62 protein-coding genes and 1 tRNA gene (1 of these 63 only partly in view) are annotated in these 54222 nt (G+C 62.9%); 25 read left to right on the top strand and 38 right to left on the bottom strand.

Features of this window, described 5'->3' with window-relative positions:
• Positions 1–181, top strand: partial view of an S-methyl-5'-thioadenosine phosphorylase gene (locus C8N32_RS10115; RefSeq protein ID WP_107892871.1) — the final stretch only. It extends 692 nt beyond the left edge of the window; 181 of the gene's 873 nt are visible here — the last part of the coding sequence; its start codon lies beyond the left edge, outside the window; its stop codon occupies positions 179–181.
• Positions 182–209: 28 nt separating this feature from the next.
• On the opposite strand, the gene C8N32_RS14980 is transcribed toward C8N32_RS10115, so the two are convergent.
• Positions 210–371, bottom strand: a complete 162-nt coding sequence (locus C8N32_RS14980) for a hypothetical protein (protein ID WP_170106775.1) — start codon at positions 369–371, stop codon at positions 210–212.
• Positions 372–677: 306 nt separating this feature from the next.
• Here C8N32_RS14980 and C8N32_RS10110 point away from each other — a divergent pair, with 306 nt between their 5' ends.
• A complete protein-coding gene (locus tag C8N32_RS10110) occupies positions 678–1217 on the top strand; it encodes an adenine phosphoribosyltransferase (protein ID WP_107892870.1) in 540 nt (179 codons plus the stop codon).
• Between the two features lie 3 nt (positions 1218–1220).
• Here the strand turns inward: C8N32_RS10110 and C8N32_RS10105 are convergent, their stop codons facing one another.
• Genes C8N32_RS10105 through thrC form a run of 4 tightly spaced genes read right to left on the bottom strand, consistent with a single transcriptional unit; the run spans position 1221 to position 5904 of the window.
• Positions 1221–2624, bottom strand: coding sequence for an FAD-binding oxidoreductase (locus C8N32_RS10105; RefSeq protein ID WP_107892869.1), 1404 nt, complete (start codon positions 2622–2624; stop codon positions 1221–1223).
• A 48-nt stretch (positions 2625–2672) separates the two neighbouring features.
• A complete protein-coding gene (locus C8N32_RS10100; protein WP_107892868.1) occupies positions 2673–3254 on the bottom strand; it encodes a GNAT family N-acetyltransferase in 582 nt (193 codons plus the stop codon).
• Positions 3254–4516, bottom strand: a complete 1263-nt coding sequence (locus C8N32_RS10095) for a M16 family metallopeptidase (protein ID WP_107892867.1) — start codon at positions 4514–4516, stop codon at positions 3254–3256. Before C8N32_RS10095 ends, C8N32_RS10100 begins: the two co-directional genes overlap by 1 nt.
• On the bottom strand, positions 4513–5904 hold the full coding sequence (gene thrC / locus C8N32_RS10090) for a threonine synthase (protein WP_107892866.1): 1392 nt from the start codon (positions 5902–5904) through the stop codon (positions 4513–4515). Before thrC ends, C8N32_RS10095 begins: the two co-directional genes overlap by 4 nt.
• A gap of 190 nt (positions 5905–6094) precedes the next feature.
• Here thrC and tldD point away from each other — a divergent pair, with 190 nt between their 5' ends.
• The 5 genes from tldD (at position 6095) to C8N32_RS10065 (ending at position 12733) form a co-directional block, all read left to right on the top strand.
• Positions 6095–7516 carry a metalloprotease TldD gene (tldD, locus tag C8N32_RS10085; RefSeq protein ID WP_107892865.1) on the top strand — a complete coding sequence of 474 codons (1422 nt, stop codon included), beginning with the start codon at positions 6095–6097 and terminating at the stop codon, positions 7514–7516.
• 103 nt (positions 7517–7619) lie between these two features.
• Positions 7620–8759: a DNA-processing protein DprA gene (gene dprA, locus C8N32_RS10080; RefSeq protein ID WP_107892864.1), complete on the top strand. Its 1140-nt coding sequence runs from the start codon at positions 7620–7622 to the stop codon at positions 8757–8759.
• A gap of 80 nt (positions 8760–8839) precedes the next feature.
• A complete protein-coding gene (topA, locus tag C8N32_RS10075) occupies positions 8840–11329 on the top strand; it encodes a type I DNA topoisomerase (RefSeq protein ID WP_107892863.1) in 2490 nt (829 codons plus the stop codon).
• Between the two features lie 67 nt (positions 11330–11396).
• Positions 11397–12092 carry a CoA transferase subunit A gene (locus C8N32_RS10070; RefSeq protein WP_107892862.1) on the top strand — a complete coding sequence of 232 codons (696 nt, stop codon included), beginning with the start codon at positions 11397–11399 and terminating at the stop codon, positions 12090–12092.
• A 14-nt stretch (positions 12093–12106) separates the two neighbouring features.
• The gene (locus C8N32_RS10065; protein WP_107892861.1) at positions 12107–12733 is read left to right on the top strand and encodes a 3-oxoacid CoA-transferase subunit B; all 627 of its coding nucleotides are present in this window, start codon (positions 12107–12109) and stop codon (positions 12731–12733) included.
• Between the two features lie 45 nt (positions 12734–12778).
• On the opposite strand, the gene C8N32_RS10060 is transcribed toward C8N32_RS10065, so the two are convergent.
• A complete protein-coding gene (locus C8N32_RS10060; protein WP_107892860.1) occupies positions 12779–13153 on the bottom strand; it encodes a hypothetical protein in 375 nt (124 codons plus the stop codon).
• 304 nt (positions 13154–13457) lie between these two features.
• Between C8N32_RS10060 and C8N32_RS10055 the strand changes: the two genes are divergently transcribed.
• Positions 13458–13898, top strand: a complete 441-nt coding sequence (locus C8N32_RS10055; protein WP_107892859.1) for a PaaI family thioesterase — start codon at positions 13458–13460, stop codon at positions 13896–13898.
• Here the strand turns inward: C8N32_RS10055 and C8N32_RS10050 are convergent.
• From C8N32_RS10050 to C8N32_RS10030, 5 genes are all read right to left on the bottom strand, one after another.
• Complete coding sequence (locus C8N32_RS10050; protein ID WP_107892858.1) at positions 13895–14851, bottom strand: GGDEF domain-containing protein; 957 nt, start codon at positions 14849–14851, stop codon at positions 13895–13897. The two genes, C8N32_RS10055 and C8N32_RS10050, sit on opposite strands and share 4 nt — an antisense overlap.
• 32 nt (positions 14852–14883) lie before the next feature.
• Complete coding sequence (locus C8N32_RS10045; protein ID WP_107892857.1) at positions 14884–15465, bottom strand: heme NO-binding domain-containing protein; 582 nt, start codon at positions 15463–15465, stop codon at positions 14884–14886.
• A gap of 66 nt (positions 15466–15531) precedes the next feature.
• A complete protein-coding gene (locus C8N32_RS10040) occupies positions 15532–17277 on the bottom strand; it encodes a DUF4153 domain-containing protein (protein WP_170106774.1) in 1746 nt (581 codons plus the stop codon).
• Between the two features lie 82 nt (positions 17278–17359).
• Complete coding sequence (locus C8N32_RS10035; RefSeq protein ID WP_107892855.1) at positions 17360–18067, bottom strand: HAD family hydrolase; 708 nt, start codon at positions 18065–18067, stop codon at positions 17360–17362.
• 16 nt (positions 18068–18083) lie between these two features.
• Positions 18084–18362 (bottom strand): DUF3572 domain-containing protein, encoded by a 279-nt coding sequence (locus C8N32_RS10030; protein ID WP_107892854.1) that lies wholly within the window; start codon positions 18360–18362, stop codon positions 18084–18086.
• A 107-nt stretch (positions 18363–18469) separates the two neighbouring features.
• On the opposite strand from C8N32_RS10030, the gene C8N32_RS10025 reads away from it, so the two are divergent.
• The gene (locus C8N32_RS10025) at positions 18470–19891 is read left to right on the top strand and encodes a diguanylate cyclase (protein WP_107892853.1); all 1422 of its coding nucleotides are present in this window, start codon (positions 18470–18472) and stop codon (positions 19889–19891) included.
• On the opposite strand, the gene C8N32_RS10020 is transcribed toward C8N32_RS10025, so the two are convergent.
• From C8N32_RS10020 to C8N32_RS10005, 4 genes are all read right to left on the bottom strand, one after another.
• A complete protein-coding gene (locus tag C8N32_RS10020; RefSeq protein WP_170106773.1) occupies positions 19883–20386 on the bottom strand; it encodes a periplasmic heavy metal sensor in 504 nt (167 codons plus the stop codon). The genes C8N32_RS10025 and C8N32_RS10020 overlap by 9 nt on opposite strands.
• 2 nt (positions 20387–20388) lie before the next feature.
• Complete coding sequence (locus C8N32_RS10015) at positions 20389–20754, bottom strand: hypothetical protein (RefSeq protein ID WP_107892851.1); 366 nt, start codon at positions 20752–20754, stop codon at positions 20389–20391.
• Positions 20751–21332 carry an RNA polymerase sigma factor gene (locus C8N32_RS10010; RefSeq protein ID WP_107892850.1) on the bottom strand — a complete coding sequence of 194 codons (582 nt, stop codon included), beginning with the start codon at positions 21330–21332 and terminating at the stop codon, positions 20751–20753. Before C8N32_RS10010 ends, C8N32_RS10015 begins: the two co-directional genes overlap by 4 nt.
• Positions 21333–21405: 73 nt before the next feature.
• Positions 21406–21972 carry an EF-hand domain-containing protein gene (locus tag C8N32_RS10005; protein ID WP_170106772.1) on the bottom strand — a complete coding sequence of 189 codons (567 nt, stop codon included), beginning with the start codon at positions 21970–21972 and terminating at the stop codon, positions 21406–21408.
• On the opposite strand from C8N32_RS10005, the gene C8N32_RS14860 reads away from it, so the two are divergent.
• The 3 genes from C8N32_RS14860 to C8N32_RS09995 are packed head-to-tail and all read left to right on the top strand — an operon-like array spanning position 21950 to position 23225.
• A complete protein-coding gene (locus tag C8N32_RS14860; RefSeq protein WP_170106771.1) occupies positions 21950–22183 on the top strand; it encodes a hypothetical protein in 234 nt (77 codons plus the stop codon). The genes C8N32_RS10005 and C8N32_RS14860 overlap by 23 nt on opposite strands.
• On the top strand, positions 22180–22557 hold the full coding sequence (locus C8N32_RS10000; RefSeq protein WP_107892848.1) for a DUF983 domain-containing protein: 378 nt from the start codon (positions 22180–22182) through the stop codon (positions 22555–22557). Before C8N32_RS14860 ends, C8N32_RS10000 begins: the two co-directional genes overlap by 4 nt.
• Entirely contained in the window at positions 22518–23225 is a 708-nt protein-coding gene (locus C8N32_RS09995; protein WP_107892847.1) for an NUDIX hydrolase, read from the top strand. Before C8N32_RS10000 ends, C8N32_RS09995 begins: the two co-directional genes overlap by 40 nt.
• Here C8N32_RS09995 and C8N32_RS09990 read toward each other — a convergent pair.
• Together C8N32_RS09990 and C8N32_RS09985 are read right to left on the bottom strand one after the other, a co-directional pair.
• Positions 23222–24688, bottom strand: a complete 1467-nt coding sequence (locus C8N32_RS09990; protein ID WP_107892846.1) for a 3-hydroxyacyl-CoA dehydrogenase NAD-binding domain-containing protein — start codon at positions 24686–24688, stop codon at positions 23222–23224. The two genes, C8N32_RS09995 and C8N32_RS09990, sit on opposite strands and share 4 nt — an antisense overlap.
• A 14-nt stretch (positions 24689–24702) precedes the next feature.
• Positions 24703–25743, bottom strand: a complete 1041-nt coding sequence (locus C8N32_RS09985; protein ID WP_107892845.1) for an aldo/keto reductase — start codon at positions 25741–25743, stop codon at positions 24703–24705.
• A 144-nt stretch (positions 25744–25887) separates the two neighbouring features.
• Between C8N32_RS09985 and C8N32_RS09980 the strand changes: the two genes are divergently transcribed.
• Together C8N32_RS09980 and metG are read left to right on the top strand one after the other, a co-directional pair.
• On the top strand, positions 25888–26643 hold the full coding sequence (locus C8N32_RS09980; protein WP_107892844.1) for an SDR family NAD(P)-dependent oxidoreductase: 756 nt from the start codon (positions 25888–25890) through the stop codon (positions 26641–26643).
• Between the two features lie 90 nt (positions 26644–26733).
• Positions 26734–28452, top strand: a complete 1719-nt coding sequence (gene metG / locus C8N32_RS09975; protein ID WP_107892843.1) for a methionine--tRNA ligase — start codon at positions 26734–26736, stop codon at positions 28450–28452.
• A 4-nt stretch (positions 28453–28456) separates the two neighbouring features.
• On the opposite strand, the gene C8N32_RS09970 is transcribed toward metG, so the two are convergent.
• From C8N32_RS09970 to C8N32_RS09955, 4 genes are all read right to left on the bottom strand, one after another.
• Positions 28457–28888, bottom strand: coding sequence for a universal stress protein (locus C8N32_RS09970; protein WP_107892842.1), 432 nt, complete (start codon positions 28886–28888; stop codon positions 28457–28459).
• Entirely contained in the window at positions 28885–31488 is a 2604-nt protein-coding gene (locus C8N32_RS09965; protein WP_107892841.1) for a TRAP transporter permease, read from the bottom strand. The genes C8N32_RS09970 and C8N32_RS09965 overlap by 4 nt, the downstream gene beginning before the upstream one ends.
• Positions 31489–31595: 107 nt before the next feature.
• Positions 31596–32549, bottom strand: a complete 954-nt coding sequence (locus C8N32_RS09960) for a TAXI family TRAP transporter solute-binding subunit (protein WP_107892894.1) — start codon at positions 32547–32549, stop codon at positions 31596–31598.
• 53 nt (positions 32550–32602) lie between these two features.
• A complete protein-coding gene (locus C8N32_RS09955) occupies positions 32603–33475 on the bottom strand; it encodes a MurR/RpiR family transcriptional regulator (protein WP_107892840.1) in 873 nt (290 codons plus the stop codon).
• 128 nt (positions 33476–33603) lie between these two features.
• Between C8N32_RS09955 and C8N32_RS09950 the strand changes: the two genes are divergently transcribed.
• Entirely contained in the window at positions 33604–34923 is a 1320-nt protein-coding gene (locus C8N32_RS09950) for an aspartate aminotransferase family protein (protein ID WP_107892839.1), read from the top strand.
• Here C8N32_RS09950 and C8N32_RS09945 read toward each other — a convergent pair.
• From C8N32_RS09945 to C8N32_RS14970, 12 genes are all read right to left on the bottom strand, one after another.
• The gene (locus tag C8N32_RS09945; protein ID WP_107892838.1) at positions 34920–35387 is read right to left on the bottom strand and encodes a DUF427 domain-containing protein; all 468 of its coding nucleotides are present in this window, start codon (positions 35385–35387) and stop codon (positions 34920–34922) included. The genes C8N32_RS09950 and C8N32_RS09945 overlap by 4 nt on opposite strands.
• 54 nt (positions 35388–35441) lie before the next feature.
• A complete protein-coding gene (locus C8N32_RS09940; RefSeq protein ID WP_107892837.1) occupies positions 35442–35762 on the bottom strand; it encodes an antibiotic biosynthesis monooxygenase family protein in 321 nt (106 codons plus the stop codon).
• A 20-nt stretch (positions 35763–35782) separates the two neighbouring features.
• Entirely contained in the window at positions 35783–36190 is a 408-nt protein-coding gene (locus C8N32_RS09935) for a universal stress protein (protein ID WP_107892836.1), read from the bottom strand.
• 311 nt (positions 36191–36501) lie between these two features.
• Complete coding sequence (locus C8N32_RS09930; RefSeq protein ID WP_107892835.1) at positions 36502–37536, bottom strand: ribonuclease E/G; 1035 nt, start codon at positions 37534–37536, stop codon at positions 36502–36504.
• On the bottom strand, positions 37533–38108 hold the full coding sequence (locus tag C8N32_RS09925; RefSeq protein WP_107892834.1) for a Maf family protein: 576 nt from the start codon (positions 38106–38108) through the stop codon (positions 37533–37535). Before C8N32_RS09925 ends, C8N32_RS09930 begins: the two co-directional genes overlap by 4 nt.
• A 185-nt stretch (positions 38109–38293) precedes the next feature.
• Positions 38294–38512, bottom strand: coding sequence for a translation initiation factor IF-1 (gene infA / locus C8N32_RS09915; protein WP_037209844.1), 219 nt, complete (start codon positions 38510–38512; stop codon positions 38294–38296).
• Positions 38513–38630: 118 nt separating this feature from the next.
• Positions 38631–39128, bottom strand: a complete 498-nt coding sequence (locus C8N32_RS09910) for an arsenate-mycothiol transferase ArsC (protein ID WP_207186914.1) — start codon at positions 39126–39128, stop codon at positions 38631–38633.
• Positions 39100–39585, bottom strand: coding sequence for a UPF0262 family protein (locus C8N32_RS09905; protein WP_107892832.1), 486 nt, complete (start codon positions 39583–39585; stop codon positions 39100–39102). Before C8N32_RS09905 ends, C8N32_RS09910 begins: the two co-directional genes overlap by 29 nt.
• Complete coding sequence (gene hisD / locus C8N32_RS09900; protein WP_107892831.1) at positions 39582–40892, bottom strand: histidinol dehydrogenase; 1311 nt, start codon at positions 40890–40892, stop codon at positions 39582–39584. Before hisD ends, C8N32_RS09905 begins: the two co-directional genes overlap by 4 nt.
• 29 nt (positions 40893–40921) lie before the next feature.
• A complete protein-coding gene (locus tag C8N32_RS09895; protein WP_107892830.1) occupies positions 40922–41398 on the bottom strand; it encodes a DUF2948 family protein in 477 nt (158 codons plus the stop codon).
• The gene (gene murA, locus C8N32_RS09890) at positions 41398–42663 is read right to left on the bottom strand and encodes a UDP-N-acetylglucosamine 1-carboxyvinyltransferase (RefSeq protein WP_107892829.1); all 1266 of its coding nucleotides are present in this window, start codon (positions 42661–42663) and stop codon (positions 41398–41400) included. The genes C8N32_RS09895 and murA overlap by 1 nt, the downstream gene beginning before the upstream one ends.
• Positions 42664–42807: a hypothetical protein gene (locus C8N32_RS14970; protein ID WP_170106770.1), complete on the bottom strand. Its 144-nt coding sequence runs from the start codon at positions 42805–42807 to the stop codon at positions 42664–42666.
• An 89-nt stretch (positions 42808–42896) separates the two neighbouring features.
• On the opposite strand from C8N32_RS14970, the gene C8N32_RS09885 reads away from it, so the two are divergent.
• Positions 42897–42971 (top strand) — tRNA-Thr (locus C8N32_RS09885).
• A 132-nt stretch (positions 42972–43103) separates the two neighbouring features.
• On the opposite strand, the gene C8N32_RS09880 is transcribed toward C8N32_RS09885, so the two are convergent.
• Genes C8N32_RS09880 through C8N32_RS09870 form a run of 3 tightly spaced genes read right to left on the bottom strand, consistent with a single transcriptional unit; the run spans position 43104 to position 45592 of the window.
• Positions 43104–43850, bottom strand: coding sequence for a formylglycine-generating enzyme family protein (locus tag C8N32_RS09880; protein WP_107892828.1), 747 nt, complete (start codon positions 43848–43850; stop codon positions 43104–43106).
• 30 nt (positions 43851–43880) lie between these two features.
• A complete protein-coding gene (gene nirK / locus C8N32_RS09875) occupies positions 43881–45101 on the bottom strand; it encodes a copper-containing nitrite reductase (protein WP_107892827.1) in 1221 nt (406 codons plus the stop codon).
• 56 nt (positions 45102–45157) lie between these two features.
• Positions 45158–45592 (bottom strand): pseudoazurin, encoded by a 435-nt coding sequence (locus tag C8N32_RS09870; protein ID WP_107892826.1) that lies wholly within the window; start codon positions 45590–45592, stop codon positions 45158–45160.
• A 156-nt stretch (positions 45593–45748) separates the two neighbouring features.
• Between C8N32_RS09870 and C8N32_RS09865 the strand changes: the two genes are divergently transcribed.
• The gene (locus tag C8N32_RS09865) at positions 45749–46480 is read left to right on the top strand and encodes a Crp/Fnr family transcriptional regulator (RefSeq protein ID WP_242509428.1); all 732 of its coding nucleotides are present in this window, start codon (positions 45749–45751) and stop codon (positions 46478–46480) included.
• On the opposite strand, the gene C8N32_RS09860 is transcribed toward C8N32_RS09865, so the two are convergent.
• A complete protein-coding gene (locus C8N32_RS09860; protein ID WP_107892825.1) occupies positions 46472–46684 on the bottom strand; it encodes a DUF1858 domain-containing protein in 213 nt (70 codons plus the stop codon). The genes C8N32_RS09865 and C8N32_RS09860 overlap by 9 nt on opposite strands.
• 120 nt (positions 46685–46804) lie before the next feature.
• Here C8N32_RS09860 and C8N32_RS09855 point away from each other — a divergent pair, with 120 nt between their 5' ends.
• The 8 genes from C8N32_RS09855 (at position 46805) to C8N32_RS09820 (ending at position 53702) form a co-directional block, all read left to right on the top strand.
• On the top strand, positions 46805–47257 hold the full coding sequence (locus tag C8N32_RS09855; protein ID WP_107892824.1) for a c-type cytochrome: 453 nt from the start codon (positions 46805–46807) through the stop codon (positions 47255–47257).
• Positions 47258–47269: 12 nt separating this feature from the next.
• Entirely contained in the window at positions 47270–48619 is a 1350-nt protein-coding gene (locus C8N32_RS09850) for a cbb3-type cytochrome c oxidase subunit I (protein ID WP_107892823.1), read from the top strand.
• Positions 48620–48622: 3 nt separating this feature from the next.
• Positions 48623–49417, top strand: coding sequence for a CbbQ/NirQ/NorQ/GpvN family protein (locus C8N32_RS09845; protein ID WP_107892822.1), 795 nt, complete (start codon positions 48623–48625; stop codon positions 49415–49417).
• Between the two features lie 5 nt (positions 49418–49422).
• Complete coding sequence (locus C8N32_RS09840) at positions 49423–51306, top strand: nitric oxide reductase activation protein NorD (RefSeq protein ID WP_107892821.1); 1884 nt, start codon at positions 49423–49425, stop codon at positions 51304–51306.
• Position 51307: 1 nt separating this feature from the next.
• Positions 51308–51487: a protein NnrT gene (locus C8N32_RS09835; RefSeq protein WP_107892820.1), complete on the top strand. Its 180-nt coding sequence runs from the start codon at positions 51308–51310 to the stop codon at positions 51485–51487.
• A complete protein-coding gene (locus C8N32_RS09830; RefSeq protein WP_107892819.1) occupies positions 51484–51732 on the top strand; it encodes an NnrT protein in 249 nt (82 codons plus the stop codon). The genes C8N32_RS09835 and C8N32_RS09830 overlap by 4 nt, the downstream gene beginning before the upstream one ends.
• A gap of 111 nt (positions 51733–51843) precedes the next feature.
• Positions 51844–53037, top strand: a complete 1194-nt coding sequence (locus tag C8N32_RS09825; protein ID WP_107892818.1) for an NnrS family protein — start codon at positions 51844–51846, stop codon at positions 53035–53037.
• Positions 53034–53702 carry an NnrU family protein gene (locus C8N32_RS09820; RefSeq protein WP_107892817.1) on the top strand — a complete coding sequence of 223 codons (669 nt, stop codon included), beginning with the start codon at positions 53034–53036 and terminating at the stop codon, positions 53700–53702. Before C8N32_RS09825 ends, C8N32_RS09820 begins: the two co-directional genes overlap by 4 nt.
• A gap of 308 nt (positions 53703–54010) precedes the next feature.
• On the opposite strand, the gene C8N32_RS15095 is transcribed toward C8N32_RS09820, so the two are convergent.
• A partial coding sequence (locus tag C8N32_RS15095; RefSeq protein ID WP_211309707.1) for a hypothetical protein occupies positions 54011–54222 on the bottom strand: 212 nt, incomplete at its 5' end.

Genomic DNA, 54222 nt, shown 5'->3' with positions numbered 1-54222 from the left:
CAACGCCGACAAGGCCCGTGCGATGATCGCCCGCCTGCCTGCCTTGACCGGCCCCTACGAGCCTTGCGAAAAAGGCTGCGACCGGGCGCTGGACTACGCCATCCTGACCGCCCCTGAAAAACGCGACCCGGCGCTTCTGGCAAAGCTGGATGCCGTTGCCGGACGGGTACTGAACGGCTGATCCGAATGGCCGGGGGGGGCACCCCGGCCTATCCCTTGTCATGGTCTTTCATGAATTTGCGGATGAAGCCCCGGATTTCGCGCGAGGCGCTGCTGTCCATCCTTTTGCACAGGTCGACAAAGGCGTCGCGTTCATCCTTGTCCAGCCGCAGGATAAGCTGGCTGTCTTTCTTGCCGGATTTCTTGCCCATAGGCCAGTTCCCGTCCCCGGTCTTGACTTTTGCATATGCAATGTATATACACTGTACATACGTCTCCAGCGCAGTTATGCGCCAAAGGATCGGGAAAAGGAACGGAAAAATGAACCTGAACACGGCACAGGCAATGCTGATCCGTGATCGTATGGACTGGCGTAAACCTCATCTGATGTGGATTTCGGACAAGTTCTATAGGTACTTCCGAACCTCACGCGGATAACGCTTGCGGCATAGCGTGCCCTTGCGCGGGGCGCGAGCATCGTCCATGACGGGCCTCGGACAACAGTGAAGAGGCCCGTCATGCCCAACAGTTTCTCCGTCAAGGATTACATTCGCACCATCGTGGATTTCCCCCACGAAGGCATTCTGTTCCGGGACGTGACGACCCTGTTCGCCGACCCCCGCGGCTTTCGCATGGCGATCGACCAGATGCTGCACCCCTATGCCGGTCAGCAGATCGACCGGGTCGTGGGGCTGGAAGCTCGCGGGTTCATTCTTGGCGGGGCAATCGCGCACCAGCTTTCCAAAGGCTTCGTGCCGGTGCGCAAGAAAGGCAAGCTGCCCGCCGCCACCATCGCAGAGGAATACCAGCTCGAATATGGCGAAGCGGTCGTGGAAATCCACGACGACGCGCTGAGTGCGGGGGAAAAGGTTCTGATCGTCGATGACCTTCTGGCCACTGGCGGGACGGCCGAGGCCGGCATCAAGCTGGTGGAGCGGTTGGGTGCGGAAGTAGTGGGCTGTGCCTTCATCGTGGACCTGCCCGATCTGGGTGGCCGGAAAAAGCTGGAGGATCTGGGCATGGACGTTCATGCCCTGTGCACCTACGAGGGTCTGTAAGAATCACACCCGAAGCATCACTCCCGGATTCATGATGCCGACCGGGTCCAGCGCATCTTTCACGGCGCGCATCGTGGCCAGTTTTGCAGGGTCGGCATAGCGTTCGAGATCCTCGACCTTCAGCCGCCCGATGCCATGTTCGGCACTGACCGACCCTCCCATCTCGTGCACAAGGTCATGCACGCAGCGTTTGATCTGCCCCCGCAGGGGTTCGAACGTGGCGCGATCCTGTCCCTTGGGCGGGAAGACGTTGTAGTGCAGGTTTCCGTCCCCCAGATGCCCGAAACAGTTGATACGGAATGTCCCCAGCCGCGCCAGGGCCGGGGCGCCACGCGCAATGAACCCCGGCAATTCCGAGAGCGGCAAGGAAATATCGTGGGACGAGATCGACCCGATCCGCCGATTCGCCGCCGGGATGGCCTCCCGCAGCACCCAGAAATCCTGCCTTTGGGCCTGTGACTGCGCGATCAGGCCATCGCTGACCAGCCCCGCCTCCTGCCCCGCGACAAACAGCGCCTCCAGCGCCTCTGCCGGATCCTGGCTGCCAAGCCCGAGATCCACCAGGACCATCCATTCAGGCTTCTGCGCGAAGGGCTGACGGACTTCCGGCAGGGTTTCCGACAGGAAATCCAGCCCCATGCGGTGGATCAGTTCGAAGGCTGAAACCCCCTCCCCGATCTGCGCCCCGGCGATGGAAAGAAGGTCCAGGGCCGCCTGCGGGTCGCGCACCACCATCAGGGCCGCCCCGATGTGGGCCGGGCGGGGAAACAGCCGCAGGGCGGCAGCGGTGATGACGCCCAGCGTACCCTCTGCCCCGATCAGAAGGTGGCGCAGATCGTAGCCGGTATTGTCCTTGCGCAGCCGTCTGAGCCCGTTCAACACCGAACCATCGGGCAAAACGGCTTCCACCCCCAGGCACAAATCCCGCGCATTGCCATAACGCAGCACGTTCACCCCACCCGCATTGGTGGACAACACCCCCCCGATCCGCGCCGATCCTTCCGACGCCAGAGATAACGGGAAAAGACGCCCGGCATCCTCCGCCGCGTCCTGCACATCCGAGAGAATTGCCCCCGCTTCGGCAATCAGGACATTTTCACCGGGAGAAACGGCACGGATCGCGCGCATGCGCTCCAGCGACAGAATCACCGGCGCCGCCCCTCCGGCCATGATCTGTCCGCCCACCAGCCCGGTTCCACCACCATAGGGCACCACGGCCACCCGCGCCGCAGCGCAGCTACGCACGACATCGGCCACCTCGGCGGTGGAGCCCGGCGCAACCAGCACCCCGCCCTGCCCTGTAAAACGCCCCCTCGGCTCCTCCAGATAGGTGGGGGTCAGCGGGCGGAAGGCCGCCTCGGGCAGACGGGCGCGCAGGGTTTCGGCAATTTCCGTGGCGGGGGTCATCGGGGCCTCCTTTCCCCGATGAAGCACGGGCACGGGCCGGGGTGCAAGTCACACCTGCGCACGCCCCCGCCGATCTCCGCGCAGATTGGCGTACAGGACATGGTTGCGCCAGCGCCCGTTGATCTGCAGATAACTTTGCGCCACACCTTCATACTTGAAGCCCGATTTCTCCAGCACCCCGCGGGAGGCGATGTTTTCGGGCAGGCAGGCGGCTTCGATCCGGGAGAGATCCAGCCCCGCGAAAGCGTAATGGACCAGCGCCTCGATTGCCTCGCGCATGAATCCCTGCCGGGCAAAGGGCGCGCCGGTCCAGTAGCCCAGCGTGCCCGCCTGCGCCGGCCCCCGGCGAATGTGATCAAGTGTGATCGCGCCCACAAGCGCCTCATCGGCGCGGCGAAACATGAACAGCGGCACACCTGTCTCCGACGTGATCGACCTCTGCGCCCAGTAAACCCGGTTTGTGAACGCCTTTCGGGTCAGGTGGTCATTTGTCCAGGCGGGTTCCCACGGGATGAGAAAACTGGCACTGGCCTCGCGCAGGGCGGCCCAGGCGCCATAATCCGAATGCACGGGCGGACGCAGGGTCATGCGCTCTGTCTCCAGCCGGACCTTCTTGCGCCGTGCAAGCATCAGGCAGCCAGCCTGTCTTGCAGCGCCGCCAGCGCGGGGGCCGCATCCACCGGCCCGTAAAGTGCCAGCGCCGCCTGGCCGCTATGGGCCAAGGCCCCCGCGAAGGCCCGCACATCGCCGGTGGTGACCGAATCGATATGGGCGACGGTTTCCTCCAGCCCCGGCACGCGGTTCCAGACAGAAATCAGCCGCGCCAGGCGCTCCGCCCGGGCCGAGGGGCTTTCCAGCCCCATCAGCAACCCGGCCTTCATCTGGGCGCGGGCGCGGGCGACTTCAGCGGTTGTCATATCCTCGGCGGCGCGGGCCAGTTCCGTCATGGTGAGGTCGGCCAGTTGGGGAAGTTGCTCACCGCTGGTGCCCGCGTAAAGAGTGATAAGCCCGGTGTCCGTATAGGCCCCGGCCTGCGCAAAGACCGTGTAACACAGCCCCCGCTTTTCCCGCAGTTCCTGGAACAGCCGTGAAGACATTCCGCCCCCCATCGCCACGGTATAGATCTGTGCCGTGTAGATCTCCGAATCCCGGCAACTGGGGCATTCGAACCCCATCGCCATGTGGGCCTGCTCCAGCCTTTTGGCAACGCGCCGCTCTCCCCCGCGGAAACGGGCCGGAACCTGAGTCGCCACGGCCCCGCCCGGCAGGTGCCCGAAAAGCGTTTCCGCGATGCGTACGATGGCATCGTGGTCCACCGCCCCGGCCGCGGCAAGGATCATCCTGTCCGGCGCGTAATGTTGGCGCATAAAGGCGAAAAGGTCGTCACGGGTAAAGGCCCCGACCCGTTCGGCCGGGCCAAGGATCGTACGCCCGATGGGCTGATCGGGATAGGCCGCCTCCTGCAGCCAGTCGAAAACGATATCGTCGGGGGTATCCAGGGCCTGCCCAATCTCTTGCAGGATAACGCCCCGCTCCACCTCGATCTCGGCAGGATCGAAACGCGGGTTCAGAAGAATATCGGCCAGCACATCGAGGGCCAGTGGCACATCCGCCTGCAACACGCGCGCGTAATAGGCCGTCATCTCGCGGGAGGTATAGGCATTGATATATCCGCCCACATCCTCGATCGCCTCCGCAATCGCAAGCGTACTGCGTTTGTCCGTCCCTTTGAAGGCCATGTGCTCCAGGAAATGGGCAATACCGTTCTGCGCGGGCATCTCATCCCGCCCGCCCGCATTTACCCAGATGCCAACCGCCGCTGATTGTATCCCCGGCATGTGCTCAGTCACGACACGGAAACCGTTTTCCAGTTGGTGGAGTTCTACGCTCACTTGGCGCGCCTTTCTTCGATAAACGCCTCGATGGCGCTCAGGTCGTTTTCAATCGTGGTCATGCGCTCCGGGCGGTCGAACAGGTCTGCCAGGCGCGGGGGCAGCGACGGACGTTGCCCGGTTGCCTTGGCCACCGCATCGGGGAACTTGGCCGGGTGGGCGGTGGCCAGCGTGATCATCGGTGCGGCGCTTTCGGGTTGCTCACGCGCGACCTTCACACCCACGGCGGAATGGGGGCACAATACCTGCCCGGTTTCGTCATGCAGCGCAGCGATGGTGGCGCGGGTCCCCTCCTCTGAGCAGCGCCCCGAGGCAAAAACCTCCCGCAGGTTCTCAAGCGCCCCCTGGCTGATGACGAAACCGCCCTCTGCCTTCAGGGCGTCCATCTGCTGCACCACTGCGGCGCCATCCCGGCCATATGCCTCAAACAGCACCCGCTCGAAATTCGAAGACACCTGGATATCCATCGACGGGCTGATGGAGGGCACAACCCCCTCCGTCCGATAGGCCCCGGAGATCAGCGCACGGTGCAAAATATCGTTCTGGTTGGTGGCGATGACCAGCTTTTCCACCGGCAGTCCCATGCGGTGCGCAACGTAACCCGCAAAGATATCCCCGAAATTCCCCGTGGGCACGGTGAACCGCACCGCCCGATGCGGTGCGCCAAGACTGACGGCAGATGTAAAATAGTACACCACCTGCGCCAGCACCCGCGCCCAGTTGATCGAGTTCACCCCCGCAAGCCCAACCGCATCGCGGAAAGCGAAATCGTTGAACATGTCTTTAACGCGGGCCTGGCAATCGTCGAAGTCGCCTTTTACCGCCAGCGCATGGACATTGGATTCCGCCGGGGTGGTCATCTGGCGGCGCTGCACCTCGGAAACCCGCCCCTCGGGGAACAGAATGAACACGTCCACATTGTCGAGGCCGCGAAACGCCTCGATCGCGGCGGAGCCGGTATCGCCGCTGGTGGCCCCCACGATCGTCACCCGCTTGCCCGACCGTTCCAGCGCCGCCTGGAACAACTGGCCGATCATCTGCATGGCAAAATCCTTGAAGGCCAGCGTCGGCCCATGGAACAGTTCCAGCAGGAAATGGTTGACCCCAAGTTGCACCAGCGGAGCGCGGGCGGCATGGTCGAATCCCGCATAGGCCCTTGAAATAACAGCGTGAAATTCCTCCGCGCCGAACGCCTCTCCAATGAAGGGCCACATGATGCGGAACGCGGCATCTTCATAGCTCATCCCGGCCAGCGCGGCGATGTCCTCCGGGGCCATCGCCGGCACGGTTTCGGGGACGTAAAGCCCCCCGTCCCGGGCCAACCCGGTCAGCATCGCTTCCTCGAAACTCAGTACCGGGGCCATCCCCCGGGTGGAAACATAGCGCATGAACCCGCCTTATGTTCTTCTGCTTTCCGCCTGATACGCCAAGCTGCGGGCCGTGTCACCCCACGCCGGGCACAGCACTCCCACCCCGTTTGCTTTGGCCCAAATATCCTCGCCGAAGGCGCGGGCGAAACGGCCCTGTCTTTCCCCCGGCAAAGGCTCTATCCTGTCGCTTCAATCGAACGGAGCCACCATGCAACAGCCTCCCTTTTGCCCTTTCGAGACGCATCTGGAACAGACACAGGCCCTGAAAACCCTGCGAACCGCGACCGAAGGTGCCGATGACGGAGAGCTGTTCCTGGAGCGCCGCCGCTCCGAGATGCTGGCCTTCGATGACGGGCGCGTCAAAACCGCCAGCTACGATGCGGCCGAGGGCTTTGGCCTGCGCGCAGTCAGGGGGGCTGCGTCGGGTTATGCCCATTCAACCGAAATTTCCCACGCCGCGCTGACACGTGCGGCCGAAACGGCACGCCTCGCAGTGGGGGCGGGCGGCGGCACGCTTGCCGCCGGGCCCGCGCAAACCGAACGCCGCCTTTATCCTTCCACCGATCCGATGGCCGAAGCCGGATTTTCCGCCAGGCTCGACACTCTGCGCGAGATCGACGCGTATACACGCGGGCTGGATTCGCGGGTCATACAGGTCAGCGCATCGCTGGCAACCGCCCTGCAGGAGGTCGCCATCCTGCGTCCGGACGGCACACTCCGCTGCGATATCCGCCCGCTCAGCCGCATGAATGTCGCCGTCATCGTCGAGGAAAACGGCCGCCGTGAGTCGGGCAGCCACGGCTGCGGCGGGCGCGCGGGCCTGACCGGGCTTCTCTCCCCTGAAACCTGGACGGCCAGCGCGCGGGAGGCGTTGCGCATCGCACTGGTGAACCTCGTCGCGGAGTCCGCACCCGCCGGGGTGATGGATGTGGTGCTTGGCCCCGGCTGGCCGGGCATCCTCCTGCACGAGGCTATCGGCCACGGGCTGGAGGGGGATTTCAACCGCAAGGGAAGCAGCGCCTTCGCCGGGCTGATGGGCCAGCAGATCGCGGCACGGGGCGTGACGGTACTCGATGACGGCACCCTGCCCGACCGGCGCGGCTCCATCTCCTTCGACGACGAAGGCACCCCCAGCCAACGCACCGTGCTGATCGAAGACGGCATGCTGGCAAGCTTCATGCAGGACCGGCAAAACGCCCGGCTGATGGGCACCCCCCCGACCGGCAACGGGCGGCGGGAAAGCTTTGCCCATCCCCCGATGCCGCGCATGACGAATACCTACATGCTGTCCGGTCCCGATACGCCCGCCGACATGGTGGCCGGTCTCGAAGACGGGATTCACGCGGTCGGGTTCGGCGGCGGGCAGGTGGATATTACCAACGGAAAGTTCGTCTTTTCCTGCACTGAAGCCTACCGCGTCAAAAACGGCAGGGTGATCGCCCCGGTGAAGGGGGCAACACTGATTGGGGATGGCCCGACGGTTCTTAAGAAAATTCGCGCCATCGGCAACGACATGGCACTGGACCCCGGCGTGGGCACATGCGGCAAGGCGGGTCAGTGGGTCCCCGTGGGCGTGGGACAGCCTTCGTTGATGATCGGCGGGCTGACCGTAGGCGGGGCCGCAACCTGAAGCAGAGCTTTAAAAACAAAAGAAGTTCTGAACTGTTCACCCTTCATTAACCTTATCGCACGATTGTCGGGATCAGGATGAGCGAAGCCACCAGATCGCGGAGATGAATTCTTCCACCCACCCCCTCGCACCACCCCAGGAAGACTCCCTGATTTCCCGGCTTCGTCTCATCCGCTCGCATCGCGTAGGGGCCATCACGTACCACCGCCTGATGGGGGAACATGGCTCCGCCCGCGCCGCACTGGAGGCCTTGCCAAACATCGCCCGCGGGGCGGGCGTTTCCCGCTATACCCCCTGGCCCGAAGACCTTGCCTGCCGGGAACTCGCGCAGGGGCGCAAGCTGGGCGCGACCCCTCTGGCCCATGGCCTGCCCGGCTACCCTGCCGATCTGGCCGATCTGCCCGATGCGCCCCCCTTCCTGTGGGCGCTGGGGCGGCAGGCACTCCTCTCCCGCCCGTTGGTCGCCATTGTGGGGGCGCGCAACGCCTCCAGCCTGGGCATCCGCATGGCCCGGCGTCTGGCACACGATCTCGGGGAGGCCGGGGTCGTTGCCGTTTCAGGTCTTGCGCGCGGGGTGGACCGGGCAGTGCACCTTGGCGCGCTCGACTACGGCACCATCGGGGTGCAAGCTGGCGGACTGGATGTGATCTATCCGGCCGAAAACGCCGACCTCCACGAAACGCTCGCCCGCGAAGGACTGCGTCTGAGCGAGCATCCGCCCGGTCTTGCGCCGGTCGCACGCAACTTCCCCCAACGCAACCGTATCATCGCCGGGCTGTCCCGTGCGGTTGTGGTGGTAGAGGCGGCGGCAAAATCCGGCAGCCTGCTGACCGCACGCATGGCCGCCGATTACGGGCGCGAGGTGATGGCCGTGCCCGGCCACCCGTTCGATGCCCGGACCACCGGCTGCAACCACCTGATCCGCGATGGAGCAACGCTCATACAAGGGGCCGCCGATGTGCTGGAGGCCCTTGGCCCGTTCCGGCCGACCAAGTTCGAATCACGGCAGCCTCCCCCACCCCGCGCGCCCGGCGCGACACGCCCTACACCCTCCCCCCACACGCCTCCGAATGACCTGCTCGCGCGCATTCTCGACCGGCTCGGTTCCGCGCCACTGGCGGAAGATCAACTGATCCGTGACCTGGGGCTGAAACCGGCACAGGTCGCCCCGGCCCTTCTGGCGCTGGAACTGGATGGCCGCGTGTCGCGGCAGGCGGGTGGATTGCTGCGCCGGATCAGCTAGCCCCCTGCGGCATTGACATTCCGCACGCACCCCCCACATCTTGCGCCGCCAAGGGCCACGCCCGAGTCGAAAGGAATTTCATGCCTGTCGTTGTTGTAGAGTCGCCTGCCAAAGCCAAGACAATCAACAAGTATCTGGGGCCGAACTACACGGTTCTCGCGTCTTATGGCCATGTGCGCGACCTGCCGCCAAAGGATGGTTCGGTCGACCCGGACAACAATTTCGATATGACGTGGGAGATCGCCACCGACTCCCGCAAACACGTCAAGGCCATTGCCGACGCGCTGAAAGACGACGACACGCTGATTCTCGCCACCGACCCCGACCGTGAAGGAGAGGCGATCAGCTGGCACCTTGAGGAAGCCCTGCGTAAGCGCCGCGCCATCAAGAAAAGCACCGATGTCAAGCGCGTGGTGTTCAACGCCATCACGAAATCCGCCGTGACCACGGCGATGGAGGCCCCGCGCCAGATCGACAAGCCGCTGGTCGATGCCTATCTCGCCCGCCGGGCCCTGGATTACCTTGTGGGGTTCAACCTTTCGCCGGTGCTGTGGCGCAAGCTGCCGGGAGCAAAATCGGCCGGGCGGGTACAGTCGGTCTGCCTGCGTCTGATCGTTGAACGGGAAATGGAAATCGAAGCCTTCCGGGCGCGCGAGTACTGGTCGGTCAGGGCCGCGCTACGCACCCCCCGCGGGCAGGACTATGAGGCACGGCTTGTCACGCTTGCGGGCAAGAAGCTTGAAAAATATGACATCGAGACCGAAACCGCAGCTGAGATGGCCGTGCAGGCGGTACGCAGCCGGGACTTGACCGTCACCGGGGTAGAGGCCAAACCCGCCAACCGCAACCCCTCTGCGCCGTTCATGACCTCGACCCTGCAGCAGGACGCCAGCCGCAAGTTCGGTTTTGGCGCACGCCAGACGATGCAAGCGGCGCAGCGGCTTTATGAAGCGGGCTATATTACCTACATGCGGACCGACGGCATCGACATGGCCCCCGAGGCAGTCATGGCCGCACGAGACGCCATCAAGGACCGTTACGGCGCGGATTACGTGCCCAAGTCGCCGCGCATGTACAAGAACAAGGCGAAAAATGCGCAGGAAGCGCACGAATGTATCCGCCCCACCGACATGACGCTGGACGCTGCGCGCCTGAAAGTAACCGACGCAGACCAGAAAAAGCTTTACGATCTGATCTGGAAGCGCACCCTCGCCAGCCAGATGGAAGCCGCCCGGCTGGAGCGCACCACCGTCGACATCGCCAGCGCCGACGGGCAGGTTGGGTTGCGCGCAACCGGTCAGGTGGTCCTGTTCGACGGGTTCTTGCGGGTTTACGAGGAAGGGCGCGACGATGTCGTCGATGACGATGACAAGCGCCTGCCGCAGATCGCCCGGGGTGAACCCGCCGAAAAGCGGCAGGTTCAACCCGAACAGCATTTCACCCAGCCGCCGCCGCGTTATACGGAAGCGACACTGGTGAAACGGATGGAGGAACTGGGCATCGGCCGTCCGTCGACCTATGCCAGCATCGTGACGACAATTCAGGACCGCGGCTATGTTCGCAAGGACAAGAACCGCCTGATCCCCGAGGACAAGGGGCGTCTGGTCACCGCTTTCCTGAGCAACTATTTCCGCCGCTACGTCGGCTATGAATTCACCGCCGATCTTGAGGAACAGCTGGACGACGTGTCCGCCGGCGAACGCGATTACCTCGACGTTCTGGGCCGGTTCTGGCGCGATTTCTCGGCGGCAATCGGGGAAACCTCCGATTTGCGCATCTCCGAGGTGCTGGAGAAGATCGACGAGGTGCTGGCCCCCCATCTTTACCCCCCCCGCGACGAAGGCGGCGACCCTCGCCTTTGCCCCAAATGCGGAGCCGGGCGGCTGAACCTGAAAACCGCGCGTTCGGGCGGGGCGTTCATCGGATGTTCGAATTATCCGGAATGCCGGTTCACCCGCCCCCTCTCCGCCCCCAACGGTGAGGACGGCTCAGAGCTGGACGGTAAGGTGCTGGGCCATGATGGCGAGGATGAAATCACCCTGCGCGTAGGCCGCTTTGGTCCCTATGTGCAGCGCGGCGAGGCGAGCGAAGAGTCCCCCAAGCCGCCCCGCGCCAGCCTGCCCAAGGGCTGGTCCCCCGAAGAGATCGACCTGGAAAAGGCCCGGATGCTGCTGAGCCTCCCGCGGGAGATCGGCCGGCACCCCGAGGACGGCGAACCCGTCGAGGCCGGAATCGGGCGCTATGGCCCCTATGTCCGCCATGGGCGCAAATACGCCAACCTGCCCGATGTGGAGGAAGTCTTCACCGTCGGAATGAACCGTGCGGTAGAGATTCTCGCCCAGAAAAAACCCCGCGGGCGGAGCACCGCAAAACCCCTTAGAGAGTTGGGCGAACATCCGGAAAAGGGCGGAGCCGTCAACGTGATGGACGGGCGCTATGGGCCTTACGTGAAATGGGACAAAATCAATGCCACCCTTCCCAAGGGGACCGACCCTGCGGAGATCACTCTGGAAATGGCCGTGCAGCTCATCTCGGAAAAGGCCGCCAAGGGGTCCCGCAAGAAGACGTAGCGCGACACGTTGACAGCCCTCCCCCCCTTCGCCACAACTTCGGCAGATCATGAAGGGGGAGACTTCCATGAGAAAGATCTATGACAGCGCCGAAGCTGCCCTTGACGGGTTGCTTTTCGACGGGATGACCATAGCCGCCGGGGGATTTGGCCTGTGCGGCATCCCCGAACTGTTGATCGAGGCCATTCGCAAGCAAGGGACGAAAGACCTGACAGTCGCCTCGAACAACGCCGGCGTTGACGATTTCGGACTGGGCGTGCTGCTGCAATCCCGGCAGGTCAAGAAGATGATGTCGTCCTATGTGGGCGAAAACGCCGAATTCATGCGGCAATACCTCAGCGGTGAGCTGGAGCTGGAGTTCAACCCCCAGGGTACACTGGCCGAACGGATGCGTGCGGGGGGCGCGGGCATTCCGGGCTTCTACACGAAAACCGGCGTGGGAACCGTGATCGCCGAAGGCAAGGAACACAAGGACTTCGACGGCGAAACCTACATCCTCGAACGTGGGATCGTCGCGGACCTGTCGATCGTGAAGGCCTGGAAAGCCGATGCAACCGGCAACCTCGTGTTCCGCAAGACCGCCCGAAACTTCAACCCGCCGGCGGCGATGTGCGGCAAGGTCTGTGTCTGCGAGGTGGAGGAGATCGTGCCCACCGGCAGCCTCGATCCCGACCAGATCCATCTGCCCGGTATCTACGTGCACCGCCTGATCCAGGGCGAACACGAAAAACGCATCGAACAGCGCACCACGCGTGCCGCTTGAGGGGAGGCAACATCATGGCTTGGGACCGCAACCAGATGGCAGCGCGCGCCGCGCAGGAACTGGAAGACGGGATGTACGTAAACCTTGGCATCGGCATTCCGACGCTGGTGGCCAACTACATCCCCGAGGGCGTGCACGTCACACTGCAATCGGAAAACGGGATGCTGGGCATCGGCCCCTTTCCCACCGAGACGGAAATCGACGCCGACCTGATCAATGCCGGAAAGCAAACCATCACCGAATTGCCCCATTCGGCCTATTTCGACAGCGCCGCCAGTTTCGCGATGATCCGCGGCGGCAAGATCGCCATGGCCATTCTGGGGGCCATGGAAGTGGCTGAGAACGGCGACCTCGCGAACTGGATGATTCCCGGAAAACTCGTCAAGGGCATGGGCGGTGCAATGGATCTTGTTGCCGGGGTGCGGCGCGTTGTGGTGGTGATGGACCACACCAACAAGCACGGGGACAGCAAGCTTCTGAAAGAGTGCACCTTGCCGCTGACGGGCAAGGGCGTGGTTGACCGCATCATAACCAATCTGGGCGTTCTGGACGTGGTGGAGGGCGGCCTGAAAATCCTGGAATGCGCCGACGGCGTCTCGGAAGCGGAAATCCGCGCGGCGACCGAAGCAAAGATCCTGTGAAATGGGACGGGGGCGCTTTCAGCGCCCCCGTTCGATTCAATCCGGTCAATCCAGGTCGGCGATCTCGGTGGCAATCGCCTCGGCCCGTGCATTGACATGGGGGACCGACACCGGGTTGAACGCAGCGGTGTTGGCGAACAGCCGATCGATACCATCGTCAGAGTTGGCCCGCTCGGCACGCAGGATGCGCTGGGCCTCATCATTGATGAGCGCACGGGTCGAAAGGGCCGCAGCCTTCGCACCGTCCAGCCAGATCATGGCGTCGTTTCCGGTCTGTTCAACTGCAACTTTCATGCGGGCCAGCTCATTCGGGGTGTACACTCCGGGCTCCACGCCAAGGTTTTTTTCCAGCTGGGTCTGCGCCAGGGCGGGTGCGGCAGCGGTCAGGGCGATCGCGGCGGTCAGGGCGAAACGTTTCATGGGTAGCCTCCTTTGGCTTGATACCGTTGGGGCGCATCGCGGCCCCATAGACGATATCTGTGTCTTATAAGTTTTACATTCAACGCACATTTGATGCGTCATATTGTATTTTCTGTTCTTTTTTACACAACTCTTGTGCGCGATTTATCTGCGTCATATTCTCTGTAAGGTTGTTTTATTGGAAATATCAACGTTTTGAAAAACAAGAACTATATTCCAGCCCTTCCTTTCACGCAGCCCGACGTCAGGTCACATGTTCCCTTGCTCCGCCGCTAGCGGTACGCAAGCGCCGGGAGGAAACAACATGACATTCGAACCCAAGACTCCGGCCTTTGCAGAACGTGTGCGCGCCAACTTCGCCCTTCAGGGTATGATGACGACCCTTGGCGCCGAACTGACCGGGATCGAACCCGGCCGCGTCTGCGTCACCGCCCCTGTCGCGCCCCATACGACCCAGCAAAACGGTTATGGCCATGCCGCGCTCAGCTTCGCCCTGGGCGACACCGCCGGAGGATACAGCGCAATGACCCTGCTGCCGGAAGGCTGGGACGTTCTGACCAGCGAGATCAAGATTCACCTTCTGGCCCCCGCCCGGGGGGATCGCCTCACCGCACGGGCCGAAGTCATCAAACCCGGTCGTCGGCTGATCATCGTCCGTGCCGAGGTCTTCGCTCTGGAAAACGGGCACTCCACCCACTCCGCAACCCTGCTGGGGACGATGGTTCCGGTCGAGACCGGGCGCTAAATCCGTACAACCCGCACCTGCCCCCGCCCTGCCCGCTTGGCCTCATAAAGCGCGTCATCCGCGTCCTTGAGCATCTGCCGTGGATCCGGGTGAGTGTAAAAGGTGGACAATGTCATTCCGATACTGGCGGAAACCCGGCAGGTGTCTTCGCCAAACGGGATTGGTTCTTCAAGCTGGGCGATGATCCGCCGCCCGATGCGCAGCAGCTGACGGGCATCGACAAGCCCCAGGAACAGAATGATGAACTCATCCCCCCCCGCGCGGGCGACAGTGTCGCTGCGGCGAGTTTCATCCAGCAGGATGCGTGCCACCACCTGAAGCACCTCATCGCCCGCCGCGTGCCCCAGCCTGTCGTTGACCTGTTTGAAGTAATCCAGATCGACATGCATGAGTCCGAAAGGCTGCGCGCCGTTCACCGCAGCGTTAAGCGCAGTCTGCAAGGCACGACGATTGCGTAGCCCCGTCAACATGTCCGTGGCGGCACGTTCCTCCGCCTGCTCTCGGGCGCGCTTCAGACGCGTATTAAGGCGCTTGTATTCCTCCAGAACCGCCGTTTTCGCTTCGACAAGATAAAGCATCTCCACGGCCAGTTCCGAAGGGGCGAAATCCCGCAGAGTCAGGCGATACCGCCCGACCACTTCGATCACCGACAACCCCAGCGACAGGTTTAGAAACGCGCCGCCGTCGGGCAGTACGACAACACTCCCTTTCAGGTTATGCTCCGGCAGCGCATACAGGCGCAGACCCAGCCTCTCGCCCTCCAGTGTCGTCAGCCCGGCCATGTCGGAAACCGGGAATGGGCGGTGAACCTCCAGCACTTCCTGAAACGGCATCCCGGAAAACGCCGCCTTCCCCGCCAGTTTCGCCAGGGTCGGTCCCGCGGTCAGAACTTCCCCCAAGGGGGAAAACCACAAATGCATCGGCATCAGCGAGTTCAGCGCCCGGACCGGCATGCTTACATGCGCAAAACACGGCACTTGCCCCTTCATGTCGGCCGCGCCCCCAGCGCAAAGCTGCGCCCGTCGGCAAAACGCCCATCCAGAAGTTCGATCATGATCGGACCCGCCCCGCTTTCGGGAAAATCCATCAAGACCAACGCCCCGTAATCGTCCGCCATCCCACGCAACAGTCCAACCACCGTGGGACGCATCAGGTCTCCCGGCCAGTCGCAATAAAGGGCGAAACGTTCCCCCCCCTCACGGCAAAGCTTCAGTTCCGGGATCGAAAACTCCGGCAGGACCAGGCGTACCCGGCTTGGCATATCGTCCAGCGAGTACAGGAATTCGAGGAAACTGCTGCCCCCGAAACGCAGCAACCGCCGCAAGGATTCATGGCGGGGGTGGGAAACAAGGTATGTCCCGAAATCTTCCAGCAGCATCGAAGGCGGAAGCCGCAAAACCCCCGACAAAGCGGTAACCATCCGCTCTGTCACGTCGTCCTCGTAAAGTTCAAGCGCCTCGAATCCGGCCGGGTCGACCCCCGCACACCCCGAGACTGCCAGCCAGGCCCGCTCTCCATAAGAATCCCGCACGAAGAACTGAAAAGCGCGGTTTATCAGACCGTACATGCATCCTGCCCCGTTTGACCCGGAACAGGCTTAACCGCATCTCCTTAACGATCTGCGAAAGTGGCCTCAGGGCCCAAAATAAATGCGCCCGCCTTCAACTTCCAAAGCCTGAAGCGTCAGGGGCAAAAGCCTGAACGCCCCGGTCAGGATCGCATCGATCAAGGCACCAGGCTGATCAAAGGCCAGTCCATCGTCAAGAAACCCCGGCGCCCGCATGGAATACCCCTCTGCATCACGCAGATAAGCCCGCATCAGCGGCGCGCCCCGGTCGCTTTGCGCGACCAGAACGGCCTCATCGCCCGGTCGTTCACCAGTCAGGTCGGCCAACAGCAGCACGCAGCCGGGGTTTCCAAGCGGCGTGCGCCGGTCACAGCCTTGCAGAATTTGCTCCAGTTCCCACAGGCGCGCATCGCGCAGCAAACCCTCGGGCAAGACCGCACCCTCGGGGCGTACCTGAAGCTGCCCGCGGACCGCCGCCGCCAAGGCCAAGACATCATTGCCTTCGCCCTCCCGATCAAAGGCATACCGGCTCTCGGCAGTTCCCAGCACCGCCAGCCGTTCCGCCAGGCGGCCGGCCTCCGGGTGGTCGCGCAACCCGGCGATCCGCTCAAGCGCCTCCGCCCCCGCGCGGCCCCACTCCCGCCCGATAGCCCAAAGATCGATTTCCTCGGCGCTGGCCTTCCCGGCTTCAAGCCGGGCGACCTGATTTTCCGCCGACAGGCGATAAACGTCCAGAGCCGGCGTGAACCATGCCGCCGCCAGCGCCAGAACCACAAGCGCAAGGCGGGTATTGGCCCGGCGAATTCGCACGCCCCAGTCCCTGCAGGGCACGGCAACCCCGTAAAGCACCCCATAAGCCAGCATGATCACACCGCAAAGCCCCGCCACGACCCGATCCGGTGTCAGCCCGTACTGCGCCACCCGCAGCCACACCGCCACCCCGGCCAGAACCCCAAGCGCCGGCACCAGCAGCGCCAGCCCCTTGCACGCAAAGCACATCCAACTGGCCTGTACCTGCCGTTCCGCCCCGGAATCGACAGCGGCGCTGATCAGCGTCACCGCCCCCACCGCCATCGTCAACAGCGTTGCCGCCGCCGAAAACGCCCCGAAAAGATGTGACAGCCCCCGCAGCGGCAAAGCCAGCAGGAACACCGCGACCACCACCAGAACCGCAGGCAGCAGGAGCCGCAGAAGCCGCAGGATGAGATAGGGCGAAACGTAATCGGACAATTCGTTGACCACACTCAGCGCCAGCCCAAGCGTCACACCCGAAAGCAGGAAAGGTACGGGCTCCTGCTCGATCAGCGTTTCGATCACATCGATCTCGACCAGCGACAGCAGCGCGTTCGACAAGAACACGACCGCCCAGACCAGTCCGACAAATAACCACGCCGCAGCAAAGCGCACGACGATCATCCAGGATGCGTGAAACAATGTGGGATAATGGGTCCATCCCACCCCCGGACGCTGGGCCGCCGCCGCGAATGGCAGGGGCAGGAACAGCAAGATCAGGAAGGCCACAGGTGCATGCGGCTTGTCCATATAGGCAGAAACGGTATCGAACCGCAGGCTGCCCCACACCACCAGCCCGGACACCACCGGCGCCTGAACCGCGGCGGACAGCAGTGCCCGGTGCAAGGCCAGCGGCCCGTTCAGTGCCAGCGCCGCAACGAAAAAAACTGCCCCGAAGCTGCCCAGGAACAACAACAGACGCTGGGCCTCACGCAGATGTTCAGGCAAAATCTCCAGTAAAAGCCACGCCGCAACCCCTGCCATGAGCCCCAGGAAACCGCCCCCAAGACGGTTGGCCATGATGGTTCTGTCCTGACTGAGCATAAATCATTTCCTTGCCGTATCTTGCCCCGCACCAGCCTACACCAGCCGACCTGCGGGCTTAAGGGGGGGCCGGGCACGCATCCAGATAGGCCGGAAGGTACCCTATATCGGGCAGTACGGCATCGGCGAGATCGGCCAGATCTTCTGCCCGGGCCGGGCCGGTCAGCACCCCGACGGTCCCCATTCCCGCCGCACGCCCGGCACGAAGGTCATGTCGGCTGTCGCCGATCATCAGCACCTGCGCCGGACGGACCCTCGCACCCTGCGCGAAAGCCCGCAAGGGTCCCGGATCGGGCTTTGCGCCGTAACCGCTGTCACAGCCGATGACACAGGCAAAGAGGTCCAAAACCCCTGCCTGCGCCAGATGCGCGCGGGCAGGGGCCTCGGCGTCGTTCGTCGCCACCCCCAATGCCAGACCACGCGCGGCCAGACTCCGCAACAGCGGGCCAAGCGGTACCGACGGTCGCAGCGGCACATTCACCGCCGCCGCATTCATCCGGGCAATCAGATCGTCCTGCCCGCAGCCCGGCAGATGCGGGGTCAGCAGACGCGCCACATCCCAAGGGGTGCCGGCGATGACAGGGCTGGCAGAATCGAACCGCGCAGCCTGCAGATCGAACCCGATCGCCGCACCCAGTTCCGCCGCGACATCTTCGTCCCCCCCGGCCAGCCCCGTCAGAAAACCGACAGCCCATGCCCCCCATGTCGCATGAAAATCGAACAGCGTTCCGTCCTTGTCGAACAGCAGGGCCTGAATGTGGCGCATGCCCGCTCCTTTGCCGTCATGTCCAGTGCATCTGCGCAGGCCCTGCCAGAATCTGGCGCGCGCGCATCGGAGCCTCGTTGATTTCGCCGGTATCGGCGCAAAACGACATCACCCATGTGTCATCAAGGGTAAGGAAATCCAGAACCCCGGCAAGAACGTCGGGATCGGCCGCGCGTTCCGCGAGATCCTGCCCGGATATCCCCGCAGACCCCATAAACACCTGAAGCAATTCATCATTTCCAACCAACCATTCCAATGCTCTCAAGGCGAGCGTCTCGGCCTGTTCCTGTGTCATCCGGGTCTCCGCATCAATCGTCGGAAAAGCTAAAGAGTTTGTTAACGATTATTGTCCAAAAGCAAAGATATGAGAGAATTTAGATAGAAAGCCAGGAGGCACCACTTATGCCCGGGCGTATTCTTGTCGCGGATGACGTGGCAATCAACCGTATTACCATGACTGTCAGTCTTTCTTCAGCGCATTACGATGTGATACCCGCAACCTGTGGGCAAGAGGCCCTGCATCTGGCTCGCACTGTCGCCCCCGATCTTGCCCTGATCGACATGCGCATGCCGGATCTTGACGGAACCGAGGTATGCCGCCGGCTGCGCGCGACACCTGAAACGGCTGACATGCCCATCATCATCGTAACTGCCGCGCAGGAGACGGAAGCACGCCGCAGCGCCCTGGAGGCCGGCGCGGACGATTTCCTTTCCAAACCCCATGACGACCTGATCCTCCTGGCGCGCGTGCGCAACTTGCTGCGGGCCCGCGAAACCGCGCGCGAACTGGCCTTGCGGAACGGCACCTGCCGGGCCCTCGGTTTTGCAGACCCCCCTTCAGGGTTCACCCGGCCGGGATCGATCGCCCTGATCGGCAGTTCCACCCAGGAAGCGATGGCCTGGAAGGCGGCCCTCCACCTGCTGGTTCCGGACCGGATCAGCGTCAAGACCCGCGCCGAAGTGCTCAGCCCGCCGCCCGGCAGGGTGCCGGACATCTACCTTATCAGCGCCGACCTGGACCGCCCCGGCGCAGGCCTGCGCCTGATGAGCGAACTGCGCTCCCAAACCGAAACGCGCCACGGGGCGGTGATCCTCGCGGTTCCCGAAGGCGCGCGGGAGACCGCGGCGATGGCACTGGACCTTGGCGCGAACGATCTGGTAACCGTCCCCTTTGACGCGCGCGAGATGGCGTTGCGCCTCCGGGGGCAATTGACCCGCAAACGGCAGGCGGATCGTCTGCGCAACTCGGTGCGCGACGGATTGCGCATGGCCGTCACGGACCCTCTGACAGGGTTGTTCAACCGCCGCTACGCGTTGCCCCACCTGGCCAGCTTTGCCCAGCGCGCCGCAGGCAGCGGACGAAGCTTTGCGGTCATGGTTCTGGATATAGACCATTTCAAAGGCATCAACGACCGGCACGGCCATACAGCCGGGGACAGGGTTCTGGAAAGCTTCGCGCAGCGCGTCCGGGACAACCTGCGTCCGACGGACCTTATCGCGCGGATGGGGGGGGAGGAATTTCTGATCGCCCTCCCGGAAACCGAACCGGACATCGCTGTCGCCACGGCTGAGCGCCTGCGCCGGGCAATTCAGGCCTCCGCCTTCGATCTTCCCCGCGGCAAGGGCCAGGCCGAAGTGACCGTCAGCATTGGCGTGGCGATCGGACATCCTTGCAAATCCTGGCGCTACGGCCCAAACGCAGAGGCTGGCGTCCAGACCCTGCTTGACCGTGCGGATACCGCGCTTTATCGGGCAAAAGCGGAAGGGCGCAACCGCGTCGCTCTGCACAAACCGGACGAAATACGCCTGAACCGGTCAATCTGAGCGGACCGGACCCCGGCGATACCGATGCATCATGCGCTCAAGCCGGTCTGCGAAAGCGGCGCGCTCACCGGGGGTCATCTCGGCGATCTGCTGAACCAGAAGCCCCCGGATAAAGCGCCCCTGGTCGTCGACCCGCGCATGCTGTTCTTCGAGGATCTGTTTCACCTGCTCGGGGTCGAGCGTCTCACTGCGCAGGGCGGACAGAAGCCGGGTAAAACCCTCACGCACCGCCTGCCGGTTGTCTCGCAGCCGGTCGGATTGAGTGCGCATACGCGCCCGCAATTCACGGCGGTCCGTGTCGGACAGCGCACGCGTGTAGGGGCCATAATCCGAAATCCGGCTGTGCGCCCCCGGCACCGCGTGGCGCACTCCGTTGGCGTGACTGAGCACCGCCCCCACCACCAACCCCGCCACCAGCAGGTTCAGAGCCAGACTGAGAGACAGCACGAGCCGCCCCCAACGGCGCCCCCCCGGTTTCTGAGAGTCTTCAGCCATGTTCATCCCCCTTGCAGGAACATGTCTACAGTCGGCATCAGCTCGACCAGTTCATAATCGCCCTCCGGAACAAGAAGCTCCGCACCAAGGGCGCTCAGCCCTGCGGGGAATGCATAACCGATCCAAACTCCCGCCATCCCGGCAGCAGCCATGCCGCCCAATGCGGGCCAACCCCCAAGGGCAGCGGTCAGCCGTTCCAGAAGCCCGCCGCGCCGGGCTGTGTCAAGACCCCGCACGGGCCTGCCCCCCTGCGCGTCAGACATGACCCGGGCGATCAGATCGCCAGACGGTCGGGGCGCCGCGGCGCGCGCGTCGCTGAAGAATGGCTCCAGCGCCACATCTTCGGGTCGTTCGGGTTTCTTTGTCATGTTGCATACCCCAGTTCTGCGCGCTGGCCGACCAGTTCCGCGGCCAGCGCCCTCTTGCCGCGGGCGGTCAGGCTTTCGACCGCCTCGACGCTGATCTCCATTATCTGCGCGATCTCGGGGTTCGGCAGCCCCTCCAGATGGCGCAGGATGACGGCCTGGCGCTGCCGTTCGGGCAAGCGGCCCAGCGCGATCTGAAGCGCCTGGGCGCGGGCCTCCCCTTGCAGACGCGCCTCCGCGCCGGGAGCCGGGTCCGCAGGCTCGGGGATCGAATCGATATTCGCCCCTCGAGCCTTGCGCAGCCTGTCGATGCACAGGTTCGAAACCACACGATACAGCCAGGTCGAAACCCGTGCCTCGCCAGGGCGCCAGCCCGAGGCCGCGCGCCAGAGCCGCAGCATTGCCTCCTGCGCCACATCCTCAGCCTCGGTCGGGTCCCGCAGCATGCGCGCGGCCACCCGCAAGGCCATCGGCAACAGCCGGTGAACCAGGTCACGGGCAGCCGCATCGTCACCCCTTGCATAGGCGATCAACAAAGTTTCATCCGAAACCGGCAAGTCTGCATCGTTCGTTTTCAGCATTTCGCAGACGGTCTATCCCGCCGCGCCTGTCGCGGCAATTGCCTGCGGCCCGCAGGCCGCAGGCGGGTCGTTCTCAGTTCTGCCACAAACGCGGGCCGCGCATCGGCATACCTTTTTCAAACTCCTCCCGCGTGACGCTGCCATCGCCATCCGCGTCAAGCTGATTGAACATCATCTCGGGTCCCGGACGCACGGAAAGTTCCGCAATGCTGAGTTGCCCGTTTCCGTCCTGGTCGAGGACCTGCATCATGGTCTCGGCCCGTTGGGCGAGTTGCGCATCGGTCAGGCCGTTTCCGGCCCCCATGGCCCCCATGGCCCCCATCATCGGGCCGACGCAGCCGCCACCACAGCCGCGCATCCCACGGCCCTGACCACGCCAGCCATCCCCTTGCCACCCCCGATTGCTCTGGAGCTCTTCCACGCTGAGCGACCCGTCCCCATCCTTATCCATGGCCTTGAACCGGGCATCACGGGGTGCACGAAATTCCTCAAGGCTGATGGCGCCGTTCCTGTCCGAATCCAACGCGTCGAACACCTGCGCGTCCCCGCGGCCCCACGCCTGCGCAGCGCCGACAGACGCAATCAGAACGGTTCCCACCGCCACTGCCGACAACGTCATGGTGAAGATCGAACGTTTCATGGAAAATTCTCCTTGTTTCATGGGTGAAAACAATTGCACCCCGGTGATTTCTCCTATGAAACGAAGCGGCGGACGATTTCCGTCGCCCCAAAGGCCGGGGATCCGCTTCGCGACATCCCGCCGCAAGGACCCTGCGCCGCGTTTAAAACTTTTGGCGTTTTGGCACGATGGTGAAAAAACGACAGAAGAATTTTCAAGAGGATTTCAATGACTGAGGCGAAGGAGTCCCCCTTGCGCCCGGCGCTTATGCGTGGCTGGCACCGCCGCTGCCCCAATTGCGGAGCAGGGCCCATGCTGTCCGGCTACCTGGATGTGAGGGAGCACTGCCCGGTCTGCACCGAGCAGTTCGCCCCCCCGCACAAACCCGCGCGCCACACATTCCTGACCCTGAGTATCGTTACGGTCCTTCTCGTGCCGTTGATCATTTACCTGGTCCTGGCCTTCGATTTCGGCCTGCTGGTCCTGATCGCGATATTCTCGGTTGGCGGCGTGGGGCTGGCGCTTTACCTTCTGCCGCGAATAAAGGGGCTGATGGTGGCATTGAAATGGGCAAGACGGAAGCAGGGACAGGCAGCGAAACGCTGAAAGCGACGCAGATTCGGGACGCCGCAACCATCATCGTTGTGCGCGATGGGAAAACACGCCCGCAGGTACTGATGGGCCAGCGTGGCGCCTCAGCCGCGTTCATGCCCAACAAGTTCGTCTTCCCCGGCGGTGCGGTGGATCCGGTGGACCGGACCGTTGCCCTGGCCGCCCCCCCGGACGCGACCTGCGTCACCCGCCTGCAACAAGATTGCGACGCGACGCTGGCACCGGGGCTGGTTGCGGCAGCCATACGCGAGTTGTGGGAAGAAACCGGCCTGATTCTGGGGGCGCCGGGCCCATGGACGGATTCGCCTCCACAAGGCTGGCGCGGCTTCGCGGCGGCTGGCTATCGCCCCTGCGGGGCCGGGCTGCATTTCATCTTTCGCGCCATCACGCCACCGGGCCGCCCGCGCCGTTTCGATGCGCGTTTCTTTCTTGCCATGGCCGACAGCATTACCAACGACCTGGACGATTTTTCCGGCGCGGAGGACGAATTGGCGCATCTGCAATGGATTCCCCTCGACGAGGTGCGCGGTTTCAACCTGCCCTTCATCACAGAGGTGGTCCTGGCCGAGATCGGCGGCCTCCTCGAAGGCGGCCTGCCCCCGGCAAGCGTTCCGTTCTTTCGTAACTGCTCCGAGCGGTCCGAATTCCTGCGCCTGCGTTAAAGATGGACGATCGCCTGGCCGACGGCGTCGGGCCGGGGCAACCGGGCGTGGGCTGCGGCCAATTGTGACAGCCGCTCCGCCACCCGCGGGATCGGGGGCGCCGCGCGGCGAGTCTGCAAACTGACATGGACGAGAAGGTGCTCCCCCGTGGCCAGCAGCGTATCCCCCGTGTACATCGCGTGGAACAGGTGCATCTTCTTTCCCGCAGCCCCAAGGCAGGTCGTTTCCACCCGGATACGTGCCCCGGCGCGAATCTCCGCCACATGCCGGAGGTGGGTTTCCACGGTGAAAAAACTGCATCCCGAGGCGATATAGGCCGCGTCGCATCCGACCATTTCCATAAACCTGTCAGTTGCGTTGGCGAAAACATGCAGATAGCGCGCTTCGGTCATGTGACCATTGTAATCGGTCCAGTCCACGGGCACGGCACGTTCCACAAGGACAAGGGGCTTGTCGGCATCGTGAACGGGCTTGCGCAGGGCCCTGTCAAATTCGTTCAGGCCCCGGCCCGCACCCGCGTCGGCCCATTTCAGCGCCCGCATCACCGCCACCAAGGCAGTGTCACGGCGGAATTCGCGCTCGGCGATCGAAAGCTCACCCAGATGTGGCATCAGCTTTTTCAAAAGCGCCCCGACCTCGGCCTTGTTGCGCGGGTACTCGGCATTCAGCCAGGAACTCCGGGCATAGGATTCGGGGCCGAACTGCTCCATGAAATCATGAATACCGCCCGTGCCGCCGATCACATGCAGCCCTTCGAACAGGCCCGCCTGCGCCCAGCGCAGCCCCAGCCCGGTTGAGATGGCCCGGTCGATGTCCTCGGGCGCGGCCAGGTCTTCCCGAACCAGCCTGATGGCCTCACGCCACAGCGCGGCGTGCAGCCGGTTGGCGACATGACCCCCGTTTTCCACCGGCAGGCGCAGGGGCTGCATACCGATCTCACGCAGCACCCCTTCTGCCCGATCCAGAAGGCCGGGCCTTGTCGCGTCGCTTCCGGAAAGTTCGACCATCGGCAACAGGTAAACCGGGTTTGCGGGATGGGCGACGATGATCTGCTCCGGGTTCGTTGCCCCCCATTGCAGTTCGCTGGGCGTACAACCGGAACTGGAAGACGCCAGAATGGCCTCCGGATCGCAGCTTTGCTGAATCTCCGAAATCAGCGCGCGCTTGGCCTTTGGACGTTCCGGCAGGTTTTCCTGTATCCATTCCGCACCCGCAACGGCCTCTGCCACGGATGCGCAGACCCGGATCTCCCCCTCGACTGGCATCGGGCCGGAGACAATCCCCGGCAGGCTGCGGCGAGCGTTTCCCATGACCCTTTCAACCCGCCCACGCCCCTTGATGGACGGATCGTAGAGCTGTACCTGCCAGCCCATCAACGCAAAACGGGCCGCCCATCCGGAGCCTGCCACCCCGGCGCCGAGAATTGCGCTTATCCGCTTTTGTCCTGCCCGGTCATTGATCATCGCATCTTCCTCCGTCAGAAAGGGAGTGGATGGGCCTTGTGAGCGGCATCGATTTCCGCCAGCACCTCGGGCGCGAGGACCAACCCGGCACTCTCCAGGACCGTGTCGAGTTGGGCCAGGGAAGTCGCCCCAACGATAGGCACCGTCGGCGCCGGCCGGCTGCGCACGAAGGCGATCGCCATCTGAACCGGGTCCAGCCCGTGCGTCTTCGCAATCCCCAGGTAGGTGGAAACCGCCTCCCACACACGTGGGGTGATCCGCCCGCCAAGATCCGGCACACGGGCACGCCGGGTGCCCTCCGGAGTGACGTCTCCGGCGTATTTTCCGCTGAGAAGTCCGGCCGCCAGCGGCGAATAGGCCAGAAGGGTCACACCCTCATTCACGGCCAGTTCGGCAAGGTCGGTATCGAACTGACGGCACAACAGAGAGTATTCGTTCTGCAGGGAGACCGGGCGCGGCCCCCCTCCTTCGGCCAGCCGCAGCCACTGCGCCATACCCCAGGCGGTTTCGTTCGAAAGGCCGAAATGCCGGATCTTGCCCGCCTCCACCAGCCGCTGAAGCGTTTCCAGAACCGCCGCCATGTGGGAAAGCGTCTCCTCCCGGTTTTGCCCCGATGGATCGTACCCCCAGTTCTGACGAAAGTGATAGGATCCCCGGTTTGGCCAGTGAAGCTGATAAAGGTCGATGACATCCGTTTTCAGACGCCGCAGCGACCCCTCGACCGCGTCGACAAGTCCCTGCGGTGAGATCCCCGCACCATCGCGAACGAAGCCCTTGTTCGCGCCGGTGATCTTGGTCGCCAGAACCAGGTCGCCCCGCCGGCCCGACCGCGCCAGCCAGTCGCCCAGGATTTCTTCGGTCCGGCCCACGGTTTCGGCCCGGACCGGGGCCACCGGATACATCTCGGCGGTATCGGCAAAAGTGATGCCGTGCTCGACCGCCCTGTCAAGCTGCGCAAAAGCGTCCTTGGCGGAGTTCTGGCTGCCCCATGTCATCGTGCCGAGGCACAGAGCGGACACGGTCGGACCTGCCTGACCAAGCTGGAGTTGTTTCATAATGCCTCCGTTTTGGCCCAAGGGTAGCCATCAAAGCAGGCGGGGCAAGCCCCGGCAATCATTCTTATACACTTTGCGGTCAGGGCTTGCAGAGGATCGCCCCACATACCACCTGTGGTTGAGCGTAACCACGGAGAGAAGCACATGAACCTTCGTTTTGACGGAAAGACCGCCATCATCACCGGCGGCAGCACCGGAATCGGGGCCGCCATCGGGCATGAGCTTGCCGAGGGGGGCGCGACGGTCATCCTTGCCGCCCGCAGCAAGGACAAACTTGAGGAAACCGTGGCCGGGATCACCGCAAAAGGCGGCATCGCCCATGCCCGCGCCTGTGACGTGTCAGACCCCCAGGCGGTCAGGGATCTGGTGGATTTTGCGGTGACGGAAGCCGGCGGGTTGCACCTCATGGTCAACAATGCCGGCATCGCGGGGCCCCAGGCCGTGGTGGGCGAAGGCTCTCTGGAGGGCTGGCAGCAGGTGATTGACATCAACCTCAACGGGGTCTTCTACGGGTTGCACTACGGCCTGCCCGCGATCGAGGCCTCCGGCGGAGGCGCGGTGGTGAACATGAGTTCCATCCTCGGCAGCGTGGCGATTCCCGACATCCCGGCCTATGTCGCGGCCAAGCACGGCATGAACGGGCTGACGAAATCCGCCGCCATCGGTTGGGCCAGGCGCGGGGTGCGCATCAACGCCGTCGGCCCGGCCTTTATCGTCACCCCGCTGGTCGAGGATGCCTTCGACGAGCCCACCCGCCAGGCCATTGCCGCGCGCCACCCTGTCGCCCGGATGGGCCGCCCGGAAGAGGTCTCTGCCCTGGTGACCTTCCTTCTGTCGGACCGGGCCAGCTTCATCACCGGCAGCTACCATCTGGTCGATGGCGGCTACACCGCGCAGTAATCGTGGTGGGTCAGAGGCCCTGGCCTCTGGCCCTCCGTTCTTTTGGGCGTTAAACGGGGCGGGGAACCAGACAAAAGGCAGAGCCGCAACATGGCACGCATTCTCGTCACCTCGGCGATTCCTTATATCAATGGCATCAAGCACCTTGGCAACCTCGTGGGCAGCCAGTTGCCCGCCGACCTCTACGCCCGGTACATGCGCGGGCGCGGGCACGAGGTCATGTTCCTGTGCGCCACCGACGAACACGGTACCCCCGCCGAGCTGGCCGCCGCCAAGGCCGGAAAGCCGGTCGCGGAATACTGCGCCGAGATGCATGCCGTTCAGGCCGAACTGGCCAGAGGGTTTCGCCTGTCGTTCGACCATTTCGGGCGGTCCTCCAGCCCGCAGAACCATCGGCTGACCCAGCATTTCGCGGGCAGGCTGGCGGAGAACGGGTATATCGGGGAGGTTACCGAACAACAGGTCTATTCCAGCGCCGACGGGCGCTTTTTGCCTGACAGGTATATTGAGGGCACCTGTCCCAATTGCGGCTACGACAAGGCCCGCGGCGACCAGTGCGAAAACTGCACCAAGCAGCTTGACCCCACCGACCTGATCGACCCGCGCAGTGCGATTTCCGGTTCCACAGACCTTGAGGTGCGTGAAACCAAGCATCTCTACCTGCGTCAGTCCCTGTTGAAGGCAAAGCTGGACGCCTGGATCGACGCGCAGTCCGACTGGCCCGTCCTGACTACCTCCATCGCGAAGAAATGGCTGCATGACGGCGACGGCTTGCAGGACCGGGGGATCACCCGCGACCTGAGCTGGGGTATCCCGGTGAAAAAAGGCCCCGAGGACTGGCCAGGCATGGAGGGCAAGGTTTTCTACGTCTGGTTCGATGCCCCTATCGAATACATCGCCGCCAGTGCCGAATGGGCGCAACAACACGGCCATCCGGATTCCGCCTGGCGCCGGTGGTGGCGCACCGACGAAGGCGCGAAAGACGTGCGCTATGTCCAGTTCATGGGCAAGGACAACGTTCCGTTCCACACGCTGTCCTTCCCGGCCACGATCATGGGATCGGGCGAACCATGGAAGCTGGTCGATTACATCAAGTCGTTCAACTACCTCAACTACGATGGCGGCCAGTTTTCCACCAGCCAGGGGAGGGGGGTGTTCATGGATCAGGCGCTGTCGATCCTGCCCGCCGATTACTGGCGCTGGTGGCTGCTGTCCCACGCGCCGGAAAATTCGGACGCCGAATTCACATGGGAAAACTTTCAGGCTTCCGTGAACAAGGATCTGGCCGATGTCCTTGGCAACTTCGTCAGCCGGGTCACCAAATTCTGCCGCTCCCGCTTTGGTGAGGAGATTCCCGAAGGCGGCGCGTCCGGTCCCGAGGAGACCGCGCTGATCGCGCGCCTGTCGGCCCGGCTCGTCGCTTACCAGACACATATGGACGCCATGGAAATCCGCAAGGCCGCCGCCGAGTTGCGCGCGATCTGGGTGGAAGGCAACGAGTACCTGCAAGCCGCCGCGCCCTGGGCGGCTTTCAAGACCGATCCCGAGCGCGCGGCCGCGATCATCCGCCTGTCCATGAACCTGATCCGGGTTTACGCGGTCCTCTCGCGCCCGTTCATCCCGGATGCTGCCGATACGCTGCTGGCCGCCCTGAAAACCGAAAACCGCGACTGGCCGGACAGCATGCCCAATGCCTTGGCCGTTCTGCCCGCCGGACACGGCTTCAGTGTGCCGGAAATGCTCTTCGGCAAGATCACCGACGAACAGCGGGAAGAGTGGCAGTCCCGCTTCGCCGGAAAACGGGGCTGAGCGCCTAGCGCACCACGTAGACCGAACAATCCGAATGTCGTACCACCCGCGCGGCATTCGGCCCCAGAAGGTAATCGCGCAAATCGGGTTTGTGCGACCCGATCACGATCAGATCGCTGCCCGCCTCATGCGCGGCGTGGAGAATTTCCTCATACGCCTTGCCGGTGGCGATGATATGGCGCACTCCGCTGTTGGCGTCGGCGCCGATCTCGCTTTTCACGAAATCGTTCAGCATCTTGCGGGCCTTGGCCATCGCCTTGTCATGGAAGCCCTTGTCAAAGTATCCCCCCACGACACTCATCCCGAAATCGGGGACCACGGTAATGACATCCAGGCGCGCTTCGTCGACGCGCGCCAGTTTTATGGCGGTGCGCAAAACCTCGCGGTCCGCATCAAGCTGGTTCACGTCGATCGCGCAAAGGATAGAGGTACTCATGCAGTTTCTCCGCGTTTGGCCCGCCCCATCTGCAAGAAGGCAACGCCCCCCAGAAGCAGCAGCGCAGGGATGAAGACAAGTTCTTGCGGAAGCTGTGCCTTGGGCACCCGCAGGGCCGAAAGCGTGACCGGGTCATCGCCATAGAAGTCGAAACTCTGTAGCGTCTCGGCGAAAGGTGTGCCGAACACCGGCTCTTCGAGTTTCACGACGCCGTCCTCAGGCAAAAGCAAAAGCCCGGTCGCATCCAGTCGCGCATCCGGGGCCTCCTCCCCCACGGAGACGACCAGCGTCGTTTCCTTCATCTCCAGCGTATCGAAATCGGGTCCGGAAACCACAAGCCGCAACTCATCCCCCTGTTCGGCTGCGGTCAGGGCCTGGTCGAGCTGGACAGGCGGCAGGTCCGCAAAGGGCGGTTGCAATCGGTTGATCACGAAATCGGGGCGAAACAGCATGAATGCGATCAGCACCAGTGCCACGCTTTCGTAGATACGATTTTTGGTCAGGAACCACCCCATCGTACCCGCGGTAAAGACAAGGATCGCGATGGTCGCCACGATAAACACAAGCACACCCTGCGCCCAGTTTACATCGATCAGCAAAAGGTCCGTGTTGAAGATGAACACGAAGGGCAACGCCACGGTCCGCAGGCTGTAGAAAAAGGCCGTGAATCCGGTCCGGATCGCATCTCCCCCCGAAACGGCCGCGGCGGCGAAACTGGCCAGACCTACGGGTGGGGTCACATCCGCCATGATCCCAAAGTAAAACACGAACAGGTGGACGGCGATCAGCGGCACAATCAGCCCGGACTGGGCGCCCAGTTCCACCACGACACCGGCCATCAGCGACGAGACGACGATGTAGTTGGCGGTGGTTGGCAGCCCCATACCAAGGACCAGCGACAGCAGCCCCACGAAAACGAGCATCAGTACCAGGTTCCCACCGGAAACGACCTCCACGAGGTTGGACATCACCTGCCCGATCCCGGTCAGGGTGACGGTTCCGACGATAACCCCGGCGGTAGCAGTGGCCAGGCCGATGCCGATCATGTTGCGCGCCCCGTCGATCAGACCGGAGATCAGGTCCGTGCCCCCGGCACGGAACGACCCGGCCATCTCGCGCCCGCCACGCATCAGCGCCTTGAGCGGTCTCTGTGTCAGCAGGATCACGAACAGCAGCGCCGTTGCCCAAAAGGCCGACAGGCCGGGGGATTTTTGCTCGATCATCAGAAAATACACCAGCACGACGATCGGCAGCAGGAAATAGAGACCCGCCTTGTAAATTTCCCCCACGACGGGCAGCTTCACTTCGGTGGCATGAGGGTCGTCCGGCTCCAGGTCGGGCACGGACGCCGCCAGCGCCAGCAGCGCGACATAGGCCAGCATCAGGAGCACGGCCAGGACCCATCCTGCCCCTTCCGGAACCGCCGCCACGATCCAGCCCACCGGGAACTGAACGCCATAGCACAGCAACGCGAACCCGACGAAGAAGGCAAGCATCCCTCCCACCGTGCGCCCCAGCGAGACAACACGATCCCCCAGCGTCGGCATGTTCCGTTTAACGGCCTCGAGATGCACGATATAGACAAGCGCGATGTAGGAAATCATCGCGGGTAGGAAGGCATGGGTGATGACCTCGACATAGGAAATGCCGACATATTCCACCATCAGGAACGCGGCCGCCCCCATTACCGGAGGCATGATCTGCCCGTTGACCGAGGATGCCACCTCCACCGATCCAGCCTGTTCGGAGGTAAAGCCCACGCGCTTCATCAAAGGAATGGTGAAGGTGCCCGTCGTCACCACGTTGGCGATGGACGAGCCGGAGATCAGCCCCGTTGCCGCGGACCCCACGACCGCCGCCTTGGCCGGCCCCCCGCGCAGGTGGCCCAGTGCGCCGAAAGCCATCTTGATGAAGTAGTTTCCGGCGCCGGCCTTTTCCAGCAATGCGCCAAACAGCACGAACAGGAACACGAACTTTGTCGACACGCCCAGGGCAATCCCGAAAACCCCCTCCGATGTGGTCCACATGTGGCTCATCGCTTTTTGCAGGCTGGCCCCCTTCCAGCGGATCACCTCAGGCACCCAACTCGCAGCCCCATAGAACACGTAGGTCAGGAAAACCGTTGCAATGATCGCCATGGCCGGGCCAAGGGCACGCCGAGCCGCCTCGAACAGCAACAGCAGGCCCGCAAGCGCGAACCACTTGTCCGTGTCGTCGGCAAACCCGCCCGACGCCACGAGCTTGTCATAAAAGATATATCCGTAAAGCGCGATGAACGCCCCCGCGAGCGCGAAAATCCAATCCTGTACGGGGATGTAGCGCCGGGGACTGGACTTGAACGCCGGGTAGGCCGCATAGGCCAGGAAAATGGCGAAGGCCAGGTGAATCTGACGAGAGTTGTTGATCAGGTCGCCCGGCAACACGACATTCGACACCGGCGAAGCCAGAAGCACCTGAAACACGGACCAGACCACCGCGATCGTGGCCAGGAACAGCCCAACCGGGCCGGTCGGGTTGCGTGCCCCTGAATCGGAGGCCGCAACGAGTTCCTGAAGTTCCTCTTCGGACAGGGCGCGGCCCCGCGCGTTTCGGTCGGACATGTCCCAATCTCCCGTTCTGACCGCATTTTGCGGCTTATCGCTTGACCGGCGCCTATCTTTGCGCCTTGGAAGCGGGGCGCCGATGGCGCCCCGCCCGATGGCGGATCTTATTCGATCCAGCCCTTTTCACGGTAATATCTGGCCGCCCCGTCATGCAGCGGCGCGGAAAGGCCGTCTTTCACCATCTCCTCGGGCATGAGATTGGCAAAGGCGGGGTGCAGGCCCTTGAAGTCATCGAAATTGTCGAAGACCGACTTCACCAGCGCATAGACCGCATCTTCGGATACACCGGCCGAGGTCACCAGCGTCGCGCCCACGCCGAACGTCATGGTATCCGCGTCGTTGCCGCGATACATGCCCCCCGGAATGGTGGCGACACGGTAGAACGGGTTATCGGCAACCAGTTGATCCACGGCAGCGCCATCCACCTTCACCAGAACCGAATCACAGGCGGTCGTGGCCTCCTGAATCGAGCCGGAGGGGTGACCGACGGTGTACACCATCGCATCGATCTGATTGTCGCACAGCGCGGCGGACTGCTCGGCGGCTTTCAACTCCGTCGCGAGTGAGAAGTCGTCCATCGTCCAGCCCTTGGCCTCCATCAGCACCTCGATCGTGCCGCGCTGGCCGGAACCGGGGTTGCCGACGTTCACGCGCTTGCCCTTCAGATCGTCGAAATTCGCCACTCCCGCATCGGCGCGGGCAACGACGGTGAAGGGCTCCGGATGGATCGAGAACACCGCGCGCAGATATTCGAAGGCACCCTGCTCTTCGAACTTGGAAGACCCATGATAGGCGTGGAACTGCCAGTCGGACTGGGCAACGCCGAACTCGAGCTCCCCCGCGCGTATGGTGTTGATGTTGTAGACGGAACCCCCGGTCGATTCGACCGAGCAACGGATACCGTGATCCTTGCGGCCCTTGTTCACCAGGCGGCAGATTGCACCGCCCGTCGGGTAATACACCCCCGTCACGCCACCGGTTCCGATGGTGATGAATTCCTCGGCCATGGCCGGAGCGGTCATGGCCCCCAAAGCCAGGGCGGCTACAGTCAGTTTCATCTTTGCAAACATCAAGGATACTCCCTTCGTTGGTTGGGTTTGCAGGTTATCGATCACGCGTCCCGGAATTCCTCCAGCCGGTGATTTCGGGTTTCCACCTCCTCGATACGGGTCTTGGCGCAGGGCCCGGCACGGGCCACCAGCATCCCGACGATGGTCTCCGCCAGCACCAGGCTGGCAGCGTAGGAGGAAAAGAACTGCGGACTCTCGGACGGAAGGATGAACCCGGCGCTGGCGTGTTTGAGCGCGGGACAGGCGTGGGTATCGGTGATGACGATGACATAGGCCCCCTGCCCCGCTGCCATCTGCGCCGCACAGATCGACCGGCGCGCAAAGGGCGGCTTGGTCAGCACAAGGAACACGTCCTCCGCGCCCAGATCGGCCAGCGCATTGGCCAGCGACCCGCCCGGCGACCCGGCAATCGTCCAGTTGGCCGCAAAGTAGTATCCCATATAGGCCATGTATTCGACGATGCCGGCCGATCCCAGCGCCCCGAACAGAACCACCTTGCGGGCGCGGTGCATTCTCTCCACCGCCGCTTCCAGGCGGACCGGATCGATCAGCTTGGTCAGCGCCTCGATATTGGCGATACAGGCCCCCGCCTGTCGCATCAACAGCGGCGGTTGGTCACCGGTCCCGGCCTCGGCCTGCAACCGGCGCGCCTTTTCGGAAAATGACACCACCCGCCGCCCCACCGCATTGCGGCTGAGCTCCCGCATCTCCTCATAGCTCGAAAAACCCAGAGCCCGTGCCAGGCGAGAAAACGTTGCCGGGGCAAGACCCGAACTGGCGGAAATCGCCCGCAAGGAGCGGGTCGCCACATCGACCGGATGCGCGGCGACAAAGTCCGCAGCATCGCGCAGTTTCGCGCTGAGATCCCCATATTCCGCGGCGATCTTGTCCTCGATCGTCAGGATTTGCGGCATCCTCCCCCCGGCGAAAGATTCGCTGAAACACAGCGTTTCAGGCGTTTTAAGCGTTGTCAATCAATGAAACGTATGTATCAATTCCGCGATCCCCTGTTCCAGCGCGCGAGTCGTGCAAAAGGTTCGAAATGTCTCACATCTTTCCCCGAAACTGCAAGATTGCATTGCCACAGGTGGCACATGGCGATGGCGTTTATCTTTTTGATACAGAAGGAAAACGCTACCTTGACGGCTCTGGCGGCGCAGCCGTATCCTGCCTTGGCCATTCGGACCCGGATGTCAGCGCGGCCATCAAGGCGCAACTGGACAGGGTGGCCTTCGCCCATACCGGATTTTTCACCTCTCAGCCTGCCGAGGCGCTGGCCGACAAGCTTGTTGCCCACGCCCCCGAGGGGCTGGATCGGGTGTATCTCGTATCCGGTGGTTCCGAAGCGGTGGAAGCGGCGCTCAAACTCGCACGGCAGTATTTCATCGAAACCGGACAGCCGGAGCGGCACCGGGTCATCGCCCGGAGGCAGAGCTATCACGGCAACACCCTGGGCGCGCTGGCGACCGGGGGCAACATGTGGCGACGTGAGCCGTTCGCGCCGCTGATGATCGAGACCAGCCACATCGCCCCCTGCTATGCCTATCGCGACCAGCAGAAAGGCGAAACGGCATGGGACTACGGCCAGCGCGTTGCAAACGAGCTGGAGGCAGAAATCTGCCGCCTGGGGCCGGAAAACGTGATGGCCTTCGTCGCCGAACCGGTCGTGGGCGCAACCGCAGGGGCTGTCCCGCCGGTGGAGGGCTATTTCAAACGCATTCGCGAAATCTGCGACCACCACGGCGTCCTGCTTATTCTCGATGAGATCATGTGCGGGATGGGCCGCACCGGCACCCTTTTCGCCTGCGAACAGGACGGGATAAGCCCCGACATCATCACCATCGCCAAAGGGCTGGGCGCCGGCTATCAGCCGGTGGGTGCAATGCTGTGCACGGGCCATATCTACGACGCCATCGAACAAGGGTCGGGATTTTTCCAGCACGGGCATACCTATGTCGGCCATCCGACCGCCGCCGCCGCCGCGCTTGCCGTTTTGACCCGGCTGACCGACGGCGGGCTGGTGGCGCGCGCGCAGGAGATGGGCGAGAAGCTGGATACTGCCCTGCGCGCAGCCTTTGGCCAGCACCCGCATGTGGGCGATATCCGGGGGCGTGGCCTGTTCCGCGGGCTGGAACTGGTGGAAGACCGGGAAACAAAGCGCCCCTTCCCGCGTGAGCGCGCCGTTCACAAAACGGTCAAGCGGGCCGCGTTCGAGGCCGGACTGATCTGTTACCCGATGGGCGGGACCATCGATGGCCAGCGCGGCGATCACATCCTGCTGGCGCCACCCTTCATCCTGACCGATACCCAGACAGACGAACTTGTAACAAAGCTGAGCACCGCACTGGGCGCCACGCTCTAGCCGGCCCGCGCCCCCTCGGGAAAGCCCGACAGGTTGGACGTGACCCACCCGCCATGCCCGCTGCCGGCCTGGGGCAGAACCGGCTCGCCGCCAACGTAACAGGCGTCCATCTGCTCCGGGCAAAACGCGACATAGCGCGCCAACCCCGTAAACGCGCCGGTGGGGTAAGGGTGGCTCCACGCCGCGCGGGGGATGACCAGATCGCCACCGCAGACATCGTAAAACTGCGCGCGGCCTTTCCATTCACAGAAACTGCGCCCGGAACACGGGCGCAGCGCGTTTGGATCCACGTCTTCGCGGGGGAAAAAATAGGTAGGTGCGTGATGCGTTTCCAGTACCCGCAACCCGCGCATGGTGTACGCGATCGTCTGGCCGCCCAGAACAACGCGCAACCGCGCCGATACAGGGCGGACTTCGGGTGGGCGCGGATAGGTACGAACATTTTCAGGCGGCAAGGACGTCATCGATCTCCTCCCAAACTGGCGATGACTTAGCGCCCTCCCCCCCTTGGTCAAGGCTCAGTCGTAGCTTTCGAAAACGTCATACATCACCGGTTCAAAGCTCTTGCTCAACTCCGTGAACCGGCGGTTCCGGTCACGCATTTCTTCCGAACGCAGCATCGCCTGAAAGTCCTCTCTCCGCACCCACTGGGAATAATTGGCAATTCGGGTCTGGGCATCGTTGACATGCAGCCCCGCCCCAATGAAACCCGGCTGCCTGGAGATGAAGCTCGCATAGGCTTCCGAAAGCGCGTCCAGCAAATCCTGGCAGGTGCCGGGCGTAACTTCGAAGGTGGTGATGACAGTCTGGAATTCGTTCGATCTGGAAATAGTAGGCATTCCGGTCTCCCTCAACGGTTTCAGCGCAGCACATGAACCGAGCACGCCGCGTGGCGCACGACCCGCCCGGCGGTCGAACCCAACAGGTAATCCTGCAAACCCGGCCGGTGCGAGGCCATGATGATACAGTCTGTCCCGTGACGCTGCGCGTAATCGAGAATCGCCGCTGCCGGGTGTCCGGTCACGATTTTGGTGTGAATGTCCTCGTCCAGGCCCGTTAAGGTCAAAAGCGCCTCGCGGGCCTCCTTGCGGGTTTTTTCTTCCTGACCGGCGGGCAGATATTGCGATACGTAAGGCGGTATCGCCTCAATCACGGAAAGAGCGGTAATCCTGCCCCCCTCCGCCCGAAGCGCCCGGGCGATTTCCAACACCTCCGGCGTGTGTTCCCCGTGATCCATCGCAATGGGGACGAGTATTTCCTTGTACATCTTGCCTCTCCCGGCGGGTTCCCATTTCTTCACAGTGGCACATCCCGGCGACCAAACGAAGTGCCAACCTCTTGCGTCAGAGCGAAAATCTCCCATGTGCCGATGTCCGGACGGCAGGCACGCGTGTATCCGGCACAAACGGCAGAAACACCGCCCGGACCAAGGCAAATCCGGAACGCGCCCAAAACACGCCAAGCCTCAGCGCCCCCTCATAGCAGGGCGGAATACGGTCGGGGAGACCTTCAGCCCGCGCCTGTCGCTCCGGCTGGACAGGTGGAGAGGCATCCCCTTCCTTTGGGCAAGCCGGCCGCTCAGGCCCCTCTCTCTCCAAGCGGCGGACGTTCACGCTTTCGGGTCAGTTCGACATGGCCAAGCGCCGTCCACCCGATAAATGTCGTCTCCACCGGATCGACGCGCAACGCCGCCCGAAGCGCCTGTTCCACCTGCCGGCGATCCTTCTTGGGCATCGGGGCGAAATCGACCACGATCTGCCCTCCAAGCCCGCGCAAGCGCAACTGACGCGGCAACTCTCGGGCGGCTGCGAGATTCGCCTTCAGCCCCGCCGCGGGCGACGTATCCGGGCCGGTGTTCACATCCACCGCCACGAGGGCCCGCGCAGGCTCGACCCATAGCTCACCCCCACCCGGAAGGATTGCCGGGCCCGACAGTGCCGCAAGCGCCTCATCGATACCATGCTGCACAAACGCGTCCGGCGCATCGAAAACCGCATCCGGGTCTGGGCTGGCCCAATCGTGCCAGGCGCGCAAGTGCGCATCGGGAGCCTCCAGAAGCAGTTCCGGCCCACCGGCCGCATCCGCGCAGATCTGCTCCGACAGGGCGCGCATCGCAGCAATGTCCTCTGCGATGGCCCGTCCGTCGACACCCTTACAGGCGGATCGCAGAATCAGGCCGAGATGTGGCGCACATCCCTGCATCGCCTCATGGGCAATCTCCAAAAGGCGGTCCCGTTCGTCATCATCGCGAATCATGCGCGAAACATTCAGCCCCGGCGCGTCCGGGGTCACGATTGCGTACCGGCTCTTGAACAGAATTTTCGAAGTTACCGGCACGGCTTTCCCTGGCTCTGCCACGCCCGTGACCTGCACGAGGGCCGCCTGCCCGGGCGCAAGATCCCGCGCCTGCCGCAGAAAGGCGCTGCCTTCGGGCAACTTCACGAACACCCCGCCCTGCCCCTTGACCGGACGGTCCACAACGGCGCGATAAATTGCGCCCACGCCGGGCGCGCCGACCGGGTCAAGAAACAGATCCTCAAGCCGCCCGTCGACCATCAGGGCCGCGGCCTTGGCGCCCCCGAACGTTCCCAACACCACCGCACGGCCCTTCATCGTCCCCCCCACAGCGGATATCCCGCCCCTTGCAACAGCGCCGCCGTTTCGGCCAGGGGCAAACCGACAACGGCGGAAAAGGAACCGCCGATCCAGGGCACAAAAGCCCCGGCCATCCCCTGTATCCCGTAGGCCCCCGCCTTGCCCTGCCAGTCGCCGGATTGCAGGTAAGCGTTCAGGTCATCGTCGCCGAGCCTTTTGAACCTGACGGTCGTCACCACTTCGCGGTGCCATACCCGTTCTCCAAGCCGCAACGCGAGCGCCGTAACAACCCTGTGCCGGCGACCGGAAAGCGCCAGAAGATACTCTGCCGCCTGTGCCACGTCAGCGGGTTTTCCCAGAATGCGCCGGCCAAGCGCCACCGTGGTATCCGCCGTCAGGACAAGCTCATCGCAGGCGGCCTCGACGGCATAGGCCTTTTCCACGGCCATGCGCTGGCAATAGGGGCGGGGCAATTCCCCCTTGCGGGGTGTTTCGTCGATATCCGCCGCGCGGATCGCATCCGGCAAGACTCCGATCTGCGCCAGTAACTCCTTGCGGCGCGGGCTGGCCGAGCCAAGGATCAATCGCATGACGGGCCGCCCCAGTCACACCGAAAGGTCTTGAAGAAAAGCCCCATATCCATCGCGGCGCTGTTGAAAAGAGTCCGCACCCCGGAGTCGTTCGGCTTCCCGACCGGCGCGTGCAGATATGCTGCGTCCTGCCGCTCCGCCTCACGGAGCCCGGCCCTTTGGTCGCGGGACCTGCTCATACCCGATTACTTGAAGCGGTAATTTATACGCCCCTTGGTCAGGTCGTAGGGGGTCATTTCCACCTGGACCCGGTCGCCTGCCAGAACGCGGATGCGGTTCTTGCGCATCTTGCCTGCCGTATGTGCGATGATCTCATGGCCGTTTTCAAGCTCGACCCGGAAAGTCGCATTGGGCAGGAGTTCCTTAACGACGCCGGGAAATTCGAGCATTTCTTCCTTGGCCATGGTCACTCCATTCTAAAATACCCGCCTGAGCGCGAGCGTGGCTCTAAATGGGCCTGATTGGCCTGATTTTCAAGGTGAAAATGCCGCTTCTGCCCGAAATGGCCGGAAATCGCCGCATTCAGCGGGCAGGTCTTTCGCCGGGGGGACCAAAACGGTCGGCAATGTGGCGCGCGATCTGATCGCGGGTCTGGCGATAAGCTGCCAGCTTGGCCTCTCGGGTTTCGCCAAGGCCTGTCGGGTCAAGGATAGGCCAGTATTCGACGTCGAGATGAAAGAACCGCGTCAATTCCAGCGCCCGGCGCTGGCTGGCGGGCGAAAGCGCAACGATCAGGTCGAACCCCGAAAGGTCATCCCCCCAATCCTCCATCTCGTCAAAACTCCGGACCCGGTGGCGGTCCAGCAGCACGCCGATTTCATTACATACAGCAACTGAAAATCCGTCGATCTCCCGGTCGTTGCGAACGCCGACAGACTGCACATAGGTTCCGTGGCCGTAATATTTCTTCATGATGCCCTCGGCCATGGGCGAGCGCACGGAGTTGTGGTCACAGCAAAACAATACCGAGGACGGTAGCGTCGAGGCCACCTCACCCCCCGAAATGGAGTACACAGACAAGGGTAAAAAGCCTCCGGGCGGTGTCTATATCCAGTTCTGCCTTGCCCTCCAGGCGTTCTTGCAAAACCCGCGCGCCTTCGTTGTGGATACCCCGGCGGGCCATGTCGATGGCTTCTATCTGGCTGGGGGGCAGCTTCTTGACCGCATCAAAGTAGCTTTCACAGATATGCCAGTAATCCTTGACCACCTGCCGGAACGGCGACAGCGACAGATGAAACTCCGCCGCCGGGGCGTTTGCCTCCGTGCGCACATCGAAAACAAGCCGCTTTTCACGGATCGACAGCGTCAGCCGGTACGGTCCTTCCGGCGCCGCGCGATCTTCACGTGCGGGCAAGGCAAAGGAATTGTCCTCCATCAGGTCGAACAGCGCGACCTTGCGTTCCTGCTCGATCTGGGGGGTGGGGGGCGGCAGGTTGCTGTCGTCCAGTTCGACGTGGCTCAGGCGGGCGGCGCTCATTTGCTTTCCTCGTTCAGACGGTCCAGCCGGCAGCGCACCGACAGACCGTGCGCCTCCAGACTTTCGGATATTGCCAGAGTCTCCGCCGCCGGGCCAATAGCATGCAGGGCAGAGGGGGTCATTTTCGCCAAAGTCGTGCGTTTCATGAAGTCCAGCACGCTCAGGCCGCTGGAAAACCGCGCCGAGCGCGCCGTGGGAAGCACATGGTTCGGGCCGCCAACATAATCGCCGATCGCCTCAGGTGTCCACTGACCAAGAAAAATGGCCCCCGCATGCCTGGTTTTTTCGGCCAGCGCCTCGGGGTCGGCCACACACAGTTCAAGATGCTCGGGCGCAATGCGGTTCGACAGGGCCGCCGCCTCATCCATGTCACGTACCGTGATGACGGCACCGTAATCGCGCCAGCTCGCCCCCGCGATATCGCGACGCGCCAGCGTTTTCAGGCGCGCCTCCACCGCTTGCGCCACAGCCTGACCGAAGGCGGCATCGTCGGTTATCAGAACCGATTGCGCGACCTGATCGTGCTCCGCCTGGCTAAGCAGATCCAACGCCAGCCAGTCGGGGTCGTTATCCTTGTCTGCAATCACGAGAATCTCGGACGGCCCGGCGATCATGTCGATGCCGACCTTGCCGAAAACCCGCCGCTTGGCTGCCGCGACGAACGCGTTGCCGGGGCCGGTGATCTTGTCCACCGGCGCAATCGTCGGGGTGCCGTAAGCCATGGCGGCAATCGCCTGCGCCCCGCCGATGCGATAGATGGCGTCCACCCCCGCCAGCCTTGCCGCCAGGATGACCAGCGGGTTCACTTGCCCATCGGGCGTGGGAACACAAATCGCCAGCCGCTCCACCCCGGCGACCTGCGCGGGAATCGCATTCATCAAGACCGAAGACGGATAGGAGGCCAGCCCTCCCGGCACGTAAAGCCCCGCTGCGGAAACCGGGCTCCACCGCCAGCCAAGGGTTGCACCTTCCGGGTCCGTCCACAGGGCATTTTCAGGCCGCTGGCGCACATGGTAGGCGCGGATGCGTTCTGCCGCCAGTTCCATCGCATCCCGGTCCCGCGGGCTGACCTTGCCGCATTGGGCTTCAACCTCCGCCGCACTGAAGGCAAGGGTCTCGGGGGTCAGTTTTAGACGGTCGAACCTCTCGGTCAGCTCGATCACCGCCGCATCGCCGCGCGCACGCACATCGGCAATGATACGGGCGACGATGTCGTCCACCTCCGGGCTGTCTTCGCGCTTGGCGCCCAGAAGCGCGGAAAATTCGGCCTCGAAATCCGGGTCGGAGCTGTTCAGGAATACCGGCATCTTATCTGTCCTTGGTTCATTGCGCCGGGCTACTGCCCGTGCCGCGGGGCCTTGCCCGAAGGTGCGATATAGGGGCGGGTGACGTCGCGGAGCGTGGCATCGAGGCATTCGACATCCAGCGCAATCGCGCCATCCCCGGCCAGGGTCAGATCCACCCGTCCGGTACCGTCTTCGCCCGGCGTGAACGTAACCGACAGCAGCGACAACACAAGATCGCCCTGCCCGCGGGTGAAGCCCTGGCTCGCGACCTTCATCACGTCGCCAAACACCAGCAGCGTCCGCACCCGCTCGAACGGTCGGCCAACACGCTCCGCCTTTTCGTGATCTTCCCAGCGAAAGCGGTTGAGCAACAACGCAAACCGGCGCGCGGTGCGGTCCCACGTCATTTCCGCAACCGGAAAGACGGCGTCCTGCACCAGCGCGGAAACCACTTCAAGCCCTTCCCGGTCCGTCGCCATCAGCGAAAGGGGCTTTTCCCCCCCATCTTCGAAACGCGCATCTGCCATCAGCCCTGCACCCGTTCAATATGCGCCCCGCAGGCGCTGAGTTTCTGCTCAACCTTCTCGTAGCCGCGATCCAGGTGATAGACACGGCTGACAATGGTTTCTCCTTCCGCCGCCAGCGCGGCCAGGATCAGTGAAACGCTGGCCCGCAAGTCGGTGGCCATGACCGGCGCCCCCTTGAGCCCCGCAACCCCCGTGACCGTGGCGGTGCCGCCATGCACCTCGATCCGCGCCCCCATCCGCCCCAGTTCCGGCGCATGCATGAACCGGTTCTCGAAGATTGTCTCCTCCAGCACGCTGGTACCCTCGGCCGTGCACAAAAGGGCCATCATCTGGGCCTGAAGATCGGTCGGAAACCCTGGGAACGGTTCCGTGACCACGTCAACCGCCCGGATGCGCCCGTTCTTGCGTGCCACTTTCAGCCCCTTTTCGGTTTCCTCCACGGAAATCCCCGCCGCATCCAGCTTTTGCGCGAAGGCAGCCACGAGTTCCAGACGCCCTCCCAGGCAGGTGACTTCCCCTCCGGTGATCGCCGGGGCCAGCATGTAAGTCCCCAATTCGATCCGGTCCGTCACCACGGCGTGGGTCGCACCGCCAAGACGCTCCACCCCTTCTATGGTGATCGTGCCGGTGCCTTCTCCCTCGATCTGCGCGCCCATCTTGCGCAGGCAGCGGGCCAGGTCGACGATTTCGGGTTCACGCGCGGCGTTCTTCAGCACCGTCGTTCCCTTGGCCAGCGTGGCGGCCATCAGGGCATTCTCGGTGGCGCCGACGGAAACCATGGGGAAGACCACCTCCGCGCCGCGCAAGCCACCGGGAGCCTCGGCATGAACATAGCCGTCCTTCAACTCCAGCTTCGCCCCCATCGCATCGAACGCGCGAAGATGCAGGTCCACCGGGCGGGCGCCGATGGCACAACCGCCGGGCAGGGAAACCTCGGCCCGGCCATCGCGCGCCAGAAGCGGCCCCAGAACGAGAATCGAGGCCCGCATCCTGCGTACGATCTCATAATCCGCACGATGGCTCGTCAGCCCGTGGGAGGACATCGCCAGAACCTTCCCGCGGTGCAACGGAGCGACTTCGGCCCCCAGCGACTGCAACAACTCCGCCATGGTGCGAATGTCCGAAAGACGCGGCGCATTCGTAAGGGTCAGGGGCTCATCCGACAGCAATGTCGCCGGCATCAGCGCCAGGCAGGCATTCTTGGCCCCCGCTATCGGGATTTCGCCGTGAAGCGGCCCGTTCCCGCGTATGATGATCTGGTCCATTCAGCGCTGCTCCTTCCCGGCCCCGGCCTTGCGTTTGCGGGCCTGCTGCTTGCGCCTGGCCAGATTCGCCTTGAGCGCCTGTTTCAGGCGGTCTTCCCGGCTTTCCGGTTTGGTCGCATCGGATCTGGGGGTTTTTCTGGTCATGGGGGTCTCTGTAACGCAGGGCAAAAAAAGCGTCCAGATTGCGCTTGCGTCCCAAGACGATTGAGTCTAACTACCCCGCCACACGGTTTGCCGCAGTAGCTCAGTGGTAGAGCGCACCCTTGGTAAGGGTGAGGTCGGGAGTTCAATCCTCCCCTGCGGCACCAGAAAGTCCTTCAATTCAAGCCATTTGACCGCAGCCTCCGGAAGGCCGGGCCAGCGGCACGGGCGGGTACAGGACGCTGGCGGATATCCCGTATGTATCCCGCGTGGCGGGATACCCCGTCCTTCGGGAACGATCAGATCGCGGCATCCGTCACGAGACGCATCCCCAAATGGGCTGGCGGCGTCCCGACCGCACAGCCGCCACGCGCCGGATCGCGAACCAGAAAAGACATCACCGCCTGGTGCTCTCCCCCCACGAAAAAGGCGGGGCAGTAGGCCGGGTCCACGCTCTCCGTCGCACCGGCGTAACAGTCCTGGGTCCATTCCCACACGCTGCCGTCAAGATCGGCGATGCCGTGCGACGAGATCGAAAAACTCCCCTGCGGTCTGAGCGCCCGGGGAGCCACGCCCTCAACCAGATATGCGGACGCCCAGGTGAGGGAAGGATCCGTGAAAAGCGGATCGGGCACCTCCGGCAGGACCGAGGCCGCCATGAACTCCCACTCCGGCACCGTGGGCAACCGGAACGCGTGGCCCGTCACGGAAGAGATCCAGGAAACGTATTCCTGAGCGTCGAGATAGCTCAGGCCCGTCGCCGGCGTGGTCGCCGGATTCCGGCCGGACGCGGCCCGAAGCTCAAGCGCGCAAGCCCCCTGCGCATGGCAGTTATTCCACTCCGCGATCGTGACTTCGTGCCTCTGAACGAAAATTGCAGTTCCGTCGGGAAAGATCACGGGCCGGGCGGCCATCACCGGCATGAATGTGGAAACGGGGGCGCGCTGTATCAGCACGCCCCCCACGACGCCCGCCACCAACAGCCCCGATACCGCAAGACGCAGGAACACTCGGGAAACGGATTTGGGACTGTCAGCGGCGGCCATCGTTTGCTCCTCACCGATCGGGCACAGGCCTCAGGTCTTGAAGGACCGCGGCGCGACAACCTGTTCCATCAGCGTATTGTTCCATGTGCCTTCCACGACGAAATGGGCCGTCGCGCCCAACAGGACACCTTCGATCAGGTTGTGGTTGACATAAGCGTAAACGCCCGGCTGTTCAAAGGTATACATCGCGGCAACCGCACTGCCGCCGCGCACGAACCAGGTTTCCATGTCGCGCGAGGGGGCATCGGTGAACGAGGTTTCCCAGACATAGTTTCCATGACCGCCGATCAGGTGGGGTCGGGAATCCCGGTTCGCCTGATTGTGGATCATCAAAACGGTTTCACCGACCTTCGCCTTGAGCGCATTTTCCCCGGTCAGCGCGCCGACTGCCCCGTTGAAAACCGAATGCGTCGGTATCAGGCCGCGCATCGCCTCGATACTGTCGGCATAATCGTCCCCCGCAGCATCATAGGTGCGGTAATCTCCGTTTTCGTCCATCGGCAGATAGTAATCCTGCTCACCGATATAGGCGATCCGGTCGTAGCGCAGCGGGTTGCCATCCTTGTCTTTCAGACCGTCGCGCGGCAGCACCATGACGGCACCGTTCATTCCGTGGGTGACATGATACGGAATCATCGCGCCGCCCGGAGCACAGTGATAGGTGAAACAGCCCGCCTTGGTCGCTTTCCAGCGCAGCACGGTTTCCTCTCCGGGATAGACATGGGTCAGGCCACCGCCCCCCAGAGCCCCGGTCGAGGCATGGAAGTCGATGTTGTGCTCCATCTTGCTGTCGATCGGGTTGCGCAGGGTCAGTTCGACCATGTCGCCTTCGTGGCAAATGATCAGCGGCCCGGGAACCGAACCGTTATAGGTCAGCGCCCAGATAGACGCACCGGTGTCCTCATCCACGACCATTAGTTTTTCGGTGGTCTCCAGCGTTATTTCGACAATCTTCGGGCCGCCTGTTGCAACCTGTTCATGTGCCGGAGCAAAGGGAGGGGCGACCAGATCCTGTTTCACACGGGTGTAGCCGGACAGGTCGACGGGCTGTGCGTTGGTGTCGGCAGCCGCTTGCCCTGCGGTCTTGTAAAGCCTGGCCGACCCCGCATTGATTGCGTGCAGGTGCGACGCGCGCGGCGTCGCCGCCATTCCGCCTGCGCCCGCCATTGCGGCAGCGCCGGCAAGAACGGAACCGCGCAGAACGTTGCGACGGCTGGTTCTGACGAGCCCGGGGTTGATAAGTTTGGTCATGGGTCCCTCCATGAGGTGGTTAAGGCCGCAGAAACACGCCTGCGCACCGAAATGGTTCAGAGATTTTCAAGCTGCGCCGTGAAGCGCTCCATGGCTTTCGGGGGCACGCGCCCTTCCAGGAAGTCGGCCGGGATGTCGACATCGCCCACAGCGATGGTCATCACCATGCCCATCGCGTAGTGCGGCTTGCAGATCACGCCATAGACCCCTTCGACATCAAGTGTAACTTCGAAATCCTCGCCGATCCTGCCGGAAAAAGCCTCCGCCCCCTGGGGCAGCATGCCCTTGTTCACTTCCGCATTATGCCCCTTGTCAGTGGCGAGAAACCTGATCGTGTCGCCCGCGGAAGCCCGGACGAAGGCAGGCTCAAAGACCATCCGCTCGCCATCCTCCTCGCTCTTGTTGAGCATCCTGACCTCGAAAGTCTCGGCAAAAGCCGCGCCCCCCATCAGGACAAAAAGTGCCAGACCGATTGCCGGTGTTCGGATCATCTTTATTTCCCTTTCAGACCGGATTTTGTTTGCCCTGAGATTACCTGATCTCGGGAATAAAAATTTGCTCTGGCACAAACTTCTGGACGATTGGCGACCTGGATATCTTCAAAACCGGGCTTGGCGCAAAATGAGAAAATGTGGCATGAGTTTGCCATGAAACATATTTCCATGCGCAAAACCCTGCCGCACCTCGATACAAGCCTGCTGAGCGATCTGCCCCCGTTTTCGCGACTGGACCGGCGGCAAATTCGCACGATCATCGACCAGTCTACGTCAAGGCGGTATGACGCGGGCACCGCGATCTTTGAGGAAGGGCATCCGGCCGAACGCTTTTACATGCTGCTGGATGGCTATGTACGGGTCATTCGCATCACCTATACGGGAGAGCAAATCACCGCACTTCATATCCCTTCCGGACAGCTTCTGGGAATTGCAAAGGCGATCGGGCTCAGCAATTATCCCGCCACGGCGATGTGTGCGACTGAATCGATCGTGCTCAGCTGGCCGATGCACCTGTGGGATGTTTTTGTGCGTGAGTATGACGGCTTTGCGCCCGAGGCCTACAAAACGCTGGGGAACAGGCTTGGGGAAGTGCACAATCGCGTCGTCGAAATCGCCACGCAACAGGTCGAGCAGCGTGTCGCAAATGCGCTGCTGCGGTTGATGACCCAGACCGGGCGCAAGGTTGAAAACGGGATTGAAATCGATTTTCCGATCACCCGGCAAAACTTGTCGGAATTGACGGCCACCACCTTGTACACGGTCAGCCGGCTGCTGAGCGGTTGGGAAAAACAGGGGCTGATCAAAAGCAAGCGCAAGCGTATCACGGTATGCGACCCGCATGCGCTGGTGGTTCTCGGTCAAACCCAGACCCGCTCAGACTAATCCGGCGGCCTGCATCAGTTCTGTCATGAACATCTCTTCATCCAGACAATATGCGGCACAAACGTCGCTTATCGTGTGAAACGGGCTGACAGGACAGCCGACACACAGCAACTTGCGCTGCATGAAGACCGGGATCGTCTGTGGCCACTCGGCCATAAGATCAGCCAACGGCAAATCGGGATCGTCCAGACGAACGTGACCCATCGAAACCTCCTTCTCTCCGGCCACCCTAAACGCACAATCGTGCCAAACGTTGCTCTGGCACAAACTTCGGTTCCGAATGTGCGGCTAGAAAAAACCATCCTGAATTGAAGGGGCCCGATCATGGCTGAAATTCTCACGAAATCGCGGGCGCGTAATATCTTCTACGGAGGCTCGATCTTCTTTGTCGTGATCTTCGTGGGAATGACCGTCCACTCGCACCGATACGTGGTGCAGACATCAACGGCCGGAATGGCACTCAGCGAAGATGTCGTCCACGGCAAGCACGTGTGGGAAAAACATTCCTGCATCAACTGCCACAGCCTGCACGGCGAGGGCGCCTATTTCGCACCCGAGCTTGGCAATGTGATGACCCGTTGGGGCGTGCAGGACAGCCCGGAGGATGCGTTCGAGTTCCTCAAGGGCTGGATCGAAAGCCAGCCCAGCGGGGTCGAAGGCCGCCGCCAGATGCCACGTTACGACCTGGCCGAAGAAGACATCCGCGGTCTCGCGGAATTTCTGCGTTGGGCCGACCAGACCGACACACAAGGCTGGCCACCCAATGACGCCGGCTAAGGAGGCTAGAAAATGAAATACCAATCTCAGAAAGTGGCGCTTTACTATTTCCTGGCCGCCATGGCGCTTTTCGGAATTCAGGTGCTGGGCGGGCTGCTGGCCGGCTGGATTTACGTTTCTCCAAACTTTCTGGCGGAAATCCTGCCCTTCAATGTCATCCGGATGATCCATACGAATGCCCTGATCGTCTGGCTGCTTCTGGGCTTTTTCGGAGCCGCCTATTTCCTGATCCCAGAGGAATCGGAACGTGAAATCTGGTCCACGAAGCTGGCTTACATCCAGCTTGTCATCCTTCTGGTGGGAACGCTTGGCGCGGTCGGCTCCTATCTTGCCGGGATTCATGGCGGGCGCGAGTTTCTCGAACAACCGCTGTGGGTCAAATTCGGCATCCTGGTTGCCGCGCTCATCTTCCTTCTCAATGTCTCGATGACGGTTCTGGCGGGCAAGAAGACCGCAATCACCAACGTGCTTCTGATGGGCCTTTGGCTGTTGTCGTTGCTGTGGATCTTTGCCTTCATCAACCCCGACAACCTGTCATTGGACAAGATGTACTGGTGGTTCGTGGTACATCTCTGGGTCGAGGCTACCTGGGAGCTTGTGATGGCGGCGATCCTGGCCTTCCTTCTGCTCAAGCTGACAGGTGTCGACCGCGAAATCGTCGAAAAATGGCTCTATGTCATCGTCGCCACGGCCCTGTTCTCCGGCATCCTGGGCACCGGGCACCACTTCTACTGGATCGGTCTTCCGGGGTACTGGCAGTGGGTCGGCTCCATTTTCTCGACCTTCGAGGTGGTTCCCTTCTTCCTGATGATGAGCTTTGCCTTCGTCATGGTCTGGAAGGGACGGAAAAATCACCCGAACAAGGCGGCCCTGCTCTGGTCGCTGGGGTCCAGTACTGTCGCGTTCTTCGGCGCGGGTGTCTGGGGCTTTTTGCACACGCTGCACGGGGTGAATTTCTACAGCCACGGCACGCAAATCACCGCCGCCCACGGGCATCTTGCCTTCTATGGGGCTTATGTCGCCCTGAACCTCGCGGTGTTCAGCTATGCGATGCCGATGCTGCGCGAACGCGCACCCTACAACCAGGTCCTCAACATGGCCAGCTTCTGGCTGATGACCGGCGGCATGGCGTTCATGACTTTCGTACTGACCTTTGCCGGCACGATCCAGACGCACATGCAGCGGGTCATCGGAGACTACTACATGAACGTCCAGGAAAGCCTTTCCGTCTTTTTCCTTATGCGCTTCGGCGCCGGAACGGCTGTGGTGATCGGCGCGCTTCTGTTCATCTACTCGATGCTGGTTGTGCGCAAAACCGAGGTCATCCCTCCCGGATCGGCCAACCCCGTTCCGGGAGAATAAGAAATGAACATGGCCTGTAAACCCGTCCTGCCGTTCTACCAACCGACCGGCTGCGAATGCGATCTCTTCGAGACGGCCCATGAAAACGGTCTGCCCCTTCTTCTGAAGGGGCCGACCGGCTGCGGCAAGACACGCTTTGTCGAACATATGGCAGCACGGCTGAACAAACCGCTTTTCACTGTGGCCTGCCATGACGACCTGTCGGCGGCGGATCTCATCGGGCGCTATCTGCTCAAGGGCGGGGAGACCGTCTGGGTCGATGGCCCCCTGACCCGCGCGGTGCGCGAAGGCGGCATCTGCTATCTCGACGAGGTGGTGGAGGCCCGCAGAGACGTGACCGTTGTGCTGCATCCGCTTACCGACACGCGGCGCACACTGATGATCGACCGGACGGGCGAAGAACTGGTGGCCCCAGAGGGCTTCATGTTGGTGGCGTCCTACAATCCCGGCTACCAGAACGTGCTGAAACGGTTGAAACCGTCCACACGGCAACGCTTCGTATCGATTTCGTTCGATTTTCCCGACTCCGGAACGGAGATCGCCGTGGTCGCGCGCGAAAGCCGCCTTGAACCGGCGCGGGTCGCCCCGCTGATACGTCTGGCCGGTCACATCCGGCGGCTGTCGGGAATGGATCTGGAAGAAGGGGTCTCAACCCGGCTTCTGATCTATGCCGCCACGCTCATGGCAGGCGGCATGAGCGTGGACCGGGCGCTGGAAGCGGCGGTTATCGAACCTCTCAGCGATGAGCCCGATGTTCAGCAGGCCCTGCGCGACCTGATCGCCACAGTCTACGGATAGATCCGATGCGCCTGCGCGATCTGATGGAACCCGAAGAAACCGTTGGCAACCTCTGGCACGATATCGCCAGTGGAATCGGGTCGGGCGTCACCTACCCCGAGGCCGGGATTCCACTTGCCGCAGTGCGCCCCAGCCTCACGGTGCTGTTCCGTTCGCTTGGCGGCGCGCCGGGTGTGGAGCTCGGCGAGACCGGGCCGACCCTGGTTCGCCACCGTCGCCCGGTGCGGCGCAAGATAGGAGCGGACCGGGATCGCGAATGGGTTGCGCGCTTCGATGGCGAGCGCCTTGCGTTGCCCCCCTTTTTCGCCAGCTTCTCCGACCCCGCATTGAACCGCGCGGCGTATTTCTGGCTGACCGCCCTGGCGGCGAAGTCCGACCTGTCTTCGATCGACCTGGCCGGAACCGGCCCCGAACAAGACCACGCACAAATTCTGGCCAACGCATCCGCCGCGGATGCGGTCCATGCGGCCTGCCCGGGTTTGCGGCAGGCCTATGCACAGATGGCGCGGCTTTGCCTGACTGCGCGTCCGGAAACAATGCGCCCGGCACAGGAGGCCGCGCTGGAAACCGCTATCCGTGCGCATCTTCGCGGCCATGCTGCGGAAATCCCGGTCGGCCCTGCCCCACGCGGCTACATGCCGACGGCGCCCGTCCCGATCTGGTTGCGCTTTTCGCACCCCGGTTCCGGGACCGGGCCGAAGGACGAGCAGGCCGAACCTGCGGCCCCCCCTCCGAATGCTGCAAACACCAGCCGCAAGCCGGGGCAGCGCAAGGATCAGGACCAGCAAAACCGCAAGGACAGCTTCATCATTCATCGGTTCGAATCCATCCTCTCCTGGGTCGAATCGATGAACATCAATCGCAGCGTCGACGACGACGATGACGAAAACGCGCAAAAGGCAGCAGAAGATCAGGACGAAATCGTGTTGTCCAGACAGGACCGCAAGGCCTCGACCCGGCTCCGCCTGCATCTCGATCTGTCGCCTGCCGACGCCGATCATGAAAGCCTGGCCGGAAAATACACCTACCCAGAGTGGAACCACCGCAGCCGCAGCTACATGCCCGACCATTGCCGCGTGCTCGACGCGCCGGCCCGGCCCGGCGACACGGCTTTCACACCAAACGCCCGCCGACTACGCGAGGTACGCCGCCAGTTCGAGGCGCTTCACCCCCGCCGGGTTCTGCAACCGCGCCAGATGGACGGGCCCGAGATCGACCTGGACGCCCTTCTGACCAGCCGTGCCGACCTGGTTGCAACCGGGCGGGGCAGCGACCGTATCTGGCAATCCGCCCGCCAGATGGAGCGCGATCTTTCGGTGGCCTTCCTCATCGACACTTCCCGGTCGACCGAGGCCGCCATCGGCGACACCAGTGTGATCGGGGTTGCCCGGGAGGCCATGGCGGCCCTGGCCGGTGGCATCGATGCGGCGGGCGACCGCCTCGCGATATGGGGCTTTTCCTCCTTGCGCCGGGACCGGGTATTCCTGACCCGCTGCAAGGACTTCAAAGACCCCATGGGCCAGGACATCATTGCCAACATAGGTGCGTTGCAACCCTGCCATTATACCCGCCTGGGGGCGGCGATCCGCCATGTCAGCGCGCAGCTGGCGCACGAACCCTGCACACGGAAAATACTTTTCGTCCTGACAGATGGCAAACCCAACGACCTGGACCATTACGAAGGGCGGCACGGCATCGAAGACAGCCATATGGCTGTAAGAGAAGCACGCAACACCGGACAAAGTCTTCATGGTATCGTGATCGACGAAGATGGGCAGGACTGGTTCGTTCGTATCTTCGGCCGGAGCGGCTTTACCCTTCTGCCCAACCCGGAACGCCTGACCAGGGCGCTGCCGGACATCTACCGGACCCTGACAAAGGAGACCTGACATGCGCGGCCCGACCCTTGTGTTCACCTTGCCCATCATCCTGTCGCCCGCATTCGCGGAGGGCTTTGACAGACCCGTCCCTCAAGCACAATCGGCCACCGCCGAATTCTGGTATGCACTGGCGGGCCTCGCACTCATTGCCGCTATGATCGCAGTACAACAGCTGGTCTCGCGCCGATGACGCAAGACGGGCGTTCGGGCGTCTCGACAATCCGGATCGCGCTCATGCTCTATCCGTTCGGGGCAGGGGCTGCGGCGGTAAATGTCTTTTTCGCCTCGCTGATCTTCAGCTGGGTGGGCGGGCCCATCGCCTCGATGTCATGGTCCATCGGTCTCGGCTGCATCATCGGGGCCCCCGCCACCTGGTACTTCGCCCGGCACATCCGCCAGCTTATGGACATTGCAGACAAAAAGCAGGTTCCATAACCCCGTCGCTCTGTGACCCAAGGGCGCCTGCACAGAAGGCAAGCATTTTCCCCGAACGGTTCCGAAAACGATCCCGCCTGAAAACGCCGCGCACAGATGTTGGAGCAATCAATGGCAAGACCTTCGGCAAAGCTCACGCACGTATGGCAAGCCCCGGCGCTTTTCAGTTTCGGGTTCAGACCCTTCTTCCTGTTCGGCGCGCTCTGGGCCGTTCTGGCGATGCTTTTGTGGCTGTCCACACTGTCGGGCGCGCTGACCCTGCCGACAAGGTTCGATCCCGTTTCCTGGCACGCCCATGAGTTCCTGTTCGGATATCTTGGGGCCGTGCTGGCCGGATTTCTGCTGACGGCGGTTCCCAACTGGACCGGACGCTTCCCGATAAGGGGCTGGCCGCTGGCGGCCCTGTTTGGGCTCTGGGTCGCTGGACGGATCGCGATACTCACGTCTGCCACATGGCCTGACGGGATCGCCGCAGCCATCGACCTGGCCTTCCTGCTGGCCCTTGACGCGCTGATCCTGCGCGAGATCGTTGCAGGCAAGAACTGGCACAACCTGATCGTTTTGGCGCTGCTTGCGGTCTTCACCCTGGCCAACGCCCTGTTCCATGTCGAGTGGATGACTGACGGCCATGCCGCCCAGGGGGTTGGTCTCCGGCTTGGCATTGCAACCGCCGTGATGACGATTGCCGTGATCGGCGGACGGATAATACCGTCTTTCACCCGAAACTGGCTCGTACGGGAAAACAATCCCGCACGCCCGGCCCCGCCGATGCAACGCTTCGACAAGCTCGTCCTTCTGGTCAGCATTGTCCTGCTGGCGCTTTGGGTCGGCCAGCCCCCTGGACCCTTCACCACGCCGGGGCTTGTCGTGCTTGGCATGTTGCATCTGGCACGTCTGATCCGCTGGCAAGGGCATCATACGTTCCGCGAACCCCTGGTCTGGATCCTTCACGTATCTTATGGGTTCATCCCTGCGGGCGCCTTGTCGATCGGGCTGGCCCGGATGGCCGGAATCTCCGCAACAGCCGCAGTTCAGCATTTGTGGATGGCCGGGGCCATCGGCGCGATGACGCTGGCTGTGATGACGCGGGCGACCTTGGGGCATACAGGCCAGAACCTGACCGCCAACAGGGCCACCCTGATGATCTATCTGTGCCTCTTCGGATCGGTGCTGGCACGACTTTGCGCAACCGCGCTTCCGGAACTGAGCCATATCTCGGGAATATTGTGGGTGGCCGCGTTCGGAGGGTTCGTCCTGACCTATGGTTCATTGCTTTTGCGTCCGAAACCGGAAAAACGATCATGAGCTGGGCCGGTTTTGCCGTCGTCTTCGCCGCGTTTTTCCTGACGCACTCGATCCCCGTGCACCCACCGATCAGAACGCGATTGACCGGGATCTTCGGCACACGGGGCTTCACGCTGGGCTATTCCGCCCTGTCGCTTGCGATGCTGGCATTTCTGATCCGCGCGGCAGGCCAGGCCCCTTACGTGCAACTCTGGCCACAGATGCCCTGGCAGCGTCACGCCGTGCATCTTGGCATGCTGGCGGTTTGCCTGATTCTCGCGCTCAGCGTCGGCCGCCCAAACCCGTTTTCATTTGGCGGATCACGAAACGACCGCTTCGACCCCGCTCGGCCCGGACTGATCCGGTGGAGCCGTCACCCGATCCTGCTGGCGCTGATCATATGGGCCGGTATGCATCTGGTGGCCAATGGCGATCTGGCCCATGTCATCCTGTTCGGCCTCCTTGGCAGTTTCGCAATGGCGGGCCGCCTGTTGATCGACAGACGCAAACGGCGCGACCTGGGCGAAGACCGCTGGCAAACGCTTGATGCCGCGCGCCGGGAGGCGGCGGTGCTTCCAATCCCCCTCTTCCGGGCAGAGGTCGCGGGGCGCATGGTGATCGGCCTGGGCCTGTTTGTCGGCCTGCTTTGGGCGCATCCGCACCTGATCGGCGTCCCGGCCCTATGACCAGGCCGCCCAGGACCGCTTGCATTGAACCAGCGCACTGCCCGCAGATACTGCGAAAGCTTCACGCCCGGCTCCTGGCGACGCATTGCCAAGCAGCGCCCCCTAAAGCCTGCCCGGCCCAAATCCTGATCCCCAAGGAAAGAAGGCAGTCTCCTCCGACCTCCCGGACATCAGCCTCTTGCAGGTCTTACCGCCTGATTTCAGAGGCGTTGGGGGCTGAGCCTGTCCAAGTCAGCACGTTCTACATTCAGGGCTTTGCGGAGGCATTTAGGACAGTGCGCGGCGAAATTGACGAGCTATGCACAAACTTACCAATCAACCTTGCCGTAACCGCCTTGCTTCACGCTATCCCAAACGAGACCGAGCGCCTCAACTATCTTGTCGAGAAAATTGACAACAACACAATGCCGCCCAAGAGGGCCGCGCGGCTCTAGGTGTTTGATGCCAGGGTTTGATGGTGCGATCCATTCGCTGGAATGGAAGGAAGCACTATGGGACAAGTTCGTCACGGCAGCGCCAC

The sequence above is a fragment of the Rhodovulum imhoffii genome, from assembly GCF_003046545.1.
GTDB lineage: Bacteria > Pseudomonadota > Alphaproteobacteria > Rhodobacterales > Rhodobacteraceae > Rhodovulum > Rhodovulum imhoffii.
This window is presented reverse-complemented; position numbering and strand designations above follow the sequence as displayed.

Excerpts from the sequence above, each read along its gene's own strand:
- C8N32_RS14980 (WP_170106775.1), bottom strand. The coding sequence starts at position 371 with ATGGGCAAGAAATCCGGCAAGAAAGACAGCCAGCTTATCCTGCGGCTG.
- C8N32_RS10110 (WP_107892870.1), top strand. The coding sequence starts at position 678 with ATGCCCAACAGTTTCTCCGTCAAGGATTACATTCGCACCATCGTGGAT.
- C8N32_RS10105 (WP_107892869.1), bottom strand. The coding sequence starts at position 2,624 with ATGACCCCCGCCACGGAAATTGCCGAAACCCTGCGCGCCCGTCTGCCC.
- C8N32_RS10100 (WP_107892868.1), bottom strand. The coding sequence starts at position 3,254 with ATGCTTGCACGGCGCAAGAAGGTCCGGCTGGAGACAGAGCGCATGACC.
- thrC (WP_107892866.1), bottom strand. The coding sequence starts at position 5,904 with ATGCGCTATGTTTCCACCCGGGGGATGGCCCCGGTACTGAGTTTCGAG.
- tldD (WP_107892865.1), top strand. The coding sequence starts at position 6,095 with ATGCAACAGCCTCCCTTTTGCCCTTTCGAGACGCATCTGGAACAGACA.
- dprA (WP_107892864.1), top strand. The coding sequence starts at position 7,620 with ATGAATTCTTCCACCCACCCCCTCGCACCACCCCAGGAAGACTCCCTG.
- topA (WP_107892863.1), top strand. The coding sequence starts at position 8,840 with ATGCCTGTCGTTGTTGTAGAGTCGCCTGCCAAAGCCAAGACAATCAAC.
- C8N32_RS10070 (WP_107892862.1), top strand. The coding sequence starts at position 11,397 with ATGAGAAAGATCTATGACAGCGCCGAAGCTGCCCTTGACGGGTTGCTT.
- C8N32_RS10065 (WP_107892861.1), top strand. The coding sequence starts at position 12,107 with ATGGCTTGGGACCGCAACCAGATGGCAGCGCGCGCCGCGCAGGAACTG.
- C8N32_RS10060 (WP_107892860.1), bottom strand. The coding sequence starts at position 13,153 with ATGAAACGTTTCGCCCTGACCGCCGCGATCGCCCTGACCGCTGCCGCA.
- C8N32_RS10055 (WP_107892859.1), top strand. The coding sequence starts at position 13,458 with ATGACATTCGAACCCAAGACTCCGGCCTTTGCAGAACGTGTGCGCGCC.
- C8N32_RS10050 (WP_107892858.1), bottom strand. The coding sequence starts at position 14,851 with ATGCCGGTCCGGGCGCTGAACTCGCTGATGCCGATGCATTTGTGGTTT.
- C8N32_RS10045 (WP_107892857.1), bottom strand. The coding sequence starts at position 15,465 with ATGTACGGTCTGATAAACCGCGCTTTTCAGTTCTTCGTGCGGGATTCT.
- C8N32_RS10040 (WP_170106774.1), bottom strand. The coding sequence starts at position 17,277 with ATGGCCAACCGTCTTGGGGGCGGTTTCCTGGGGCTCATGGCAGGGGTT.
- C8N32_RS10035 (WP_107892855.1), bottom strand. The coding sequence starts at position 18,067 with ATGCGCCACATTCAGGCCCTGCTGTTCGACAAGGACGGAACGCTGTTC.
- C8N32_RS10030 (WP_107892854.1), bottom strand. The coding sequence starts at position 18,362 with ATGACACAGGAACAGGCCGAGACGCTCGCCTTGAGAGCATTGGAATGG.
- C8N32_RS10025 (WP_107892853.1), top strand. The coding sequence starts at position 18,470 with ATGCCCGGGCGTATTCTTGTCGCGGATGACGTGGCAATCAACCGTATT.
- C8N32_RS10020 (WP_170106773.1), bottom strand. The coding sequence starts at position 20,386 with ATGGCTGAAGACTCTCAGAAACCGGGGGGGCGCCGTTGGGGGCGGCTC.
- C8N32_RS10015 (WP_107892851.1), bottom strand. The coding sequence starts at position 20,754 with ATGACAAAGAAACCCGAACGACCCGAAGATGTGGCGCTGGAGCCATTC.
- C8N32_RS10010 (WP_107892850.1), bottom strand. The coding sequence starts at position 21,332 with ATGCTGAAAACGAACGATGCAGACTTGCCGGTTTCGGATGAAACTTTG.
- C8N32_RS14860 (WP_170106771.1), top strand. The coding sequence starts at position 21,950 with ATGGTGAAGATCGAACGTTTCATGGAAAATTCTCCTTGTTTCATGGGT.
- C8N32_RS10005 (WP_170106772.1), bottom strand. The coding sequence starts at position 21,972 with ATGAAACGTTCGATCTTCACCATGACGTTGTCGGCAGTGGCGGTGGGA.
- C8N32_RS10000 (WP_107892848.1), top strand. The coding sequence starts at position 22,180 with ATGACTGAGGCGAAGGAGTCCCCCTTGCGCCCGGCGCTTATGCGTGGC.
- C8N32_RS09995 (WP_107892847.1), top strand. The coding sequence starts at position 22,518 with ATGGGCAAGACGGAAGCAGGGACAGGCAGCGAAACGCTGAAAGCGACG.
- C8N32_RS09990 (WP_107892846.1), bottom strand. The coding sequence starts at position 24,688 with ATGATCAATGACCGGGCAGGACAAAAGCGGATAAGCGCAATTCTCGGC.
- C8N32_RS09985 (WP_107892845.1), bottom strand. The coding sequence starts at position 25,743 with ATGAAACAACTCCAGCTTGGTCAGGCAGGTCCGACCGTGTCCGCTCTG.
- C8N32_RS09980 (WP_107892844.1), top strand. The coding sequence starts at position 25,888 with ATGAACCTTCGTTTTGACGGAAAGACCGCCATCATCACCGGCGGCAGC.
- metG (WP_107892843.1), top strand. The coding sequence starts at position 26,734 with ATGGCACGCATTCTCGTCACCTCGGCGATTCCTTATATCAATGGCATC.
- C8N32_RS09970 (WP_107892842.1), bottom strand. The coding sequence starts at position 28,888 with ATGAGTACCTCTATCCTTTGCGCGATCGACGTGAACCAGCTTGATGCG.
- C8N32_RS09965 (WP_107892841.1), bottom strand. The coding sequence starts at position 31,488 with ATGTCCGACCGAAACGCGCGGGGCCGCGCCCTGTCCGAAGAGGAACTT.
- C8N32_RS09960 (WP_107892894.1), bottom strand. The coding sequence starts at position 32,549 with ATGAAACTGACTGTAGCCGCCCTGGCTTTGGGGGCCATGACCGCTCCG.
- C8N32_RS09955 (WP_107892840.1), bottom strand. The coding sequence starts at position 33,475 with ATGCCGCAAATCCTGACGATCGAGGACAAGATCGCCGCGGAATATGGG.
- C8N32_RS09950 (WP_107892839.1), top strand. The coding sequence starts at position 33,604 with ATGTCTCACATCTTTCCCCGAAACTGCAAGATTGCATTGCCACAGGTG.
- C8N32_RS09945 (WP_107892838.1), bottom strand. The coding sequence starts at position 35,387 with ATGACGTCCTTGCCGCCTGAAAATGTTCGTACCTATCCGCGCCCACCC.
- C8N32_RS09940 (WP_107892837.1), bottom strand. The coding sequence starts at position 35,762 with ATGCCTACTATTTCCAGATCGAACGAATTCCAGACTGTCATCACCACC.
- C8N32_RS09935 (WP_107892836.1), bottom strand. The coding sequence starts at position 36,190 with ATGTACAAGGAAATACTCGTCCCCATTGCGATGGATCACGGGGAACAC.
- C8N32_RS09930 (WP_107892835.1), bottom strand. The coding sequence starts at position 37,536 with ATGAAGGGCCGTGCGGTGGTGTTGGGAACGTTCGGGGGCGCCAAGGCC.
- C8N32_RS09925 (WP_107892834.1), bottom strand. The coding sequence starts at position 38,108 with ATGCGATTGATCCTTGGCTCGGCCAGCCCGCGCCGCAAGGAGTTACTG.
- infA (WP_037209844.1), bottom strand. The coding sequence starts at position 38,512 with ATGGCCAAGGAAGAAATGCTCGAATTTCCCGGCGTCGTTAAGGAACTC.
- C8N32_RS09905 (WP_107892832.1), bottom strand. The coding sequence starts at position 39,585 with ATGAGCGCCGCCCGCCTGAGCCACGTCGAACTGGACGACAGCAACCTG.
- hisD (WP_107892831.1), bottom strand. The coding sequence starts at position 40,892 with ATGCCGGTATTCCTGAACAGCTCCGACCCGGATTTCGAGGCCGAATTT.
- C8N32_RS09895 (WP_107892830.1), bottom strand. The coding sequence starts at position 41,398 with ATGGCAGATGCGCGTTTCGAAGATGGGGGGGAAAAGCCCCTTTCGCTG.
- murA (WP_107892829.1), bottom strand. The coding sequence starts at position 42,663 with ATGGACCAGATCATCATACGCGGGAACGGGCCGCTTCACGGCGAAATC.
- C8N32_RS14970 (WP_170106770.1), bottom strand. The coding sequence starts at position 42,807 with ATGACCAGAAAAACCCCCAGATCCGATGCGACCAAACCGGAAAGCCGG.
- C8N32_RS09880 (WP_107892828.1), bottom strand. The coding sequence starts at position 43,850 with ATGGCCGCCGCTGACAGTCCCAAATCCGTTTCCCGAGTGTTCCTGCGT.
- nirK (WP_107892827.1), bottom strand. The coding sequence starts at position 45,101 with ATGACCAAACTTATCAACCCCGGGCTCGTCAGAACCAGCCGTCGCAAC.
- C8N32_RS09870 (WP_107892826.1), bottom strand. The coding sequence starts at position 45,592 with ATGATCCGAACACCGGCAATCGGTCTGGCACTTTTTGTCCTGATGGGG.
- C8N32_RS09865 (WP_242509428.1), top strand. The coding sequence starts at position 45,749 with ATGAAACATATTTCCATGCGCAAAACCCTGCCGCACCTCGATACAAGC.
- C8N32_RS09860 (WP_107892825.1), bottom strand. The coding sequence starts at position 46,684 with ATGGGTCACGTTCGTCTGGACGATCCCGATTTGCCGTTGGCTGATCTT.
- C8N32_RS09855 (WP_107892824.1), top strand. The coding sequence starts at position 46,805 with ATGGCTGAAATTCTCACGAAATCGCGGGCGCGTAATATCTTCTACGGA.
- C8N32_RS09850 (WP_107892823.1), top strand. The coding sequence starts at position 47,270 with ATGAAATACCAATCTCAGAAAGTGGCGCTTTACTATTTCCTGGCCGCC.
- C8N32_RS09845 (WP_107892822.1), top strand. The coding sequence starts at position 48,623 with ATGAACATGGCCTGTAAACCCGTCCTGCCGTTCTACCAACCGACCGGC.
- C8N32_RS09840 (WP_107892821.1), top strand. The coding sequence starts at position 49,423 with ATGCGCCTGCGCGATCTGATGGAACCCGAAGAAACCGTTGGCAACCTC.
- C8N32_RS09835 (WP_107892820.1), top strand. The coding sequence starts at position 51,308 with ATGCGCGGCCCGACCCTTGTGTTCACCTTGCCCATCATCCTGTCGCCC.
- C8N32_RS09830 (WP_107892819.1), top strand. The coding sequence starts at position 51,484 with ATGACGCAAGACGGGCGTTCGGGCGTCTCGACAATCCGGATCGCGCTC.
- C8N32_RS09825 (WP_107892818.1), top strand. The coding sequence starts at position 51,844 with ATGGCAAGACCTTCGGCAAAGCTCACGCACGTATGGCAAGCCCCGGCG.
- C8N32_RS09820 (WP_107892817.1), top strand. The coding sequence starts at position 53,034 with ATGAGCTGGGCCGGTTTTGCCGTCGTCTTCGCCGCGTTTTTCCTGACG.